At 60.0% G+C, this 57260-nt stretch carries 46 protein-coding genes and 7 pseudogenes (1 of these 53 running past the window's edge); 30 read left to right on the forward strand and 23 right to left on the reverse strand.

What is annotated here, in order from left to right; translation table 11 throughout:
* The 3 genes and pseudogenes from AC0V2S_RS00005 to AC0V2S_RS00015 all read left to right on the forward strand — a co-directional run.
* A pseudogene (locus tag AC0V2S_RS00005) lies at positions 1-681 on the forward strand (hypothetical protein); the annotation flags it as partial.
* Between the two features lie 109 nt (positions 682-790).
* Positions 791-1363: a hypothetical protein gene (locus tag AC0V2S_RS00010; protein WP_475507980.1), complete on the forward strand. Its 573-nt coding sequence runs from the start codon at positions 791-793 to the stop codon at positions 1361-1363.
* Between the two features lie 30 nt (positions 1364-1393).
* On the forward strand, positions 1394-1747 hold the full coding sequence (locus tag AC0V2S_RS00015; RefSeq protein WP_475507981.1) for a DUF6602 domain-containing protein: 354 nt from the start codon (positions 1394-1396) through the stop codon (positions 1745-1747).
* A gap of 379 nt (positions 1748-2126) precedes the next feature.
* Here the strand turns inward: AC0V2S_RS00015 and AC0V2S_RS00020 are convergent, their stop codons facing one another.
* From AC0V2S_RS00020 to AC0V2S_RS00030, 3 genes and pseudogenes are all read right to left on the reverse strand, one after another.
* Positions 2127-3956 carry a hypothetical protein gene (locus AC0V2S_RS00020; protein WP_475507982.1) on the reverse strand — a complete coding sequence of 610 codons (1830 nt, stop codon included), beginning with the start codon at positions 3954-3956 and terminating at the stop codon, positions 2127-2129.
* 81 nt (positions 3957-4037) lie between these two features.
* Positions 4038-4265, reverse strand: a pseudogene (locus tag AC0V2S_RS00025) (magnesium chelatase domain-containing protein); the annotation flags it as partial.
* A gap of 39 nt (positions 4266-4304) precedes the next feature.
* Positions 4305-4564 (reverse strand): annotated as a pseudogene (locus AC0V2S_RS00030) (accessory factor UbiK family protein).
* A gap of 405 nt (positions 4565-4969) precedes the next feature.
* On the opposite strand from AC0V2S_RS00030, the gene glnK reads away from it, so the two are divergent.
* The 5 genes from glnK to AC0V2S_RS00055 all read left to right on the forward strand — a co-directional run bounded on the left by glnK (position 4970) and on the right by AC0V2S_RS00055 (position 8520).
* Entirely contained in the window at positions 4970-5308 is a 339-nt protein-coding gene (gene glnK, locus AC0V2S_RS00035) for a P-II family nitrogen regulator (protein ID WP_003457590.1), read from the forward strand.
* Positions 5309-5344: 36 nt separating this feature from the next.
* Complete coding sequence (locus tag AC0V2S_RS00040) at positions 5345-6673, forward strand: ammonium transporter (RefSeq protein WP_475507983.1); 1329 nt, start codon at positions 5345-5347, stop codon at positions 6671-6673.
* 205 nt (positions 6674-6878) lie between these two features.
* On the forward strand, positions 6879-7331 hold the full coding sequence (locus tag AC0V2S_RS00045; protein WP_475507984.1) for a secondary thiamine-phosphate synthase enzyme YjbQ: 453 nt from the start codon (positions 6879-6881) through the stop codon (positions 7329-7331).
* Positions 7332-7408: 77 nt separating this feature from the next.
* Complete coding sequence (sutA, locus tag AC0V2S_RS00050; RefSeq protein ID WP_475507985.1) at positions 7409-7741, forward strand: transcriptional regulator SutA; 333 nt, start codon at positions 7409-7411, stop codon at positions 7739-7741.
* Between the two features lie 206 nt (positions 7742-7947).
* Complete coding sequence (locus tag AC0V2S_RS00055) at positions 7948-8520, forward strand: DUF2780 domain-containing protein (RefSeq protein ID WP_475507986.1); 573 nt, start codon at positions 7948-7950, stop codon at positions 8518-8520.
* Here the strand turns inward: AC0V2S_RS00055 and AC0V2S_RS00060 are convergent.
* Entirely contained in the window at positions 8517-9407 is an 891-nt protein-coding gene (locus AC0V2S_RS00060) for an acyltransferase (protein WP_475507987.1), read from the reverse strand. The two genes, AC0V2S_RS00055 and AC0V2S_RS00060, sit on opposite strands and share 4 nt — an antisense overlap.
* Before the next feature lie 176 nt (positions 9408-9583).
* Between AC0V2S_RS00060 and rloA2 the strand changes: the two genes are divergently transcribed.
* The 6 genes from rloA2 to AC0V2S_RS00090 all read left to right on the forward strand — a co-directional run bounded on the left by rloA2 (position 9584) and on the right by AC0V2S_RS00090 (position 14790).
* Entirely contained in the window at positions 9584-10084 is a 501-nt protein-coding gene (gene rloA2, locus AC0V2S_RS00065; protein ID WP_475507988.1) for a retropepsin-like aspartic peptidase RloA2, read from the forward strand.
* 168 nt (positions 10085-10252) lie between these two features.
* A complete protein-coding gene (gene creB, locus AC0V2S_RS00070) occupies positions 10253-10930 on the forward strand; it encodes a two-component system response regulator CreB (RefSeq protein ID WP_475507989.1) in 678 nt (225 codons plus the stop codon).
* Positions 10930-12351, forward strand: a complete 1422-nt coding sequence (creC, locus tag AC0V2S_RS00075; RefSeq protein ID WP_475507990.1) for a two-component system sensor histidine kinase CreC — start codon at positions 10930-10932, stop codon at positions 12349-12351. Before creB ends, creC begins: the two co-directional genes overlap by 1 nt.
* Before the next feature lie 144 nt (positions 12352-12495).
* Positions 12496-12927 (forward strand): CBS domain-containing protein, encoded by a 432-nt coding sequence (locus AC0V2S_RS00080; RefSeq protein WP_475507991.1) that lies wholly within the window; start codon positions 12496-12498, stop codon positions 12925-12927.
* A 175-nt stretch (positions 12928-13102) separates the two neighbouring features.
* Positions 13103-14482 (forward strand): cell envelope integrity protein CreD, encoded by a 1380-nt coding sequence (gene creD, locus AC0V2S_RS00085; protein ID WP_475507992.1) that lies wholly within the window; start codon positions 13103-13105, stop codon positions 14480-14482.
* 5 nt (positions 14483-14487) lie between these two features.
* Positions 14488-14790 carry a hypothetical protein gene (locus AC0V2S_RS00090; RefSeq protein ID WP_475507993.1) on the forward strand — a complete coding sequence of 101 codons (303 nt, stop codon included), beginning with the start codon at positions 14488-14490 and terminating at the stop codon, positions 14788-14790.
* Between the two features lie 156 nt (positions 14791-14946).
* On the opposite strand, the gene AC0V2S_RS00095 is transcribed toward AC0V2S_RS00090, so the two are convergent.
* From AC0V2S_RS00095 to AC0V2S_RS00145, 11 genes and pseudogenes are all read right to left on the reverse strand, one after another.
* Positions 14947-15576, reverse strand: coding sequence for a glutathione S-transferase (locus AC0V2S_RS00095; protein ID WP_475507994.1), 630 nt, complete (start codon positions 15574-15576; stop codon positions 14947-14949).
* Positions 15577-15779: 203 nt separating this feature from the next.
* On the reverse strand, positions 15780-18182 hold the full coding sequence (locus AC0V2S_RS00100) for a TonB-dependent siderophore receptor (RefSeq protein WP_475507995.1): 2403 nt from the start codon (positions 18180-18182) through the stop codon (positions 15780-15782).
* A gap of 102 nt (positions 18183-18284) precedes the next feature.
* Positions 18285-19256, reverse strand: a complete 972-nt coding sequence (locus AC0V2S_RS00105) for a FecR family protein (protein ID WP_475507996.1) — start codon at positions 19254-19256, stop codon at positions 18285-18287.
* Entirely contained in the window at positions 19253-19732 is a 480-nt protein-coding gene (locus AC0V2S_RS00110; RefSeq protein ID WP_475507997.1) for an RNA polymerase sigma factor, read from the reverse strand. Before AC0V2S_RS00110 ends, AC0V2S_RS00105 begins: the two co-directional genes overlap by 4 nt.
* Before the next feature lie 162 nt (positions 19733-19894).
* Positions 19895-20605 (reverse strand): 3'-5' exonuclease, encoded by a 711-nt coding sequence (locus tag AC0V2S_RS00115; protein WP_475508680.1) that lies wholly within the window; start codon positions 20603-20605, stop codon positions 19895-19897.
* A pseudogene (locus AC0V2S_RS00120) lies at positions 20602-22535 on the reverse strand (DUF294 nucleotidyltransferase-like domain-containing protein). Before AC0V2S_RS00120 ends, AC0V2S_RS00115 begins: the two are co-directional and overlap by 4 nt.
* A 193-nt stretch (positions 22536-22728) precedes the next feature.
* Positions 22729-23808, reverse strand: coding sequence for a M14 family metallopeptidase (locus AC0V2S_RS00125; RefSeq protein ID WP_475507998.1), 1080 nt, complete (start codon positions 23806-23808; stop codon positions 22729-22731).
* A 12-nt stretch (positions 23809-23820) separates the two neighbouring features.
* Complete coding sequence (locus AC0V2S_RS00130) at positions 23821-25101, reverse strand: MFS transporter (RefSeq protein ID WP_475507999.1); 1281 nt, start codon at positions 25099-25101, stop codon at positions 23821-23823.
* Positions 25102-25330: 229 nt separating this feature from the next.
* Complete coding sequence (locus AC0V2S_RS00135) at positions 25331-26236, reverse strand: LysR family transcriptional regulator (protein ID WP_475508000.1); 906 nt, start codon at positions 26234-26236, stop codon at positions 25331-25333.
* Between the two features lie 199 nt (positions 26237-26435).
* Positions 26436-27797, reverse strand: coding sequence for a DUF1329 domain-containing protein (locus AC0V2S_RS00140; protein WP_475508001.1), 1362 nt, complete (start codon positions 27795-27797; stop codon positions 26436-26438).
* Positions 27798-27820: 23 nt separating this feature from the next.
* Complete coding sequence (locus AC0V2S_RS00145; RefSeq protein WP_475508002.1) at positions 27821-29650, reverse strand: DUF1302 domain-containing protein; 1830 nt, start codon at positions 29648-29650, stop codon at positions 27821-27823.
* 661 nt (positions 29651-30311) lie between these two features.
* On the opposite strand from AC0V2S_RS00145, the gene AC0V2S_RS00150 reads away from it, so the two are divergent.
* The 3 genes from AC0V2S_RS00150 to AC0V2S_RS00160 are packed head-to-tail and all read left to right on the forward strand — an operon-like array spanning position 30312 to position 33320.
* The gene (locus AC0V2S_RS00150) at positions 30312-31307 is read left to right on the forward strand and encodes an ABC transporter substrate-binding protein (RefSeq protein WP_475508003.1); all 996 of its coding nucleotides are present in this window, start codon (positions 30312-30314) and stop codon (positions 31305-31307) included.
* Positions 31308-31365: 58 nt separating this feature from the next.
* Positions 31366-32220, forward strand: a complete 855-nt coding sequence (locus tag AC0V2S_RS00155; protein WP_475508004.1) for an ABC transporter permease — start codon at positions 31366-31368, stop codon at positions 32218-32220.
* Positions 32217-33320, forward strand: coding sequence for a quaternary amine ABC transporter ATP-binding protein (locus tag AC0V2S_RS00160; protein ID WP_475508005.1), 1104 nt, complete (start codon positions 32217-32219; stop codon positions 33318-33320). Before AC0V2S_RS00155 ends, AC0V2S_RS00160 begins: the two co-directional genes overlap by 4 nt.
* 255 nt (positions 33321-33575) lie before the next feature.
* Here the strand turns inward: AC0V2S_RS00160 and AC0V2S_RS00165 are convergent, their stop codons facing one another.
* From AC0V2S_RS00165 to AC0V2S_RS00180, 4 genes are all read right to left on the reverse strand, one after another.
* Entirely contained in the window at positions 33576-33980 is a 405-nt protein-coding gene (locus AC0V2S_RS00165; RefSeq protein WP_475508006.1) for a phosphate ABC transporter substrate-binding protein, read from the reverse strand.
* Between the two features lie 11 nt (positions 33981-33991).
* Positions 33992-35152 carry a hypothetical protein gene (locus tag AC0V2S_RS00170; RefSeq protein ID WP_475508007.1) on the reverse strand — a complete coding sequence of 387 codons (1161 nt, stop codon included), beginning with the start codon at positions 35150-35152 and terminating at the stop codon, positions 33992-33994.
* Between the two features lie 15 nt (positions 35153-35167).
* On the reverse strand, positions 35168-36787 hold the full coding sequence (locus AC0V2S_RS00175) for a methyl-accepting chemotaxis protein (RefSeq protein ID WP_475508008.1): 1620 nt from the start codon (positions 36785-36787) through the stop codon (positions 35168-35170).
* Between the two features lie 274 nt (positions 36788-37061).
* Complete coding sequence (locus tag AC0V2S_RS00180; protein WP_475508009.1) at positions 37062-39239, reverse strand: malate synthase G; 2178 nt, start codon at positions 39237-39239, stop codon at positions 37062-37064.
* Positions 39240-39566: 327 nt separating this feature from the next.
* Here AC0V2S_RS00180 and AC0V2S_RS00185 point away from each other — a divergent pair, with 327 nt between their 5' ends.
* Entirely contained in the window at positions 39567-40013 is a 447-nt protein-coding gene (locus AC0V2S_RS00185; RefSeq protein ID WP_475508010.1) for an N-acetyltransferase family protein, read from the forward strand.
* A 166-nt stretch (positions 40014-40179) separates the two neighbouring features.
* Positions 40180-40698 carry a glycine cleavage system transcriptional repressor gene (locus AC0V2S_RS00190; RefSeq protein WP_475508011.1) on the forward strand — a complete coding sequence of 173 codons (519 nt, stop codon included), beginning with the start codon at positions 40180-40182 and terminating at the stop codon, positions 40696-40698.
* Here AC0V2S_RS00190 and rarD read toward each other — a convergent pair.
* From rarD to AC0V2S_RS00205, 3 genes are all read right to left on the reverse strand, one after another.
* Positions 40675-41583 carry an EamA family transporter RarD gene (rarD, locus tag AC0V2S_RS00195; protein WP_475508012.1) on the reverse strand — a complete coding sequence of 303 codons (909 nt, stop codon included), beginning with the start codon at positions 41581-41583 and terminating at the stop codon, positions 40675-40677. The genes AC0V2S_RS00190 and rarD overlap by 24 nt on opposite strands.
* Before the next feature lie 76 nt (positions 41584-41659).
* Positions 41660-42634, reverse strand: a complete 975-nt coding sequence (locus AC0V2S_RS00200; RefSeq protein ID WP_475508013.1) for a serine/threonine protein kinase — start codon at positions 42632-42634, stop codon at positions 41660-41662.
* A gap of 60 nt (positions 42635-42694) precedes the next feature.
* The gene (locus AC0V2S_RS00205; protein ID WP_475508014.1) at positions 42695-43435 is read right to left on the reverse strand and encodes a phosphoribosyltransferase family protein; all 741 of its coding nucleotides are present in this window, start codon (positions 43433-43435) and stop codon (positions 42695-42697) included.
* Positions 43436-43525: 90 nt separating this feature from the next.
* Between AC0V2S_RS00205 and bioB the strand changes: the two genes are divergently transcribed.
* The 11 genes and pseudogenes from bioB (at position 43526) to AC0V2S_RS00260 (ending at position 56845) form a co-directional block, all read left to right on the forward strand.
* Positions 43526-44584, forward strand: coding sequence for a biotin synthase BioB (bioB, locus tag AC0V2S_RS00210; RefSeq protein WP_475508015.1), 1059 nt, complete (start codon positions 43526-43528; stop codon positions 44582-44584).
* An 89-nt stretch (positions 44585-44673) separates the two neighbouring features.
* Positions 44674-45846 (forward strand): 8-amino-7-oxononanoate synthase, encoded by a 1173-nt coding sequence (gene bioF, locus AC0V2S_RS00215; RefSeq protein ID WP_475508016.1) that lies wholly within the window; start codon positions 44674-44676, stop codon positions 45844-45846.
* Positions 45839-46570 (forward strand): alpha/beta fold hydrolase, encoded by a 732-nt coding sequence (locus AC0V2S_RS00220; RefSeq protein ID WP_475508017.1) that lies wholly within the window; start codon positions 45839-45841, stop codon positions 46568-46570. Before bioF ends, AC0V2S_RS00220 begins: the two co-directional genes overlap by 8 nt.
* The gene (gene bioC, locus AC0V2S_RS00225; protein ID WP_475508018.1) at positions 46563-47363 is read left to right on the forward strand and encodes a malonyl-ACP O-methyltransferase BioC; all 801 of its coding nucleotides are present in this window, start codon (positions 46563-46565) and stop codon (positions 47361-47363) included. The genes AC0V2S_RS00220 and bioC overlap by 8 nt, the downstream gene beginning before the upstream one ends.
* A gap of 1 nt (position 47364) precedes the next feature.
* Positions 47365-48045: a dethiobiotin synthase gene (gene bioD / locus AC0V2S_RS00230; protein ID WP_475508019.1), complete on the forward strand. Its 681-nt coding sequence runs from the start codon at positions 47365-47367 to the stop codon at positions 48043-48045.
* A gap of 95 nt (positions 48046-48140) precedes the next feature.
* Entirely contained in the window at positions 48141-48380 is a 240-nt protein-coding gene (locus tag AC0V2S_RS00235) for a hypothetical protein (protein WP_475508020.1), read from the forward strand.
* 60 nt (positions 48381-48440) lie between these two features.
* Positions 48441-49223, forward strand: a complete 783-nt coding sequence (locus AC0V2S_RS00240; protein WP_475508021.1) for a putative metalloprotease CJM1_0395 family protein — start codon at positions 48441-48443, stop codon at positions 49221-49223.
* Positions 49224-49376: 153 nt separating this feature from the next.
* A pseudogene (locus AC0V2S_RS00245) lies at positions 49377-51179 on the forward strand (phenylacyl-CoA dehydrogenase).
* A 212-nt stretch (positions 51180-51391) separates the two neighbouring features.
* Positions 51392-52740 (forward strand): annotated as a pseudogene (locus tag AC0V2S_RS00250) (GGDEF domain-containing protein).
* Positions 52741-52860: 120 nt separating this feature from the next.
* Positions 52861-54653, forward strand: a pseudogene (locus tag AC0V2S_RS00255) (acyl-CoA dehydrogenase C-terminal domain-containing protein).
* A gap of 413 nt (positions 54654-55066) precedes the next feature.
* Positions 55067-56845 carry an acyl-CoA dehydrogenase C-terminal domain-containing protein gene (locus tag AC0V2S_RS00260; protein WP_475508022.1) on the forward strand — a complete coding sequence of 593 codons (1779 nt, stop codon included), beginning with the start codon at positions 55067-55069 and terminating at the stop codon, positions 56843-56845.
* Between the two features lie 143 nt (positions 56846-56988).
* Here AC0V2S_RS00260 and AC0V2S_RS00265 read toward each other — a convergent pair whose 3' ends face one another.
* Positions 56989-57260, reverse strand: partial view of an endonuclease gene (locus AC0V2S_RS00265; protein ID WP_475508023.1) — the 3' end only. 388 nt of this gene lie beyond the right edge of the window; only the last 272 of its 660 coding nucleotides appear in the window; the start codon falls outside the window, past its right edge; the stop codon is at positions 56989-56991.

Raw genomic sequence — 57260 nt, forward strand, 5'->3', positions numbered from 1 at the left:
GAAGAAGTCGATCTCAACGAAATAAACAGAGTTGCCATTATTCGTTTGGCTAACGCATTTATGAATAAGGCCAGCCACTATCTGGAGGAAATACTCCAAGCTGGACCACGTAAAGGGCAAACCTTTCGTAGTTGCCATTGCACCTTTGAACAGCCCTGGTTTAACCTTCAGGTCTACAGGCCTATTGAAGCGCTGCTGTATGACTACTACGTCGACGAGCAAGCGTATCTACAAACCCCGGAGCTATTTCCTGACGGGCCAGAAGGCAAAAGCCTGGGTTGCGTATCCAAAGACAACGGCGCCGAGATAGAGCTCGGCTTTTTTGACTGCGAGAGATTTTCGCACGTAAGCGCTGTGGTCTTTAGCAGCGTTGCAACGTGGGGAAAGGTTGACGCGCTGTCTGAGAATCCGTTTATGGTTGTTAGTTCGCAGTGGGAAACCGAGCATGGGATAGAACGAAGAACCTTCAGTAAAGGGGAAATCGGCGAAACGATCACTGATGGGCTGCGGGTTTATCACAATCCTTACGCGAGAGAGGATGTGTTCAGAAGGTCTGGAGTTGTACAGGTGTGGACCAACCCAGAAACTCGAGAGATAGTACTTGAAGAAGTTCATAATTCTCTGCACATGCGACAGGCATTTGTCATTAACCCCGTAGAGAGTTTGGACAACGAGGAGTAATGGGCGTAAACATATCATTCGAGACGCGAAACACCTGAAGTTTCCTAAAATTTAGGAATTTGTTAAATTAAGAGCGTGTCGGGTTTTTGATTGAGTAAGGCGAGGCTTTATGAGTTGGTGGGAAAAGACTGTTGAGTATATGTATGTAGTGCGTCTTTCGAATGAAAGAAAGCTAGATTTTGCAGCGCCTCTCGCTGGCGCTCCAGAGCGTTACGGGGCTGATGGTATATTTGGCGCTGACTGCAAAATGATTTTAGTTGAGTTTAAAATTAATAAAGATAAAATTTCAACTGAAAAGGTAAAGTTTAAAACGGACCAATTCAAGATTGCTGTGGAAAAATTAGGTGATTTTCGCCATCACTTTTTGGTTTATGCGGAAGCTGTGTTAGGTGAGCCGTCGGAGTCGCTAAGGTTAATTGCTCGACATTATTTCAAAGAGGGTAGCTTCGTCAATATTGGTGATACCTTAACCCATGCGCTGCCACATGCCGAGTTTATGGCCTACCTCGACTTGCTTAGTAAATATAAGAAGCCTCCCACTGGTAAACGGTCGACGGCGCACGCCACTTCCGGAGGTTTTGTGTCTGTGATAGGCGTTTCTGCGGGTAAAGCTGTGCGTTTTTCGACGTTACAAGACTATACGTCAAAGCGCTTTGAGCTCGGTATGGAATTCTCCATATGATATTTGAAATTCAGTTTAGACGAGCTAGCTATGAAGCCATTAATTGAATATTGCGAAGGCGCGGTTAAGGCTTTGAATGCCCAATATGCGATGACTAATGTACTTAGACACTCCGCAACTTCCGGCTCTGCGCGTGAACGTCTAATCCAAGATTTCCTAGTGGCGCATCTACCTGAGATGACCAGCGTTGTCAGTGGGATGATTGTCGACTCAGGCGGGAGGCTTTCGAAGCAGCAGGACATTGTTCTCATGCTAAAGTCGATGCCGCGTTTACCATTTGCGAGTGGGCATGATCTGATCTTTCAAGAAGGTGCTGTTGCCACATTCGAGATTAAGACAAGAAAACTCCTGTTAATTTGGAGGGAATTTCCGCGAACATATTGAGTGTTAATTCGCTAGTTCCCAGTACACTGGAGGGCACCGCGTTAGGCGACTTGGCTTGGCCCATCAGTAGAATATTGAGTGTCGTCCTGACATACGAAGGGTCTTCCTTGGAAACCATAGAAGGTAAGCTTATGGAGTTGCCAGATAATGGTCGCCCAGATGTTTATTTGGACTTGGTTAATGGGGTTTTGATTAAAAATGAAGGAATTTTGTTTGGGCGTCAGGAGGTCGGGAGTTATCTAAAGTTCCACAGTCCGGCGATTGGGTTAGCGCGCTTGCTTGCCCTGCTTTCGAAAGTCACTGGCCGGTTGGTGATGCGAGGGGTTAAGTGGGAGTCGTATATATCGTGATACATTGCCTCTATCAAAATAAACGTAACTCAGTCGAGCGACGAGGCAGCAGCACCATCTCTCCCCACAGGTTTTACTGACCAGACTCTGAACAGAAAGTGCTCCGCCACCTCTCTTTTTTCTGGCTCTTCAGCAGACAAGCGCGAGTGATGAAGCCTGCCCCAAGAAAATACGGCTGTTCCAGCTGATGCTAGAGATGCCTTCCCTAGGCGCGCGCACGACACCAATAGCTCTTTGATATCTGCTTGGGTGATGCTAGTTTCAGATGTGTTCCAAAAGATAATCGTAGAACATTGTTGTTTACCTAATACTTGCTGAAGCTCCAGAACATAGCGAGTTTTTCGGTTCCATTCGATTTCGGCAACAATGGCAAATCTGCGCCTGCTCCAACCATCATCGGTGAATAGCCACCGCTTTTGTCTTCCGTCAATTGTCGATGGATAAACATTTACCGGTATAGAGCTGACCGTGGCATAGCTGTTCAATGCTTTTATATAGCCAACTGATGCTAGTGTGTATTGCTCTATCCATTTTAGTTTTCGAATGACTGATTCGTGGCCATATTCATTGTAAGTTACGTCAATGTCATCGGTATGCACGGGCTCGCGATCATCGTGCTGCTGGGGATCGCCTTGTATATTGTTATTGCTCCCTTTTATGTCTGTTTTGGAGATTGCTCCGCCGTTGGCGACAGGATCGATTACTGATCCTGCGGTGGAGGGCGTCGCAATAGGAACGGGCTGATTTTTGTCGTACTGAGATTTTGCAGAGTCGGTTGTGACTTTTTTCGACCCGGTCTCTTGAAGCAGCGGAAACCGGTCATCAATCGTTGGATCTCGGATTTCGGTTTGAGCGCCGCCATGTGCGGGAGCAACGCTCAGGAGCGTCTCTAGCGGGTCATCCGTAGCGACATCAAATTTTGGAGTTGGGGGGTAGGTAGAAAGGTTTTTCTCGCCTTTATCATCGTTTGATTTGTTTCCCCGGTTCTCTCGGTCGTACACCAGTGTTTTGAACGGCGGTGGGCAGTGGCAGCGCAAAATGCGAACAATGAGTTTGCGAGTTCTGGTCCCGGTTTGGATCTGGCGGTACAAGAACTCAGTGCGGGCCGGGAAATCAATTGGCGGAATTGCACTTACGGCGGCGTAGGGGCCGACTGCTTTCCTTACAGCCCAAAACAAATAGATATTTTTAGCCTGCTTCATCGCATAAGCGTTGAAGGCGAAGCGTGCCAGATAAAGGGCGTCCGCGTCCTTCATCCGCTTCCGAAGAACGAAGGATGCGTTTCCTTTCGCGTCGATTACCGTGTTGAAGAACAGGTGGCTGCGTGGGTCGAGGATCCTATCGTCGAACAGTACCTTCGTGAAGGTTGCTGACGTGGCGTAGAAGAACCTAACGACCTCCATGGCTGGAATGATGATGCTGTAAGGGTCGCCATCTTTACCAACGCCGACAAAGTATCCATTGAATTCATCATCAGCAGGCAGAGCTTCGTTCTTCCCAGGAGGGATGATCAGTTCACCGTCTACTACATCGAGCCGTCTGAAGATGCGTAGGTTTTGTGGAGAAAAATCGAGTTGTTCGTCTGCGGGAGGGCGGAGATTAGCGTCGTACTCGCTTCCTCGGACGATGTATTTATCGATGATTACCGCTTCATGTGAAAAGAGCGGGAGCTCGCCAATCGGAAGGTAGTCAATGACGTCAGGCGCAGATGGGGTCTGCGGGGGTGTTCTAAGCTTTACCAAGAACCTCAGGTCGGTGGAGGGGCTCTCTGAACTTGGCGTGTGGTTAATCGTGGCACCTATAGCTGCCACTCTCCAGATGCCGTCAATAGTTAACGACTGGTGCTTCACCGCGCCCATCAATACCTGACCCTGTAACACATAACGTGGGTCTAGTTTCACTCTAATGGGTCAGAGTATCAATTAGCGTAGCGTTTGATATTTGGGTAAGTCGGCCGGAGCGAGGTTAAGGGTGATGCGACGTTGGGGGAATTCAAAGGCGCAATTCAGAATTGCGCTACGCACGCGGTCCTTGCTTTCTTTGACTGCCGTTTCCGGAAGGCCGACCAGGGTGAGCGAAGGCAACCCGTTGGCCAGGTGCGCTTCGACAATCACGGTGGGGGCTTCGACGCCAACTTGGGCGCGGCTATGAACGATAGCCAGGGACATGGATCACTCCTTGATCACATGCCGCTCAGGCGAGGTTGGTTACTCGCTGGGCGGCGTTACTTTGGCTTCCAGCTCGGCGACCTTGGCTTCTAGTGCCTCAAGGCGTGCGCGGGTGCGGGCAAGCACGGCCATCTGGCTGTCGAACTCTTCGCGACTCACCAGATCGAGTTTGCTGAAACCACTTTGCAGCAGGGCTTTGAACTGGGTTTCGAATTCGCTGCGCGGCAACGGCGTTTCGCCATTGAAAGGCGCGAGGCGTGGGTACTGAGGGCATCGAGCAAGGCTTTGGGCGGCAGCATAAAAAGGTTCCCGAAAAGACGGCTGGCAGTGTACCACGCAGCATCTAGGCTATCGGTTGCAGGGTTTTGCACGGTTTTGGAGCGTTGGCCACGGAGCGGCTGCACTGTTGTTGCGCGTGACTGGCTAGCGCTGTCTGGGCATGCCGTAGCTCAGCCGCAGTAACTCGCTGAATTTCAAGCTTTTCGGCGAGCTGGCAAGGTTTCTGCTTAGTGGCCTATGACGCATGCACCGATGCAGTTCGGATGCGTAAGGCGAAGCGGGGGAGTCGTTTCGCCAGGAGCGATTGGTTGTGTCGAGAGCCCTCCCTGAGGACGTTCGATGCGTTACAAAGCCAGACACTGCGCTTAGACTTGAGCCGGGTTCGTTTTTCCTGGGGCAAGTCCACCAATACGGGAGAGAGTTTCATGAAGTTAGTAACTGCCATCATCAAACCGTTCAAGCTGGACGATGTGCGCGAGTCGCTATCGGAGATCGGCGTGCAGGGCATCACTGTCACTGAAGTCAAAGGCTTCGGGCGTCAGAAAGGCCATACCGAGTTGTATCGCGGCGCCGAATACGTGGTCGACTTCCTGCCCAAGGTGAAGATCGACGTGGCCATTGCTGATGATCAGCTGGACCGCGTTATCGAAGCCATCACCAAGGCGGCCAACACCGGCAAGATCGGTGACGGCAAGATCTTCGTGGTCAATCTGGAACAGGCCATTCGCATCCGTACCGGCGAAACCGGCACCGACGCAATCTAAGCCGCAGCCGAACCCAACGCCCCAGGAGAAAACAATATGACTCTGCGTAAGCTCGCAGGGCTAGGAGCCCTTTTGTCCCTCGTTACCCCAGGCCTTGCCCTGGCTGCCGACGAGGCCGTTCTAAACTCCGGCGATACATCGTGGATGATGACCTCCACGGCGCTGGTGCTGTTCATGACCATCCCCGGTTTGGCGCTGTTCTACGGCGGCATGGTTCGCTCCAAGAACATCCTTTCCGTGATGATGCAGTGCTTCGCCATTACCGGTCTGATCAGCATCCTGTGGATGGTGTACGGCTACAGCATGGCCTTCGATACCACCGGTATGGAAAAAGGCGTCATCAACTTCAACTCCTTCGTAGGTAGCTTGAACAAAGCCTTCCTCAGCGGCCTGACCCATGACGGTCTGACCTCTGCGGCAGCACTGTTCCCGGAAAGTGTATTCATCACTTTCCAAATGACCTTCGCCATCATCACCCCGGCTTTGATCGTCGGTGCTTTCGCTGAGCGCATGAAGTTCTCCGCGATGCTGGTGTTCATGGGCGTGTGGTTCACCCTGGTCTACGCACCAATCGCTCACATGGTCTGGAGCGGCGACGGTGGCCTGCTGTGGGACTGGGGCGTACTGGACTTCGCTGGCGGCACCGTGGTGCACATCAACGCTGGTGTGGCGGGTCTGATCGCTTGCCTGGTACTGGGCAAACGCAAAGGCTACCCAACCACTCCGATGGCTCCGCACAACCTGGGCTACACCCTGGTCGGCGCGGCCATGCTGTGGGTCGGCTGGTTCGGCTTCAACGCCGGTTCCGCTGCTGCTGCCAACGGCACTGCCGGCATGGCCATGCTGGTTACCCAGATCGCTACCGCTGCTGCGGCACTGGGCTGGATGTTCGCTGAGTGGATCACCCACGGCAAACCAAGCGCACTGGGCATCGCCTCGGGTGTGGTTGCCGGTCTGGTTGCCATCACTCCGGCCGCTGGTACCGTAGGCCCGATGGGTGCTCTGGTTATCGGCGCTGTCGGCGGCGTAGTGTGCTTCTTCTGCGCTACCGCTCTGAAACGCAAACTGGGTTACGACGATTCCCTGGACGCCTTCGGTGTACACGGTATCGGCGGCATCATCGGTGCTCTGCTGACTGGTGTATTCGCAGCCCCGGCACTGGGCGGCTTCGGCACCGTTGAAGACATCGGCGCACAAGTCTGGATCCAGTTCAAAGGTGTTGGTTTCACCGTGGTCTACACCGCCATCGTGACCTTCGTCATCCTGAAAGTACTGGACCTGGTCATGGGTCTGCGTGTCAGCGAAGAGGAAGAGACTGTTGGTCTGGACCTCGCGCAACACAACGAGCGTGGCTACAACCTGTAAGGTTTTCTTATAGGCTGTACCCGCACAAAAAATGCCCGGCTCTGCCGGGCATTTTGCATTTTGCAGTACGTGGAATTACGACCTTTGTCGAGCCCGCCTGGGCTTGAAAACCCTGATCGCTTAAATAAACTCAAACGCTCTGGCCTGCGCCCTTTGCTTTTTCTCGCAGCACGCTAGAATGCGCGCCGAAACGGCGGAGATGCATATGTGGCAGCAACGCGAATTCAGCTTGCAGGCAAGGCCTCGGGGCTTTCATCTGGTCACAGATGAGGTGCTGGCCAAATTGCCGGAACTGCGTAGCTATCGCTTGGGTCTGTTACATCTGTGGCTGTTGCACACCTCGGCGTCGCTGACGATCAACGAGAATGCCGACCCGGCTGTGCGACGCGACTTTGAGCGGTTTTTCAATCGGCTTGTGCCTCAAGCCGGCAGCAGTATTGCCGATAGAGGAACCGAGGCCGGTTACGAGCACAACGATGAAGGCCCGGATGATTTGCCGGCGCACTTCAAGGCAAGTTTGCTGGGTTGCCAAGTAACACTACCGATTACGGCAGGGCGGTTGGCACTGGGAACCTGGCAAGGGATTTACCTGGGGGAACACCGCGATCACGGTGGCCCCAGAAGAGTGCTTGCGACCCTCTCGGGCGAGGCTCTTTGAATTTTTTCTGGCAATGCGCGACAGCGCGCATTGCTGGGCTATAACTAACCTGCTTTTCGCAAGTCATGAGGTTAAACATGAGCGACGAAGATCTGGAACAAGACGACCTGGAAAATGGTGCGGAAGACGACGGCGAAGAGCTGGCGGCGGCTGACGATGGTGTAGCTGATGACAGCGAAGACAGCGACAGTGATAGCGATGCCCCGGTAAAGTCTGGCAAGAAAGCCAAGGCTGCCGTCGATATTGACGAGTTGCCGAGCATTGAAGCCAAGCAGAAGGAGCGGGATGCGCTGGAGCGTGCCATGCAGGAGTTTCTCTCCCGTGGCGGCAAGGTGCAGGAAGTCGAGCCTAATGTGGTCGCCGATCCCCCCAAGAAGCCCGACAGCAAGTACGGCAGCCGCCCTATTTAAAGTTTAGGCCAACAAAAAGCCCGCCAATTTGGCGGGCTTTTTGTTGGCCTTGGCGATCGGCTGCGCGGCGAACGCATTGGTGCGCGGCGCACACCTTGCGAAGGGCAGGCGCTCACCTTCGTAGATGTGGATAATCGCGGCGGCCGGGGAACATCACCCGTTCCCCCCAGTCCAACCGCTCACTATTCCCCGCTGAGGTTTTTCCGATGTCTGCTTCCCGTCGCCTGGTCTTGCTTGCTGCGTTGTCTGTGCTGAGTTGCCAGGCGTTTGCGTTCAATCTGAATGATGCGGCGAGCCTCTATTCGGCGAGCCAGGGCGGCGGCGGAAACGACAAGTCGGCGGCGTTGCTGAGCAATCCGCAGAACTTGCAGTTACTCGCGGCGCTCAAGCAGTTGAAGGTCACCCCACAACAGGCGGTCGGTGGCACGGGCGCGATGCTGGGGTTGGCGAAGAATCAATTGCCGAACAATGAGTACAGCCAGCTGACGCAAACCGTGCCGGGTTTGGAGAAGTTTGAAGGGGCCAATGGCCTGGCTCAGCTGGGTTCGTTGAGCGGCCTGCTGGGTAAGTCGGCGGGTAAGCCGGTGAGCCCGGAAGCGACAGCCGCAGTTTCCAATGTGAATAACCCGCAGGACTTGAGCGCCGCCTTCGGCGCGCTGGGTATGGACAGCGGCATGATCGGCCAATTCGCGCCGTTGCTGTTGCAATACCTCGGTCAGCAGGGTGTTGGCGGTTCGCTCTTGGGTAACCTGGGCAGCCTGTGGACGCCGGCTAGCTAAGCCAGCGATTCGTTTTTAAGGGTGCTCAGCAGGGCATCCTTTTGCGCCCACCGTTCGGATATCCAATTCTGCATATACACGCGAAATTGCGCGTCGTTCTGGTAGTCGCCCTGCCACAGCGCCGGGTCCATCGGCAGCGTCTGGATATCCACCACCACCCTGGGCACGCGCCCGCATAGCAAATCCCAGAAACCGGGAATTCGCTCGCCGGGGTAGAACACGGTGATGTCCAGAATGGCGTCCAGCTGTTCACCCAAACTCGCCAATACAAACGCCACGCCGCCGGCCTTGGGCTTGAGCAGGTGTTTGTACGGTGATTGTTGTTCGGCTTGCTTAGCCGCAGTACAGCGGGTGCCTTCCAGATAATTCACTACGCTGACGGGCAGGTTGCGAAATTTTTCGCAGGCCTGCTGGGTGATGAGCAAGTCTTTGCCGGCCATCTCCGGGTGTTTGGCGAGGTAGGCCTTGGAGTAGCGCTTCATAAAGGGGTAGTCCAGCGCCCACCAGGCCAGGCCCAGCAGCGGTACCCAGAGCAGTTCTTTTTTCAGAAAGAATTTGAAGAACGGCGCCTTGCGGTTGAAGGCTTGCATCAGCGCGGGAATATCCACCCAGGATTGGTGGTTGCTGATCATCAAATAGGAGCGGTCCATGCGCAGTGCGTTGTCGCCGCGGATTTCCCAGACGGTGGGCAGGCACAGGGCGAAGATGAATTTGTCGATGTCCGACCAGGTTTCGGCAACCCACACCACGCCAGCAGAACAGGCGGCCCGAAGCTTGCCAGGCAGGATCAGCTTGAGCAGGCCAAGGATCATCAACGGACCGATCAACACCAATGTGTTGAGCAAAAGCAGCAAGGCGACGGTCATACCGGTGAGCAAACGGCGCATGTAGGCTCCTTACTAAGCGCAGGCGGCCAATGATAATCAGGCCTGGCGTGCCTTCCAAGTCGCTGGCTGGAAGTTTGGCCGACACACTGTTGTTCACCATTCGCTACATTTTCTTCACCCCGTTTCCTGTATGAAGGGGCCCATTCAGCCCCCTAACGTCTGGAGAGACCTGACCCGTGAAATCTTTTCTTGCCGTGCTAGCGCTTGTCGCGCTGCCCGTTCTGGCCGCCGAGCCGACCGTTTATGGCCGCTACGAATACATCAAGCTGCCGGAGCTGGACCAAACCTTCAAAGCCAAGATGGACACCGGCGCCCTGACCGCCTCGTTGTCGGCCAAGGACATCGAGCTGTTCAAAAAAGATGGCGATGACTGGGTGCGTTTCCGCCTGGCCACCAAAGACGCCAGCGACAAGCTCTACGAGCACAAGGTGGCGCGCGTCAGCAAAATCAAAAGCCGCTCCGACGAGGAAGAAGGCGAAGAAGGCACCGCCGTTGCCAAGCGCCCGGTGGTGGCCCTGCGCATGTGCATGGACGGCGTGAGCCGCATCATCGAGGTGAACCTGACCGACCGCAGCAGCTTCAATTACCCGCTGCTGATTGGTGCCAAGGCGTTGCGTGAGTTTGATGCGGCGGTGAACCCGGCGCGGCGCTTCACGGCTGGGCAGCCGAAGTGCTGAGGTAATCGGGGAATATCCGAAAATCTGGATCCCAGCCTGCGCTGGGATGACGGTGTTGTATGAACTTACTCCGTCATCCCAGCGGATGCTGGGATCCAGAATATCCGTCGTTACGCTAATCCCGTGGTGGTAAATTGAGCGCCTTGCCCCTCATGCTGCAGGACGCACATGCCGACCATTCTGCTGGTCGAGGATGAAGCCTCGATCGCCGACACCCTGATCTACGCCCTGCAAAGTGAGGGCTACAGCACGCACTGGCTGACCCTGGCCGGCGAAGCGCTGACCTATCAGCAAAACACCCCGGCCGACCTGTTGATTCTCGACGTCGGCCTGCCGGACATGACCGGCTTCGAAGCCTGCAAACAACTGCGCCGTTTTTCCGAAGTGCCGGTGATTTTCCTCACCGCGCGCAACGCCGAAATCGACCGCGTGGTGGGCCTGGAAATCGGTGCCGATGACTACGTGACCAAACCCTTCAGCCCTCGCGAAGTCGCGGCGCGGGTCAAGGCCATTCTCAAACGGATGCAGCCGCGTGGGGTTGCCGCGCCGGCCGCCGCCAGCGTGTTTGCCGTGGATGCCGAGCGTTTTCAGATTCATTACCACGGCCGTCTGCTCAGCCTGACTCGCCACGAATTCCGCCTGCTACACACCCTGCTGGCCCAGCCGCAGCGGGTGTTCAGCCGCGAACAGTTGCTCGATGGCGCCGGGGTGCCGGCCGAGGCTGGTTATGAGCGCAATATCGACAGCCATATCAAAAGCCTGCGCGCCAAGTTGCGCCAGGTGACCGCCGATGCCGAACCGATCCAGACCCATCGCGGCCTGGGCTACAGCATCAAGGTGGACTGATGCCGCTCGGGATCCGGATTTTCCTCGTCTACTTTGTGTTCGTCGGCCTGTCCGGCTGGTTTGTGCTGAGCACGGTGATGGACGAAGTCCGCCCCGGCGTGCGGCAAACCACCGAAGAAACCCTGGTCGACACCGCCAACCTGCTGGCCGAGTTGCTGCGCGATGACCTGCGCAGCGGTCGGCTGGATCAGGCGCATTGGCAGGAGCGCTTTCAGGCCTATGGCCAGCGCCAGCCGGCGGCGCAAATCTGGGGTATGACCAAAAGTGAAGTCAGCCACCGCATCTACGTCACCGACGCTCAGGGCAAGGTGGTGGTGGATTCCAGCGGCGAAGCGGTCGGCCAGGATTATTCGCGCTGGAACGATGTGTACCTGACCCTGCACGGCCAATACGGCGCGCGCTCCACCCGCGAAGTGCCAGACGACCCGGAAACCTCGGTGATGTACGTAGCCGCACCGATCAAGGAAGACGGCAAGATCATCGGCGTGATTTCGGTGAGCAAGCCGAGCCGCACCTTGCAGCCCTATATCGAACGCTCGCAGATGCGCCTGGCCTGGTTTGGCGCCGGGTTGATCTTTCTCGGTTTGCTGGCCGGCGGCTTGCTGTCGTGGTGGCTGAGCGCGTCGTTGCGCCGCCTCACCGACTACGCCCAGGCGGTGTCGGCGGGCGAGCGCAGTCCGTTGCCCGAGTTGCAGGGCGGCGAGCTGAAACAGTTGGCCGAGGCGCTGGAACATATGCGCAGCGAGCTGGAAGGCAAGGCCTACGTTGAGCGCTACGTGCACACGCTGACCCACGAACTGAAAAGCCCGCTGGCGGCAATTCGTGGTGCGGCGGAGTTGCTGGAAGGAGATATGCCGACTGAACAGCGGCAGCGCTTTGTCGGCAATATCCAGACTGAAAGCGCCCGCTTGCAGCAGCTGATCGAACGCCTGCTGAACCTGGCTCTGGTGGAGCAACGCCAAGGCCTCGACGAGCGCGTGCCGTTGCCATTGCGTGCCTTGGTGGACGAACAACTGCACGCACAGGCCGCGCGCACCTTGAGCCTGCAGGTAGATAACCAGGTGCCGGCCGATGTGCAGGTGATTGGCGAGCGTTTTTTGCTGCAACAGGCGCTGGCCAACCTGCTCGACAACGCCCTGGACTTCACCCCGGCGGGTGGCGCGCTGCGCTTTACGGTCGAACCGCAGGAAAGCGCGCTGACCTTGGTGGTGTTCAACCAATGCGCGCCCATTCCTGACTACGCCCTCTCCCGTCTCACCGAGCGTTTCTATTCCCTGCCGCGCCCTGTCAGTGGTCGCAAAAGCACCGGCCTTGGCCTCAACTTTGTGCAAGAAGTGGCCAGCCTGCATGGCGGTGCTATAACAATTGGCAACGTTGCTGGTGGTGTAGAGGTGCGTTTGAGTCTGCCGCTGGTGCACTAGCAGAAGCCGTTTTCAGTGCTGTAACCGCTCTGCAAAGCCTGTTCAATTGTGTCTCAGCGACTGCCCGGACATCGAAGTCCGTGCTGTTGGCACTAAACGTGATTGCCACTGCACCAATAAGAAAAACGCCGAAGGAGTCAGGGTATGAAAACCGTTGCGGAAATCCTCAAAGCGAAAACCCGGAACAGCATTTTCACCGTCAGCCCGGAAACCTCGGTGCTGGAGGCTGTGAAGCTGATGGGCGAGCTGGGCATCGGCGCGTTGCTGGTGACCGAGAACGGCGAATTGGTGGGCATCGTCAGTGAGCGCGACTACGTGCGCAAGATCGCCATGCTGGAGCGCGCCACATCGGCCAAGGTCAGCGAAATCATGACGCCCAAGGTCATCACCGTGAGCCCGAAAGAGGGCAACCGCCACTGCATGCAACTGATGACCGACGGCCATCTGCGGCATTTGCCGGTAATGGAAGAGGGCAAGCTGATTGGCCTGCTGTCGATTGGCGACCTGGTGAAAGACATCATCTCCGAGCAGGAGAGTTTGATTAATCACCTTGAGCAGTACATTCGCGGCGAATAGCGCATTGATGGGTTTCGCTGCGCTCTACCCATCCTACAGGCGGGCGCAATCCGTAGGATGGGTAGAGCGCAGCGAAACCCATGCTGATCTCCATACAAACTCCACATTCACTGCATAACCGCTCCATCCTCCCTCCCCACACTCTCTCCATCCCAACCACATGGAGAGCATCGCGATGAATCGCAGTCTGGGCATCAAACTCGGGGCCATCGGCCTTCTGATTATCCTGTTGTTAATTCCCCTGTTCATGATCGACGGCCTGATCAACGAGCGGCAGTCGGCGCGTGATGGCGTGCTGGAAAACATTGCCCGCAGCTCCAGTTTCAGCCAGCAGATCACCGGGCCGATTCTGGTGGTGCCGTACCGGCAGAAAATCCGTGAGTGGAAAACTGCCGAGAAAACCGGTGTGCGTTATCAGGAAGAGCACACGGTCTCCAGCCGCCTCTACGTGCTGCCCGAAAGCTTCAGCCTCAACGGCGAGGTAAACACCGAACTGCGGGCCCGTGGCATCTACGAAGCGCGCTTGTTCAAAAGCGATAACCAGATTAGCGGCCACTTCGAAGTGCCGGCCAACTACGGCATTACCGAAGACCTGGCCGACTACCAGTTCGACGAGCCCTTCCTGGCCGTTGGCATCAGCGATATTCGCGGCATCAACAATGCCCTCAAGCTCGACCTCAATGGCCGCACGCTGGACTTCGAACCGGGCTTTGGCGATGACATGCTGGCCAACGGTGTGCATGCACCGCTGGGCGCTATCAACACCACGGTCACCATGAAGCTGAACTACGCGTTCAACCTCAAACTGCAAGGCACCTCCAGTTTCAGCGTGGTGCCGGTGGGTCGTGACAGCCAGGTGCATCTCCAATCCGACTGGCCCCACCCGAGCTTTATGGGCGAGTTTCTGCCCGCCGAACGTGAGATCACCGAGCAAGGTTTCAACGCCACCTGGCAAACCAGTTTCTTCGCCACCGATATGGAGCGCGTGCTGCGCGAGTGCGTGAATATCACCGGTTGCAGCACCTTTGATGCCCGCACGTTTGGCGTGAGCTTCGTCGACCCGGTGGACCAGTACCTGAAGACCGACCGCGCGATCAAATATGCGCTGCTGTTTATCGCCCTGACCTTCGGCGGCTTCTTCCTCACCGAAGTGCTTAAACGCCTGTCCGTGCACCCGGTGCAATACGGCCTGGTAGGTTTGGCGCTGGCGATGTTCTACCTGCTGTTGCTATCGATGTCCGAGCATCTGGATTTCGCCCTGGCCTATGGCGTGTCGGCCGGCGCGTGTGTGGCGTTGGTGGGCTTCTATGTCTGCCATGTGTTGCACAGCTGGCTGCGCGGTGCGGGTTTCACCGTTGGCTTGGCGAGCTTGTACGGCGTGCTGTACGTGCTGCTAAGCGCCGAGGACTACGCGCTGCTGATGGGTTCGTTGCTGGTATTCGGTGTGCTGGCCTGCGTGATGCTGCTGACCCGCAAACTGGACTGGTATGGCGTGGGCAAAGCACCTACCCCGGAGCCGCACCTGACCCTTGAACCTGGTCTGCTGGGGGATTGATGGCCATGCGTATTGTTCTGCAACTGGGCCTGTGCCTGGCCCTCGGAATGTTTGTCGCCTTGTTGATTCTGGTGGGATTGATGTTTGCCCAGCAGTTCGACGTGATCAAACTGTTGGCGGTGACCGGCAAGCCGGTCGCTCACCTCGCCCTGGTGGCGCTGCCCGAAAGCTTCTGGATCAGCCTCACCGGCGCGCCGGATGCGGTGGATAACCCGTCGGTGCACTCGTTTCTGCAACTGTGCACCGCGCTTGGCCAGGTGGCGCTGCTGGTCGGCGCCGGGCTGTTTCGTGTGAGTGTGGAGAAATGAGCGGGCATGTCGGGTTGCGGGAAGATACGCGGGTTGGCCATCAGTTGGCCCAACAGATTGGGATGCTGTTTGTAGGTTGGGTTGAGCCGCAGGCGAAGCCCAACGGTTCGCTCACTGTTGGGCTTCGTTGCACTCAACCCAACCTACGAAGCGCATTCAAGCCGGCGGCTGAGTCGCCAACATCGAAGGCCGCTGACTGATCTCGGCATACCAGGCCGCCAGCTTCGGCGCCGACTTTCGCCAGGCCAGTTCGGGCTGGCGAAAATCCAGATAGCCCAAGGCGCAGGCAATACCAATCGACGCCACATCAAAACGGCTGGGCAATTCCGCGCCAGCCGCTTCTTCGAATTCCACCAACGCCCGAACGATTTTCGCCTGCTGGGCGGCCAGCCATTCGGCCCAGTGTTTTTCTTCCGGGCGGGTTGCGAGTTCATAGCGAATCAGCACGGCCGCATCCATCACCGCATCGGCCAGCGAGGCCAGGGTCAGACGCCGCCAGCGACTGGCGCCCTCAAGGGGAATCAGCGGTTCGCCGACGTGCTGGTGGTCGAGGTAATCGACGATCACTCGGCTGTCGTGCAACAGCGAACCATCGTCCAGGCACAACGCCGGAATCTTGCCGGCCGGGTTGTGGGCATTCACTGCCGCGTTGGGGTTGGTCGGGGTGAGCAAAACGGTTTCCAGCTCCACCCGCTCGCGCTGACCGGTTTCATGGAGAAACACCAACACCTTGCGCACGAAGGGTGAGGCGGGGTTGTGGAAAAGCTTCATGGTGGCGGTGGACATAGGCGGCTCCTGGGTGGAGTGGGCGATGGGTGTAACCGTACAGGGCTGCGCAGTTGTTGTCCTTTCCGGCAGATCAAAAGCATCGAGGCTGAAGCCTCTCCCACAGGAACACGCGAACCCTTCTAGGAGAGGCTTCAGCCTCGATGCCTTTAAGCAACAAAGCCGCCTTTAGGGCGGCTTTGTTTGAGGCTAACCCACGTGGCTTAGAACTCCAGTTGTGCGGAGAACGTCAGGGTGCGCGGGTCGCCGAGGTAGTAGCTGTTCAGCCAGTATTCCTTGTTGGCCAGGTTGCTGACGTTGGCGCGGACAGTAAGCGTATTTTCCGCGCTCACCTTGGTGCGGTAGCGAGCACCGGCGTCGAAAGTGGTGAACGATGGCAGGCTGTAGTTATTGGCTTCGTCTGTGTATTGCTTGCCGGTGTAGTAAGCGCCACCGGTGAGGGCAAATCCTGGAAGGGCTGATACGTCCTGTTCGACATACAGTTTGGCCAGTTGCGAGGCCACGTTCGTGGGTTTGTTGCCGTCGTTTTCTGGAAGGTTGGTCTTCTTCACTTCAGGATCTAGCAGGGTGACGCCGCCAACTACGGTTAGCCCCGGGATCACCTTGCCAGTTACACCTAGCTCAAGCCCTTTGTTCACCTGGCGACCATTCGGGGTGTAAACAAAGTTGCTGATGTAGTTTGGCTTGTCGATCTTGAACAGCGCTGCAGTAAACAGCGTTTCGCCCCACGTGGCTTTTGCACCGATTTCATATTGTTCGCTGACTTCCGGCGGCAATGCAGTTACCGGGAAACCAGGCCGCGTCGAGGCAGAGCCGCCTGGCTCCAGACCTTCGATGTAAGTGGCGTAGGTAGTCAGCCATGGCATTGGTTTGTAAATGATCGAGTAGTTCGGCGAAGTCTTGCTTTCGTCGTACTCGGTCACTGTTTCCCCGTAACCGAATGCTTTGGCGTAGACGAAGTCGTTGGACGACGACTTGATCTTGCTGTGGGTAACGCCAACGATGCTCGACCATTGATCGTTGAACGTAATGACGTCGCCGATCAGGACGTTCTGCGATTCGCTGGTACCCGACAGACGCTGGTCACCATGCCCGATCGAGTAGTCGGGTTTGTCGACCTGTGGCGTCTGGCTGAGGGGCAAGTTGCCCACCGGCGAGGTGTACTGCGGGCCTGGGTACGGAATCGCGTCTTCATATTCGCGTGTGCGCAGCACATTGCCTTGATAGCCGAGCGTTACCTTGTGGCCAATGCTGGCGGTGTTGAACGCCGAGTCCAGGAACAGGTGGCCGGAGGTTTCTTCTTTGTCGGTTGGGGCAAAGGCATACAGCGGCTGCGAGTAAGAAGTTGACGAGTACATGGTCGGACCGGTGTACACATATTCTTCGGTGTACTCGGTGTAACCGAGGGCGCCGCGCAAGGTGAAGATGTCATTCAAGCGCCAGTTGAAGCGCGAACCAACGCGATCATGCTCGGAGTCGGAGAACGACCACTTCTGGCTGTACAGCTTGTCGTTGCTCAGGTCTTTGGCGTCCGGTCGGTCAGCGCCGTTGTCGACGTACCAGTAGCTGCTCAAACCGCGAGTTTCAGTCTTCTTGTGCGATGCATCGAACTGAACCAGCAAATCGTCGCTGACGTTCCAGTCCAAGGCGAGGCTGATCATTTCGCGGCGACGTTTCTGCATGTCGATAGCCGTTTCACCGTCTTGAGTCAGCACGTTCAAGCGGTAGCCGAACACACCGGCATCATCGATAGGGCCACCAAAGTCGCCATGCAGGTAGTAGTTCTCACCACCCGCATTACCGAGCGTCACGCTGTTGTATCGCTCAGCAGTAGGGCGCTTGAGTACGTAGTTGACCAAGCCGCCGGGATTGCCTGGGCCGTAGAGGAAACCACTGAGGCCGGTGAGGATCTCGATCTGTTCCATTTCTTCGACGTAGTTGCCTGCGTCATAACCTGTGCTGTAGCGCAAACCATCGTTGGCGATGCTCAGGTTACCGGCGGCACTGAAACCACGGATGGCCACGGCACTGGCATAACCAGCGTTTTTCGGCGAATACAGTTGAGTGAACGGGTTGCGCTTGAACACATCGTCGGTCGAGGTGGTCTGGGTGTTCTGCAGCATTTCCTTGGACACAACACTGATTGAGTAAGGTGTGTCTTGCAGACTCATACCACCTAGCGCACCAACGTTTTTGACCGACTCGGTACGGTAGCCCGCATCAGCGCTGCCATCTTGCACCGTGTTACCGCTGATCTCTGCACTTGGCAGGGTAAACGCTTCATCCGCACCCGGAGCCACGCTATAGGTGCCGGCGCTGTTAGCAACCAGGGTCAGGCCGCTACCACGCAGTGCCTGACGCAACGCTGTCTGTGCATCGAAGTTGCCCTGCACCGGCTGCGCGGTCTTACCCGCCGTCAGGTTTGGATCAATGCTCAGCACCACACCAGCCTGGCTGGCGATCTGGTTGAGGGTGCTGGCCAATGGCGCGGCCGGCAGCTGGTAGCTGCGCACGGCGGCGGTGTCGGCAGCCAGGGCAGGCACGCTGGCGAAGGCCATGGCGGCAGCCAGCAGCGTAGGGCGGAACAGGTTGATGGTCTTCGGCATTGCGAGCGGCTCCCAGAAAGGAATTAATCTCAATGCCCCTATGCCGAAGCAAAATCAAAAAGTGATAGGGCTGCGTGAAAATATTTTTCAGCAGCCGTTTTTTCAGGGTTTTTCCACGACCGGAGCGGGGACTACGCGCGTCCACCAGGCTGCACGGTGCTGGATTTGCACAGGCAGGCTGGGCGGCAAGGCGGCCAGGGCCAGGTCGGTGTTTTGCAGTGGGAAGCTGCCGCTGATGCGCAGGTCGGCCACCGCCGGGTCGGCATTCAGGAAGCCTTGGCGGTAGTCGCCTAGTTGTTCCAGCAAATCGGCCAGGCGCATGTTTTCCACCACCAGCATGCCGTGGCTCCAGGCATCGGCCGTGGCCGGCGCGGTACGCACGTCGCTCAAGGCGTTCGCGGCCATAAACACTTGCTGGCCTTCCTTGATGATCAATTCTTCATCGGCTTGCGCCGGGTGCGCGGCGACGGCCGACTGCAGCACGATCAGGCGTGTGCCTTCGGCTTCGTGACGCACCAGAAAGCGCGTACCCAGGGCGCGCAGCTCGCCGTCGTCGGTGGCGACGATAAAAGGCCGGGCGTCGCCGTGGGCGGTTTCCACGAGGATTTCGCCGCTACGCAAAAAAATGCGCCGCTGCTTGGCGTTGAAGTCGATATCCAGGGCGCTGCGGCTGTTGAGCCGCACTTTGGTGTGGTCGGGCAGTTCCAGGTCGCGCTGTTCGCCGGGCGCGGTGCGCTCATCGGCCAGCCAGTCGCCCAGCGGGCGGTGCTGGTGCGCCAGGCTCAGGCCCAGTACGCCGGCCAGTAACAGGCCAAGAATGCCGCCGCTGCGCAGCCGGCCTTTGCCGCTGTCGGCGGCGCGCACCAAGGCGCGGCGTGCGGGCTGGCTGCTAACGTTGGCGAAATGCTGGTCCAGCCCGCTGAGCTGACCCCAGGCGCGCGCATGCTCGGCGCTTGCGGCATGCCAGAGATGAAATTCGGCTTTTTCCAGGTCGCTGGCTTCCCCCGAGCCCAGGCACAGCTGCCAGGTGATGGCTTCGTCGAGCACCTTGGCGGAAACACTGCTGCGGTTCATGTCGGCTCGCCATACAGCGCGATGTAGCACTGGCGCAGGCCCTGGGCCAAATACTGGCGCACGCGCGGCACGGAAACGCCGAGGCGTTCGGCGATTTCCGCGTGGCCCATGTTGTCGATGCGGTTGTAGAGAAAGGCGGCGCGGGCGTTGCTGGACAACGTGCCGAGCATGCGGTCGATGGCGCGCAGCGATTCCAGCACCAGGGCCTGTTCTTCGATATCGGGGTGGACGTTTTCCGGCAGCGCGGATAACTCGTCGAGGTAGGTACGTTCCAGCGCACTGCGGCGGAAGTAGTCGATCAGCAAACCTTTGGCGATGGTGGTCAGCAGGGCGCGCGGCTCGCGCATTTGCACGGCGTCGGTTTTACCCAGAATGCGCACGAAGGTGTCCTGGCTGAGGTCTTCAGCCCGGTGCGGGCAGCTCAGGCTTTTACGCAGCCAGCCGAGCAGCCAATCGCGGTGATCGCGATACAGCATGCCCGCCAATTCGTGGTTTGTGGTTTCCCCAACCGACACAGCAATCTCCGCCAAAGAAGAACCAACGCGAAATCGAGAATTATTCGCATATGATTACAGAGAGTGGCCTTTCGCCGCAATTGCACGTTGTCGGTTTATTTTGTGGGCAGGTTGGCAGGTTGATTACAGAGACGGCCGCTGCTGGCGCCGTTGCCAGCGGGAGAGGGCGTCAGCCAATGCCGCCGGGCTTTCCAGGCCTTGTTTGCGGGCCCGGCTGAACAAAATCAGCGCCAATTCGGCGGTCACCAGGGCATCGGCGCTGGCGTGGTGGCGTTGGTGCACGTGCAGGCCGAAGTGCGCGGTCCAGTCGTCCAGCCCCGCTTGGCGCAGGGTGATTTCCGGGCATAACAGCGGCGCCAGGTCGGCCACATCGAGAAAGCGGTGCTCCAGGCTGTAGCCCAGATCGGCCTTCAATGCCTTGGCCAACATGTGCTGGTCGAACGGGGCGTGAAAGGCCAGTAGCGGGCTGTCGCCCACAAACTGCATAAAGGCCAATAACGCTTCACTTGGCGCTACACCGGCCGCCAATGCGCTGGGGGCGATACCGTGAATCAGCACGCTGGCGCTTACCTTCTGCGCGGTGCGTTGCAGGGTGCATTCGAATTGCTGGCCAAGGTCGATGGCGCCGTCTTCGATCACCACGGCGCCGATGGACAGCAATTGGTCGCGCTGCATATTCAGGCCGCTGGTTTCCAGATCCAGCACCACAAAGCGTTGCTCGCGCAGGGGCGCCTCGCTCCAGGCTCCGGGCTTGGGCAATTGCGCGCAGGCATCCGTCAGTTGCTGATCAACGAGCGGCGCGGTACGGCCTCTTAACCAATCGAGCAGCATCAGAGTTGGTACCGCAGAGTCAGGCTGCTTTGCAGACGCTGCGCCTGGCGGAATGACTCACGCAAAATACGCCGGTCCAGGTGGTTAAGGCTGTCCGGGTCCAGCCGGTTGGAGTAGCGCTGTTGCTGCCGCGCCTGCTGCTGGTGCTGTTGCATACGAGTCTGCTGAATAAAGTGATAGGCCTCTTCGTAGGCCGCACCATCCAGCGGGTCGATCACTTCTTTGACGATCAACTCGCGCAAGCGCTGCAAGGTATTGCCGGCGCTGATGCCATGGGCCAGCGCCAACAAACGCGCGCCGTCGACAAAGGGCGTCAGGCCCTGGACCTTCAAATCCAGCGTGTGCTTTTCGCTGCCGGTACGGGCCACCACAAAGTCGCGAAAGCGCCCCACCGGCGGCCGGTTACGCAAGGCATTGGCAGCCATCAGCCGTTGGAAAATCTGGTTATCCGCCACCTCGACCAGAATTTGCTGACGCAGCACCTCACAGCCATCCACCGGGCCCCACACCGCGCGCAGGTCGAAGTAGATGCTGGAGGCGAGCAGGTTCTCCGGGTTGCCGTCGCGAATAAAACTGCTGAAGCGCCGCGACCACTCCAGGTGCGACAAACAAAGCTGCGGGTTGCTGGCCATGATCCCGCCCTTGCACAGGCTGAAGCCGCATTTATCCAGGCTGTGGTTGATGCGCTCGGCCAGTGGCAGCAGCTTGCCGCGCTTGATGGCCGCATCGGCGGCGTCGCTGGCCTCGAACAGAATGCCGTTGTCCTGATCGGTGTGCAGGGTTTGCTCGCGCCGCCCTTCGCTGCCAAAACACAGCCACGTAAAGGGCACGCCGGGGTCGCCCAGCTGCTCGATGCTCAGCTCGATCACCCGGCTTACGGTGTGGTCGTTCAGCAGGGTGATGATCTGAGTGATCTGCGTGGATGAAGCGCCATGGGCGAGCATGCGCTCCACCAACTGATGAATATCGCTGCGCAGCGCCACCAGGGTTTCCAGCTTGTTCGCGTGGCTGATGGTGCGCGCCAGATGCACCAGGTCGACCCGTTGCAGGGAAAACAGATCGCGTTCGGACACCACGCCGCGCAACTGGCCGTTTTCGACCAAGCACACATGGGCGATATGCCGCTCGGTCATGGCAATCGCCGCGTCAAACGCGCTGGCCTTGGTCGGCAGGTGAAACGGGTTGGCGATCATCACACTCGCAATCGGCCCAGCGAGGTTTTCCGCACCTTCGGCCACCACCGAGCGCAAATCGCGCAGGGTGAAAATACCGGTGGGGCGTAGGTCCTCGTCGACAATCACGATGCTGCCCACCTGCTGCTCATGCATCAGGCGCACGGCGGCGCTAATCGGGGTGTCGGCGCTGCAGGTCACCGGTTGGCGCATGGCCAATTCACGCAACGGCGTATCCAACGAATATTGCGCGCCGAGGGTGGCGACGGCCTGGCGCTGCACCTGCTGGTTCACTTGATCAAGCAGGCTGCTCACGCCGCGCAAAGCAAAGTCACGGAACGGTGCCGAGAGGGCGAACACCTTGATAAAGGCGTCTTTGGCTAGCAGCAGGCAGAAGGTATCTTCGCCTGCCAGGTGCTCGGTGCGGGTGGCGCGTTCGCCGAGCAGGGCGGCCAGCGGAAAGCATTCGCCGGTAGTGATTTCAAACGTGGTTTCGGTGCCGCGTCGCGCCGTGTGCGGCCGCTCGCCCACCACCAGCCCCTGCTTGACGATATAGAAGTGCTGCACCGGCCCGCCGCTGGGCTTGAGAATGCTTTCGCCGGCGCCATAAAAGCGCAGCTGGCAGTTCTCCAGCAGGTAGCCCAGGTGGGCGTTTCCATTTGATTGAAGGGCGGGAATTTCTGCAGAAACTCCATCAGCCCCTGGATGTTCTGCTGCACCGCCACTTTGCCCGCCTGGGCGAATTCGTTGGCCTTGCTCATAACGCGCGTCCGGACCTTGGGTCGAAAGCCCATAGTCCGGAGAATCGGCGGTAGGGCCCATACGACCTAAGTGTAGGTTGGGTTGAGCGAAGCGAAGCCCAACGTACGAGATCAAGGGGCATCGAGGCTAAAGCCTCTCCCACAGAGAAATGTGAAACCTGTGGGAGAGGCTTTAGCCTCGATAATTTTTGAATCAGGAATAAAGTCCAGCCAACCCTTGCTCCATCACTTCCTTAGCCTGCTCCAGCACCTGAATTTTCCAATCATCCGCATCCACATAAAACGCATCACGCATCTGCTGCTTGATCAGTTGGTGCTGCGCCGGCGGCGCCTCCGGGTGGTTCTGCAGCCACTGCTCACCGCGCAGTGCCGCGAGCACCTGCTTGCCCGGCAAGGTGCCGTATTCCAGGGTGACGCCGGTGTATTGCGCGTGCGGGCATTCGTCCATTACCGCCAGGTCGATGGTGCCGTTGAGGTCAGCCGAAGCCGAGTTGCCTTCGGCGGCGTTGGTCACCTGTTCGCCCCACCAGAGGCGGCAGCGGGCGATGTCTTCGGCTGTCTGTTTGCCTTTGTAAATGCGCTCGCCATGGCCGCGCGGGCCCAGGCCGGTATGCAGGTCTACCCAGGCCAGGCGCTCGCAACGCTGGGCGTAGGTGCGCAGGATGTCGCGCAGGCGCAGGTGGCTCCAGGTCGGCGCGGTGCCGGCGAAGAACAGACCGTTGGGGTCGCTGTGCTGGCCGCGCGAGATGCCCGCCTGCAAACCTTTGCGGCCGTAGCGCAGGGTAAAGCTCAGCAGCTTGAGCAAATTGAAGGTGCCCGCTGGCCATTTTTTCGGCAGCAACACGGGAGCCAACACGCGGTACTCGGGGTTGTCGCGCAGGGGCTGGGTGAAGTCGACGAAGTTGCGGTTGAGGTCGACGTTTTCGTGGGTCACGCGGCGCAGGTGCGAGAAGCCGTACGGGTTCAGCGCGTGGATATACAGCACGGCCAAATCGTCGCGCTGGGTAGCGGCAAACCAGGCGTCGTCGTTGAGCCGGTCTACCTGTACGCCGGAGCCGCAAAAACCTTCCACGCCATGGCAACCGCTGCTGATCACCAGCAGGTTGGGCGCGTCCGGTTTGCCATAAAACGCCACGTCGATGGCCAGTTGTTCACCGTCGCGGCCGGGCAGCGGGTGGATATGCGATTCAACCGCCAGCCCACGACGGGCGCAGCTGGCTAGGAAGGCCTGACGGGCCTGGGCATAACTCTGCGAAAAGCAGGAAAGGTTCATCGAGCGTTCCAATCAGTGGGCAACTTGAGTGCGTCGGGCAAGCAGACGCTGGCGGGTGGTTTCCGGAGTAAGCAGCAGCAAGCCAAGCACCGCGCACACCAGCGTGGCCAAGCCGAAGCCGTTTACCGACAGCTCGAAGCCATGGGCGATATTGCCGTCCAGCCAGGTGATCATCTTGCCTACCGCCCACGGCGCGAACATGCCGGCGGCGGTCATGCTGCCGACGTGAATGGCGAGCATCGCCCCGCGTTGTTCGCTGGGGGAAATATGCGCGGTGATGGTCATGCCGAAAGCGAACACGGCGTTAAGCAATACGCAGCCGATGCCATACACCACCAGCTTGGTCGCCAGGCTTTCGGCCACGGTGCCCATGGCGCAGAACCCCAGGGCGCCGACGATGCAGCAGAGCATCGGCGGCCAGACCATGCTGCGCTGCAGGTCGGCGCCGTTTTTCAATGCGCGCTGCGACAGACCGGACACCAGCAGGTTAAGAATGATGATGCTGAGGGTGGCGGCGAACATCACGTAGCCGGTTTGCATGGCGCTCAAGCCCAGGCCCTTTTGCATGTACACGGCCGACCAACTGAACGACAGCGCGTTGGGCAAATAGGCGAGAAAGCACATCAGCGAGATCCACAGGAAAGTGCGATTGAGCAGCAGGTAGCGGTATTTGATGGGCTGCCCGTCGTTGCTCGGCGCGCTGCTGTCGGTAGTGGCTTGCTGCCCCTCGGCGCCGAACGCCAGCCAGCACAGCAGCCAGATAAAACTCAGTGCGGCCAGGCCCAGGTAAGCCATGCGCCAACCGAAATGGCTGATGCAAAACGGCAAGGCAATGGCCCCGAGCAACCCGCCGGTCATGATCGACACCTGAATCAGTGAGGCCGGCAATACGCGCTCGGTGGGGCCGAACCATTTAAAGCAGGCATGTTGCGTAACTGCCGTGCCGGGCCCGGTGCCGGCGCCCAGCAGCAGGCGGCTGGCGATCAAGGCGTTAAGGCTGCTGCTGACAGTTACCAGCAGTTGCGAGAGGGTCCAGACCAGCGACATGCCCACCAGAATCCAGCGGCTGGGAAAGCGGTTGGCCAGAAAGCCCACGAGGATGCCCGACAGCGAATACAAAAAGAAAAACGCGCTGCCGACGAAGCCGTATTGCTCGGGGGTGAGGTTGAGCTCTTCGATGATATGCACGCCGGCGAAGGCGAAGATGGTTTTGTCCAACACGCTGATCACCATCACCGCCATCAGCAGGGCGACCACGATCAGGCGTTGCGGTTTGTTGTTATCGGTGGGCATGGGGCGTCTCTGCGGTTCCGTTGCGCGCAGAATGCCGCAGGGGAGCGCGGCTGAATAATCACCGATGGGTATGACTATGGTGGTTGGTTATCAAGGGTTAAAAAACATCGAAGCGTAGGTTGGGTTGAGCGCAGCGAAGCCCAACATGCCGGCCGAGCCGGCGCGTATCGGTCCCACGCAGAACGCCTGGCAACCCGTTGGGCTTCGCGATGCTCAGCCCAACCTACATTTACTCATGTTTGGCGTGCGGACTCTTGTAGACGTAGATCAGCTCATCCGCCAACGCCTTGGCCTCGCGCGTCATCAGCTCCGAATCCCGGCACACCAACGAAATATTCATCGGCGGCACCGCCTCGGCAATGTCCAACACGCACAGGCTTTGCATGATGAACTGCGTGCGCTCCAGCACCCGCAGCGACCAGTAGCTGATGGCATCGCTGCTGCCGGCAAGCTCGGAATAAAGCACCACCGATGCACATTCAATAACGTTCTCCGGCAACGCTAGGCCGTGCTCGGCAAACAGGCTACCCACGCTGGATTGCTCCATGGAATCTTGCAGCAACCATTCCTGCCCACTCAGTTCACTGAGCGATTTCGCCCCGGCCAGCGGGTGGTCTTTACGCACCGCCAGCACGGTGGGCTGCTGGTACAACTCGGTCCAGTGAAAGCCATCGGCGTTGCGCGCTTGCGGCAAGGAGGTCAGCACCATATCCAGCAACCCTTCGCGCAAACCTTCCATCAGTTTCGACGGACGCAGTTCGTGAATCTGCACCTGCACCTTCGGGTAGCGCTTGCGGTAGCGGTTCAGGCTGCTGACGAATTGCTGGCTTGGGGTAACCGGTGACACACCGATGGACAGCTTGCCGTCCATCACGCCTTTGAGGGTGTCGATTTCTTCGCGGGCGCGGCGCACTTCTTCGAGGATTAAACGGGCGCGTTTCACCAGACGCTCGCCGTATTCGGTCACCGTGATGCCGCGATTGGAGCGCACCAGCAAGGGTACGCCCAGCTCGGCTTCCAGCTCCTTGATCCCCTTGGACAAGGCCGGTTGGGAGATATGCAGCAGGCGCGAGGCTTCCTGAATACTGCCGCTTTCGCAGATGGCCACAATGGCACGCAGCTGGTGCAACTTCATAAGAACGTCACTGGCTATCGAGAAGTAAGTGTCGGAATTTAAAGCAAAATGCGGGCCTTGTGAGTGGGTAGTTACAAAAGCAAAAGCATCGAGGCTAAAGCCTCTCCCACAAGGAACCTCGATTCACCGTGGGAGAGGCTTCAGCCTCGATGCTCTGTAAAAGGCGGCCATTCAAGACCGCCAAGTATGGCGCTCTCTTTTACCGAATCCCGGTCGCCCTTAACGCCGACGGCGTAAATTCCTTACGGCTAAACGGCACGTTGAATTCGTAGGCGTTCTTCTCTTCGTTGCGCAACGAGTTCACCGAGTAACGCCCGGACAGCACGTCGTAGTGGGTTTCGGCAGCAAAGGTCGGCACCTTGTAGTCGTAGAAGAACGTCGCGTGGCCCTCGGACACCCGCCACAGTTGGCCACGGCCGTCGTAGGCGTCGGCTTCGGCGGCTTGCCAGCTGTCTTCGTCGATGTAGATATCGCGCTTGGAATAGATATGCCGCTGGCCCGGTTTCAGGGTCGCTTCCAGGTGCCAGACGCGGTGTAGCTCATAGCGCGCATAGTCCTGGTTGATATGGCCGGCCTTGATGATGTCGGTGTATTTCAGCTTCGGCGATTCCAGCGAGTAGCTGTTGTAGGGGATATACAGCTCCTGCTTGCCCACCAGCTTCCAGTCGAACCGATCCGGCGCGCCGTTGAACAGGTCGAAGTCATCAAGCGTACGCATGCCTTCGGCTGCCGGGCTGTCGTAGGCAATCTGCGGGGCGCGGCGTACGCGGCGCTGGCCGGCGTTGTACTGCCAAGCCATGCGCGGTTCTTTCACTTGGTTGATGGTTTCGTGCACCAGCAACACCCCGCCGGCCAGGCGCGCCGGCTCCAGGAATTCCTCGCGGTAGTAGTTGAGGATATTGGCCATTTCGTCCGGCTGGTAATCGCTCAAGCCCTGGGGCGACGCCAGCTGCTGCTTGACCACGCTTGGGGTAAAGCTGCCGTTGGTTTGCGGCGAGGCTTGCACCACGATCCGTTTGAACGTCTCGCCACGGTAGCGACCGATATGGTTCCAGATCACTTCCAACCCGCTTTGCGGAATAGGAAATGGCACGGCGCCGGGCTGGTAGTTTTCCAGGCCGTTGCCGCCTTCCACCAACGCGGTGTGGGTGGCGTTGGCTTTGGTGGCCGCCAGGCTTTTGTCCGGCAGGGTGACGGAGCGGTGGGTGGTATACACCGGAATCTTGTAGGTGTCGGGGTAGCGTTTGAACAGCGCCAGTTGCCCCGGCGTGAGCTTGCTCTGGTACTGCGCGACGTTCTGCGCGGTGATCACGAACAGCGGCTTTTCATCGGCATATGGGTTGGGCAAAAAGCCGTCGCCGTCGACCTTGCCGGTGCTGCTCGGCAGGCCGCCGGTGTAGGCCGGAATGCTGCCATCGGCATTGCCGGCGGTTTCGGCGCCGCCGGCAGTCAGCGTGCCGCCCAGTTGCGCGGCCTGTTCGGCGCTGACGGCGGCCGTTACCTGATTGGCCAGCAGGCTCAGGCAGAAGCTGCCGGCCAGAAGAAGGTGTTTATGTGTCATGGGATACCTCATGGGCTGCGCCCTTAAAAGCTGACGCCGACGCTGACGGCGAGAAAGTCACGATCGGTGTTGGTGTTGAAGTCGCCGCCGAAGTAGTCGGTGTAACTGACGCTGGCGGTGTACTGGGACATGAAGTCGGCATCCAGGCCGACACTTACCGACTTGTTGCCTTCGGTGAAGGTGGGGCCGTAACCCTCGACGTCATGGGAAAACGCGACGTTGGGGCGCAGGTTGATGCCGGCGAAGGCGTCGTTGTAGTCGACGCTGGCGCGCAAGCGGTAACCCCAGGAGTTGGCGGTGTAGAAGCCTTTGTCGGTGCACTGGTCGGGGTTGGCGGTGTTGAGCACCTTGGTGCACAGCTCGTTGCCGCTGACCAGGCCGATGCCGGGAATGGCCACGGTGCCGGCGCTGCTCAATTCGCCCATGCCGTACACGCTGCTGCGGCCAAAGCGCAGGTCGGAGCCGTCGCTGGAGCCGAGGTTGCCGATGTGGCTGTAGCCCACCTCGCCAACCAGGGTCAGGCGGTCGCCGCCCAACACGTTGTCGAAGGTGTGTACGCCGCTGACCTGCGCCTGGCTGAACGGCATGCGTTTGTAGCCCTGCACCAGGCTGCCGCGCGAGGTCTCGGCCCAGTCGGTATCGAACAACGGCAAGCCCTTGATGTTCAGCAAGGTGGCCAGCGCGCCGACACTGGCGGTGGTGGAGACATCGGTGCCGTTGAGGCTCATCGGCATATTTGGCCGGTGGCTGATTTCACCCGACAGCGCCGTGCCGTCCGGCGTGGTGGTGGCAAAACTGATGCCGTACAGGCGCACGTCTTCGGGGTAGGTCAGGTAGTAACGCGAGGTGGCCTGGCCCGGTGCGCCGCTGAGTGCGGAGAGGCTGGCTTGGCCGACGGTCCACATGCTTTCCGGGGTGCGGCTGTGAATATTCATGGTGTAGAAGCCGAACTCGGTGTCGTTCAGCTCCGGCACCATCCAGCGCATGGCCGCGCCGAACTGGCCGCCGTCGCGGGCGTCTTCATCGTCCAGCCGCGGCACGTAACCGTAGGCGCCGGCCACGTCGCGGTTGAAGTCGCTGCCGTAGGTGGTCATGCCGGTGTTGCAGCCTTGCGCGGCGGTATCGGCGCCGAAGTAAGTGCCGCAGTTGTCGAGGACGGTCTTCTCCCATTCCAGTTGGTAGAAGGCCTCGACGGACAGGTTGTCGGTCACGCCCTGGGTGACATACAGCATGTTCACCGGAATCAAGCCTTCCTTGATTTCCGCGCCTGGGCGGCGGAAAGCGGCGACGTCGGTGGGGTTGATGCTGTTGATCGAGTTACCGATAAAGGTGCTCTCGCCCCAGCTCACCACCTGTTTGCCGACACGCACGCTGCCCGGCAGATCGGCGATGTCGTAGTTGTGATAGAGGAAGGCGTCGAGCAACTGCGCGCCGGACGACTTGGCGGCAGCATCGCGGCCGCTGTCGTCGATGTCATACAGCAACCGGTGTTCGTCCTTGAGCTCGAAGTCGTACCAATACTTGCCGCGCAAAAACACGCCGGTATCGCCGTACTTGAGTTCGAGGTCGTGAATGCCCTTGAAGATCTTCGAGAAGGTTTCGCCCTTCTTGAAATTCAGCCGGCCGTCGTCCGAGGTGCGCGTGGAGGCGGTGCCGCCGTTGGCCACGCCGATAAACTTCTTGTCTGCGTCGTCCATGCCCCAGCTCGCGCCGATGGACAAGGTGGAATCGAAACGCCCTTCAATCTCCCCGATCTTGAACGTTTCTGCCTGTGCCGGCAGCGCGGTCGCGAATGCCACCGCCAATGCCAGGGCGTGGGGATACATAGTCCCCTTGGTTGTTGTGTTCTTCATCCTGCTCTCCGCCAGAACCAGTCAAAGAAGCTGGCGGTTGGCCCGGCCAGCGCAGCCTGAAGGTCAGGTGCCGGGGCATGGTAGGGAGCGGGGAAGGTTCTGCATTCTGAGAAAAACCGATGCCTATAACCAAACGCGAAGTGGGGGTTGGGGAGGCTCGGGAAGGGGGCGTTTGCTGCACCAGAAAGAAGCAAAGAACGGGTGGCCGTTCGGTCGGCGAGCGAGGTTTATCTCGCGATTCTGGGTCCCCGCCTGCGCGAGAACGACGGAGATTTTTGCATATATCTCCGTCATTCCCGCGCAGGCGGGAATCCAGAATCTCAGTGGCGACGGCAAATTCCGCCGCAGCCCCCATCCCCGGGGCGTATCAGCGTTTCTCCAAAGCCAAAATCAACTTCGCCAATCAAGCGGATTTACAGGCTAATTTTCAGCAATAAAATGCCAATTTTCGGTGATCGTGTTTGGCTGGTTTTTGCCTTTGCCGGTCATTTCCGGTAGGGTACCCCTCTGCCTGACCCTCGTTTGACCCCTGATTCTGCTTTTGGGGCGCGCCCTCTTTTGCGCCCTTTTTCTTGGCGTGGCCCTGCCCGCGCTGCTGCGAGTCGCCCTGCGCGACTCATCTTTTGGAGCCTGCTTGGCTCCTGATGTTTGGAGACTGACGATGAAGTCCATCACCACCCTGGCAGGTGTCGTGAGCCTCGGCTTATGCACCGTGTCATTACCGGCACTGGCTAGCGCGAAATGCGAGCTGGAAAGACCGGTAAAATTCGGCGGGATGAATTGGGAAACCAACCTGATCATCACCGAGATCGAACGTTTCATCATCGCCAAAGGCTATGGCTGCAAAACTGAAGTCGAGTCTGGCGAAACCCTGACGATGCTGGCTGCCATGCAGCGCGGCGATGTGGATGTAAACGCCGAAATCTGGGCCACCACCATCGGTGTGCCGTGGGAGAAAGCCGTTGCCGGTGGCAAGGTGAAATCCCTGGGTACCGTGTTTGAAGGCACCGAAGGCTGGTATATCCCGCGCTATGTCGCCGAGCGTTTTCCCGAGCTGAAAAGCGCCGCCGATCTGCCCAAATACAAAGACGAATTTACCGACCCGGAAGAACCGGAAAAGGGCCGTTTCTACAATTGCCCGGCCGGCTGGAGCTGTGGCGTCAGCACCGCCAATCTGTTCAAGGCGTTGAAGCTGGACGAAAGCTACACGCTGTTCGGCCCCGGCACCGGCGCCGCGCAAAAAGCCGCGATCACCTCGGCGTACAAGCGCAAACGCAATATCGTTTTCTACTACTGGCAACCGACCACCGTGGTCGGCCAACTGGACCTGGTCAAACTCGACCTGCCGCCAGTGGACGCCGAAGCCGCCGCGTGCAACACGCTGCCCACCTGCGCCAACCCCAAGCCCACCGGCTACCCACCGACCAAAGTGCTCACCGGTGTGAACACCCAGTTCAGCGAGCAAGCGCCGCAGTTGGCGAGCTTTTTGAGCAAGGTCGCCATCAGTCCGGACCAGCTCAACAGCTTGCTGTCCTGGTACGAGGAAGAAGGCGCCGAGCCGGAAGAGGCCGCCCAGCGCTTCCTCAATGAGCACCCGGATGTGTGGACCCAGTGGGTACCGCCGGCCGTTGCCGAGCAGGTCAAGCAAGCGTTGTAGTCGTTGAGCCCGCCCGGCCGCATTGCTGTGGCCGGGCTGCGTAGAGAGTGTGTTGTTTATGTTCCCCGAGTTATTCCCCGCGCGCGATTTGCGCCAAGCCATCGATGCCTTTGTTGAGCAGTTGGTGGTGCGTTATGCCGATGTGTTGGAGTCGATGTCGAAACCGGTTTTGCAGGCCCTGGTCTGGCTGGAACACCTGCTGCGCGTCGCGCCCTGGTGGTCGATTGTGTTGGCGGTGTTTCTGTTGAGCCTGGCGGTGAGCCGGCGCCTGTTGCTGAGCGTCGGCATGGCCGCGCTGCTGTGTGTCATCGGCCTGGTCGGCCTGTGGGACCGCGGTATGCAAACCCTCGCGTTGATGATCATGGCCACCGGCCTGTCGGTGCTGATCGGTATTCCGATGGGCATCTTTATGGGCCGGGTGAATTGGGCGCGGCGGGTGTTTACCCCGGTGCTCGATGTGATGCAAACCATGCCCAGCTTTGTGTACCTCATTCCGGTGGTGATGCTGTTTGGCCTGGGGAAGATTCCGGCCATTATCGCCACGGTGATCTACGCCGTGCCGCCGGTGATTCGCCTGACCGAACTGGGCATCCGCCTGGTGGATGAAGACGTGCTGGAAGCCTCCCGCGCCTTTGGCGCCAACCCGCGTCAGCAACTGTTCGGCGTGCAGCTGCCGCTGGCGCTGCCGAACATCATGGCCGGGATCAACCAGACCACCATGATGGCGCTGTCGATGGTGGTGGTTGCCTCCATGATCGGTGCCCGGGGTTTGGGCCAGGAAGTGCTGCTGGGTATCAACCGTCTGGAGGTGGGCCGTGGTCTGTTGGCGGGTCTGGCCATCGTCGCCCTGGCGATCATGTTCGACCGCATCACCCAGGCTTACGGCAAGCGCCAGCAAGGAGTTTCGCAATGAACAAGATTGAAATCCGTGGCATCTACAAAATCTTCGGCCGCCATGAAAAGGCTTGCCTGGAGGCGGTGCGGGGCGGCATGAGCAAAGCCGAATTGCTGGGCAAGAACGGCCACACGGTCGGGCTGCGCGACATCAGCCTGAGCATCGAGGCCGGCAGCATTTACGTGATCATGGGGTTGTCCGGTTCGGGCAAGTCCACGCTGATTCGCCACTTCAATCGGCTGATCGAACCCACCGCCGGGCAGATCCTGGTGGATGGCCAAGACGTCATGGCCCTCGGCCCGCGCGAGCTTGAGCAGTTTCGCCAGCGCACCATGAGCATGGTGTTTCAGCGCTTCGGGTTGTTCCCGCACCGCAATGTGCTGGACAACGCCGCCTACGGTTTGCAGGTACAAGGCATGCCCAAGGCCGAGCGCGAAGCCAAGGCGCGGCACTGGCTGGAGCAGGTGGGTTTGAAGGGCTTTGAAAAGCAGTTTCCCCGCCAGTTGTCCGGCGGCATGCAACAGCGTGTGGGCCTGGCCCGCGCCCTGGCGACCGACGCCGACATTCTGTTGATGGACGAAGCCTTCTCGGCGCTCGACCCGCTGATCCGCCGCGAAATGCAGGACCAGTTGCTGGCGCTGCAAGCCAAGCTGAACAAGACCATCGTGTTTATCACCCACGACCTGGACGAAGCCCTTCGCCTGGGCAACCGCATCGCCATTCTCAAAGACGGCGAGCTGGTGCAGGAAGGCGCGCCGGAAGACATTCTGCTTAACCCGGCCAACGACTACGTGCAGGCGTTCTTGCAGGACGTGAACCGCGGCAAGGTGCTAACCGCTTCCCATGCGTTGAGCGAACGCAAGGCACTCACCCTGACCACGCGCACTGCGCCGGCACGGGCGCTGGAGCGGTTGCAGGAGCGAGCGTTCGACTACGCGCCGGTGCTGGATGGCCGCAACCTGCGTGGCGTGCTGACTCAAGGCGCGGCGCAGCGAGCGCTGGAAGCGGGCGCGCGGGATATTGCCGGGTACCTGGATGACGTGGCGTCGGTGCCGGCGAGCACCGGCTGGATGAGGTGCTGGGCCAGTTGCTGCGTGAGCCGCAGCCGTTGGCGGTGACCGGTGATGACGGCGAGTTTGTGGGCTGGCTGTCGCGCAAGAAGGTGGTGCAGTTGGTGAGTCCGGCGCTGGATTCGGCGGCGTAACGGCAAACCGTGGGAACGGCGTAGGTTGGGTTGAGCGCAGCGAAGCCCAACAGGTCCGCGATTGTTGGGCTTCGCCTGCGGCTCAACCCAACCTACGATCTACAGGGGATATGTATGCCCATAAAAAAACCGCCCCGAAGGGCGGTTTTTTTGTCGCGCAAAACGGCGCTTACGGCAGGGTGAAAAGCACTTTCACCTTGTCGGTCACGGCCGCTTTGTCGACGTAGCCAATGGCATCGGCTTCGGCGCCAACTTTGGCAACCACGGCGGCGTCATCGGCCACGCTTGGCAGCGGTTGACCCTTGCCGGTGAACACCAGACCCGACCAGTACGACTTCAGCTGCGACTCGTTTTTGCTCGCCACGGTGCTGTAGAACTTGTCTTTGGTGGGGTTCCAGTCTTTCTGGTCGACGCCCTTGAGGGACTTGTCCTTACCCAGAAAAATGTTGGCCACGTCCGATTGGCTTGGCGCGGCGCTGGCGCCGGCATTGACGATCACGGCGACTTCGGCCTGCGCGGCGGTGGCAGCGGCCACCAGGGTGCAGGCGCTGAGAGCACGGATTACAAACTTCATGGGGGCTCTCCTTAGAATACGAAGTCAACGCCGACGCTGATGATGTCACCGTCGTAGTTGCGCGAAGGCGTGCCCGCCAGGCCGTTGGTGGCCGAGTACACCGCGTGGTTGTAGCTTTCCTGGGCTTTTTCAACGAACACGCCGTTGTAGCCGTTGCCACTGGTGTCTACGCGTTTGTATTCGCTTTTAACGATTACGGTCGGCGTGACGTTGTAGTTCAGGCCGTAGGTCCAGGAGGTCTGGCGACCGTCGTCTTCGTCCAGTTGGGCGTAGGTGACGTGGGCCAGGAAGTCGCCGAAGCGGCGGCCACCCATCAGGTAGAACGCGTCGGTGCTGCCTTGGTCATCGGCTTCGATAACGCGGCTGGTCCATTCGTTGGCGGTCAGCCAGGTACCGTTGTCGTACTGGTAGCCGATCGAGGTGAACTTGCCTTTCTGGTTATCCAGCTGGTTGAGCGGGATGGTGGTGCGGGTGCCGAACGGGGTGGTGACGCGAGCGGTGATATCGGTGTTGATATCCGCCTCGGTGTAGCCCACACGCACGGTGCCGAAGTCATTGGTGGAGAGGCTTACGTTAGCCGCGAAGATCTTCTTGTAGTCGATGTCGTAGAGCTCATCGGCCGCGAAGATGTTGCGGTTCACGGCCTGGCCGCCAGCGACCTGGAACGCCACCGAGCCGAACGACAGCGGCAGGGTGTAGATGGCGTCTGCGCCTTCGTAGTTGCTCACCTGAACCTGGCTGTAAACCTCGTCCGGCAGACGCAGCCACGGGTAGGTGAAGCCTACATCGAGGGTTTCCGAGTACATGTACACCGGGCTGCGCAGGCGGCCGGTGCGCAGCAGGAGACCGTCGGTGGCTTGCCACGACAGATAGGCCCACTCCAGGTTGCCTTTCCAGTTGTCTTGTTCAGGCTTGGCAGTGGCTTGCACGGTGACGCCGACGGTGTCGGTCAGGCCGTACTGGAACTGGCCGCCGAGTTTGGACAGCTGGTCGCCGCGCCAGGAATCGTTGGTCTGGCCGTTCACGCCGTAGCTGCGACCATCGTCTTCGCCGCCCAGGTGGGTAATACCGGCAGTGCCGAAACCGTTGAAGCGGTATTCGCCCTGGTCGAGGGCAAAAGCCTGGGTACTCGCAAGGCAAGCTGCGAGGGTGAGTACTCGAAGTTGGATCATTCTGGTGCTCTCGTGTTAAACGCGGAATTGGGCCGTGGCGGCGCGCAAATGGTCCCCGGTGCTGACCAACTGCTCGCCAAGGCGTGCGGTCGCATCGGCCCCGTGTGTGGTTGCTTGCGTATCCCTCTGCAACACTTCTGTGTCTTTCTGAATCGAGTTGGACAGGCCGATCTGCTCCTGGGTGAACTGGGCGATCCCGGCATTCAACTCGTCAATCTGGCGAACGGCCTGGGCGATGGCGTCCAGGGTCTCGGTGGCGGCCACCGAACGTTCGATGCTGGCCTGGGCTTTCTGGCCATTCTGGGTCATCACATTCAGCACGCCGTTGGCGCTGCTTTGCAGACGCTGAATGATGTTCTGGATTTCGGCGGTGGAGGCGGCGGTTTTCTGCGCCAGGTTGCGCACTTCATCGGCTACCACGGCAAAACCACGGCCCTGTTCACCGGCGCGCGCTGCTTCGATGGCGGCGTTGAGGGCCAGCAGGTTGGTCTGTTCGGCGATGCTGCGGATGACGGTGAGCACCGAGCCGACTTGCTGGGTTTCTTCTTCCAGTTGTTCCATGGCCTGCACGGCGCCCATCACGCTGCTGCCCAGGTCGCTGATGCTGGTCGACAGGCTGCCGATGTTCTGCCGCGCGCTTTCCGCCTGCTTGGACGCCGCGCCGGCTTCCTGCGACGCCTGCTGGGAGCGCTGGGCGACTTCCTGAATGCTGCCGGTCATGGTGGAAATGTCGCGACCGATGGAGTCGGTGTGGCCTTGTTGCGAGCGCGCGTTTTCTTCGGCGCCTTGGGTCAGGCGATACAGCTCCTTCGACATGCCACCCAATGGGCTGGCCGCATCGACGATCTGGCGAATGGTGCCCTGCAGCTTGTCGAGGAAACCGTTGAACAGTTTGATCATCACGCCGATTTCGTCGTTGGTTTCGACGTTCACCCGGCGGGTCAGATCGCCGTCGCCGCTGGCGATGGCTTTGAGCGAGTCGATCACGCCGTGGATATTGCTCATCACGCTGCGAATCACGATGACCGAGCCGATGCTCACCAGCAGAATCAGGGCGAGGCTCAGGCCGTAACCCACGCGGGTGGTGGTGGCGTTGTCGGTGCGGGTTTGCGCCAGGCTGGTCTGGAAGTCGTCGTAGGCATGGGTGCGGAACTGCTCGCCGGCTTTTTGCGCCAGTTGCAGGTCGGTGGCCATGCGGTCGAGGTTGGGACGCAGGTCGTCAAAGGCGGTGCCTTTGAGCAGTTGTTCGGTGGCCGAGAAGGCGTTGTCGGCATAACCCTTCACCGCCGCCGTCCAGGCGCGCAGTTCATCGCTGCGTTGCGGCTGGTCTTTGACCAGGGTTTGCAGCGCTTGCTGCTTGGTGTTGATTTCTTCGATGACCTTGCGGGCATCGTTGAGGGTTTCCATTTCGCCGGCGGCAACAGCGCTGTTGAGCAGGCCGGGAATACGCGAGAACTGGAAGATCACCGCATCGGCGTTTTCCAGTGTGGGGTAGCTCTGTTTCTCCAACGCCACCAGGCGGGTGTCGTTGTTGCTCAGTTGCACAGCGGTGTAAACCACGAACAGTAAGAGGCCGATGAGTGCCACGGCGGGCGGGAGCGAAAGCTTCAGGGTCAGCGACATATTTTTGAACATGGACAGATATTCCCGACTGCGCAAATGGCAAAAGTTTGCAAGTAATACTTTTTATCTTCTATTGGTCACGACTTGACCATTATATAGGTCGGTGCCAATTTTTTATCGGCATTTAACCGGCGACCTGTAGTTTTCAACATAGCCACTGGTCCGGTTGTCTGTAGGGGATTTCTGCGTTTTTTATCTGCGTGATGGCAATTGGCTGGCATCGCCGGCGATCGCCCATAAAAAAACGCCCCGAAGGGCGTTTTTTCAGTGCCGCTTGCCGGGTGAATTACAGGCCGTTTTTGGCTTTGAATTCACGACGACGACGGTGCAGAACCGGCTCGGTGTAACCGTTCGGTTGCTTGGCGCCTTCGATCACCAGCTCCAGAGCAGCCTGGAACGCGATGTTGCTATCGAAGTCTGGTGCCAGCGGACGGTACAGCGGGTCGTTGGCGTTCTGACGGTCAACCACTGGTGCCATACGCTTCAGGCTAGCGACAATCTGCTCTTCGCTGGCAATGCCATGACGCAGCCAGTTGGCCAGCAGTTGGCTGGAGATACGCAGGGTAGCGCGGTCTTCCATCAGGCCGACGTCGTTGATGTCCGGCACTTTCGAGCAGCCGACGCCCTGGTCGATCCAGCGCACTACGTAACCCAGAATGCCCTGCGAGTTGTTGTCCAGTTCGTTCTGGATTTCGTCTGCAGACCAGTTGGTGTTGGCAGCCAGCGGGATGCTGAGGATGTCGTCGATCGAGGCACGAGCGCGCTTAGCCAGTTCGGCTTGACGGGCGAACACGTCAACCTTGTGGTAGTGCAGGGCGTGCAGTGCAGCGGCGGTTGGCGATGGAACCCAGGCGGTGTTGGCGCCAGCCAGCGGGTGAGCAATTTTCTGCTCGAGCATGCCGGCCATCAGGTCGGGCATGGCCCACATGCCTTTACCGATCTGGGCGCGACCTTGCAGGCCGGTGGCCAGGCCGATGTCCACGTTCCAGTTCTCGTAGGCAGCGATCCACTTCTCGGATTTCATGGCGGCTTTGCGCACAACGGCGCCAGCTTCCATGGAGGTGTGGATTTCATCGCCGGTACGGTCGAGGAAACCGGTGTTGATAAACACCACGCGCTCGCTGGCGGCTTTGATGCACGCCTTGAGGTTGACGGTGGTGCGGCGCTCTTCGTCCATGATGCCGACTTTCAGGGTGTTGCGCGGCAGGCCGAGAACGTCTTCAACGCGGCTAAAGATTTCGCTGGTGAAAGCGACTTCTTCCGGGCCGTGCATTTTTGGCTTAACGATGTACACCGAGCCGGTACGGGTGTTCTTGCGGCTGGTGTTGCCGTTGAGGTTGTGCACCGCGATCAGGCTGGTGAACAGCGCGTCCTGGATGCCTTCTGGAATTTCGTTGCCTTGGGCATCGAGAATCGCCGGGTTGGTCATCAGGTGGCCCACGTTACGCACGAACAGCAGGCTGCGACCGTGCAGGGTCAGCTCGCTGCCGTCGGGTTTGGTGTAGACGCGATCGGGGTTCATGGTGCGGGTAAAGGTGGTGCCGCCTTTGGCGACTTCTTCAGCCAGGTCGCCCTTCATCAGGCCGAGCCAGTTGCGGTAGATGACGGTTTTGTCGTCGGCATCGACGGCAGCAACCGAGTCTTCGCAGTCCATGATGGTGGTCAGTGCCGCTTCCATCAGAACGTCTTTCACGCCGGCGGCATCGGTCTGGCCGATTGGGCTCTTGGCATCAATCTGGATTTCGAAGTGCAGGCCGTTGTGCTTGAGCAGCACAGCAACCGGGGCGTTAGCCGGGCCTTGGAAGCCGATCAGCTGAGCGTCGTCGCGCAGACCGGTGTTGCTGCCGCCTTTAAGGCCGACTACCAGTTTGCCGTCGATGAGTTTGTACGCGGTGGAATCGACATGCGAGCCAGCAGCCAATGGCGCGGCTTCGTCGAGGAAGGCGCGGGCGAAGGCGATAACCTTGTCACCACGAACCTTGTTGTAACCCTTGCCTTTCTCGGCGCCGCCTTCTTCGCTGATCGCGTCGGTGCCATACAGGGCATCGTAGAGCGAACCCCAGCGGGCGTTGGAAGCGTTGAGGGCGAAACGGGCGTTCATCACCGGCACTACCAGCTGTGGGCCGGCCATGTGGGCGATTTCTTCGTCGACGTTTTGGGTAGTGGCTTGGAAATCTGCAACTTCTGGCAGCAGGTAACCAATTTCTTCCAGGAAGGCTTTGTAAGCCACGGCGTCATGCGCCTGGCCAGCACGTGCCTGGTGCCAGGCGTCGATCTTGGCCTGGAAATCATCACGTTTGGCGAGTAGTGCTTGGTTCTTCGGTGCCAGGTCCTTGATGACGCTTTGCGCGCCTTCCCAGAACTGCTCGGCAGAAATCCCGGTACCGGGGATGGCTTCGTTGTTTACGAAGTCGAACAGGACTTTGGCGACCTGCAGGCCACCGACTTGAACGCGCTCAGTCATTACTTGCCTCTCTGCTCAGCTCTTAGCTGTACTCAATAGCTCACTGCGGATAGCCCTGTACGGACCCGGCGTTGGCCGTCTTGTAGTCCGTGGCGCGGCATACTACATCATGATCGGGTGAAAATCAGCGGGCGCGCGTCGAACCGCGACTGGCCAGGGGCCTGGCGGTCACAACGGGGCGCGGATGTTCTCAAAAAACAGGGGTTTTGTTCCACAAAAATCTGCATTTCGTACACGATTTTGTAGTGTTACTACCTTTTTACCCCGTCTCGACAGCCGTTATCGGCTTTTGCCTATACTCGCGCAACCCCTTATGGAGTGCTGTGCATGGCCGTAAAAGCAGTTGTAGTAGGTGACCTCGACGAGCTCGCCCCGTTGTTCGCCGGTTACCTGGAGTTTTACCAGGTGCCGCGCCCGCTCGAGGAACTTCGCGCATTTCTTGCCGCTCGTCTGCAAAAGGACGATTCCACCCTGCTTTTGGCCCGCGACGCGTCTGGCACGGCCCAGGGCTTCGTTCATCTGTACCCGTATTTTTCGTCGCTGGCGTTGGCGCCGGCGTTTTTGCTGAGCGATTTGTATGTGAGCCCGAGTGCTCGGCGCCAAGGCGTAGGCGAGTTGCTGATTAACGCCGCGCGTGCCCACGCCGAAGCCAATGGCGCCTGTGGTTTGCAGCTGGAAACGGCGAAAACCAATGTGGCCGGCCAGGCGCTTTATGAAAGCTTGGGGTATGTGAAGGATGAGGTTTATCTGACGTATTGGTTGAGCTTGAAATAAGAATGACCGTTTTGCTTTGGCTAGCCTCACCTGGACCCCCGCCTTCGCGGGGATGACGGAGATAGCATCAAAAACTCCGTCGCCCTCGTGAAGACGGGGGCCCAGGTACGGAAAGATTGAGGCAAACATCTCTCCGCTCTTTGTCAGCGATTTAAGGAGTCACCCCGTGATCCATTTGGTCCTTACCGTGATTGCCGAAGACCAGCCTGGCCTGGTGGAAAAGATCGCCAGCTGCATCTCCACCCACGGCGGCAACTGGCTGGAAAGCCGCATGTCGCGCATGGCCGGGCAATTTGCCGGAATCTTGAAAGTGAGCGTGCCGGCCGAGGCCCACGCCGAGCTGGTGGCCTCGTTGCAAGCGTTGAACGATCAGGGCATTCGCGTGCTGCTGGCCGAAAGCGGCAATGAGCCGGAGCGCAGCTTCAAGCCGATCTTGCTCGACCTGGTGGGTAACGACCGTCCGGGCATCGTGCGCGATATCACCCGGGTGCTCAGCGAGCTGTCGGTAAACGTGGAAAGCCTGGACACCGACGTGATGCCGGCGCCCATGAGCAACGAGCCGTTGTTTCATGCAGAGGCTAAGTTGGCGGTGCCGCTGAGCCTCTCGCTGGACGTATTGCAGGCTCGATTGGAAACCCTGGCCGACGACCTGATGGTCGAGCTAGTCCTGCGAGGCGATGAGTAGCTTGTTGCGCTGCAAACTGCGCCACGCATCCACGCTATAGATCACCAGCGCCGCCCAGATAAAGCCGAAGGCGATCAAGGTGCTGGTGCTCAGGTGTTCGCCGAACAGCAGCACCGCCTGCAGCAACACCAAGGTCGGCGCCACGTACTGCAGAAAGCCCAGCGCCGCATACGGCAAATGCCGCGCCGCTGCGTTAAAGCACAGCAGCGGCACCAGCGTGACCGGCCCGGCAGCGGCCAGCCAGAGCACTTGGGTGCTGGTCCAGAAACTGGCCTGCATGCTCACCGCGTCAGGGTTGAACGCCAACCAGCCTATGGCAAACGGCACCAGTAACCAGGTTTCCACCACCAGCCCCGGCAAGGCCGCGACCGGCGCCTGCTTGCGGATCAACCCGTAAAAGGCAAACGAAAACGCCAACGCCAGCGACACCCATGGCACATGCCCGGCCAACCACAGTTGCTGCGCCACGCCGATGCTGGCCAGCCCCACGGCCAGCCATTGCAGGCGACGCAACCGCTCGCCCAACAACAACATGCCGAGCAGCACGTTAATCAGCGGATTGATGTAATAGCCCAGGCTCGCCTCAAGCATGCGGCCGTTGTTCACCGCCCAGACATACACCAGCCAATTCACCGCAATCAGCGAACCGCTGCCCACCAGCACGGCAATGCGCCGCGGGTTTTCGCGCAGGTCGCTGAGCCAGCGCGGGTGTTTCCACACCAACAGCAGCAAGGCGCCGAACAGCGCGGACCAGAGAATACGGTGGACGATGATTTCCAGCGCCGGCACCTGGGCGACGGCTTTGAAATACAGCGGGAACAAGCCCCAGATGGTGTACGCGGTAAGACCGAGCAGATACCCGCGGCGCGGGTTGGCGGCTTGCATGGAGAGACCTCGACTGGCTGGCCGGTCATTCTAGGGCCAGCCGCTTATCGGCTCCAGGCGTGTGTCGCGGATCTGGTCAAAACAGTCGCAGCGGCTCTTCCTGAAGGGCCGACAACTGCTCGCGCAGAATCAGAATCTGCTCGCCCCAATACCGCTCGGTGCCAAACCACGGGAAGCTCATGGGGAACGCCGGGTCGTCCCAACGCCGCGCCAGCCAGGCGCTGTAGTGCATCAGGCGCAGGGTGCGCAGGGCTTCGATCAAGGGCAGTTGGCGCGGGTTGAAGTCGTGGAATTCCTGATAGCCGTCCACCAGTTCGGCGAGCTGGCCCAGGCGTTCCTGGCGGTCGCCGGCCAGCATCATCCACAAATCCTGGACGGCCGGGCCCATGCGGCAGTCGTCGAGGTCGACGATATGGAACACCTCGTCGCGGCACATCATGTTGCCGGGGTGGCAATCGCCGTGCATACGGATGGCTTGGTACGGCGTGGCGGCATACAGGTCTTCGACCCGTTTCAGCGCATCGCGGGCAACCGATTCGTACGCCGGCAGCAGGCTTTTGGGAATGAAGTTGCCGTCCAGCAGCGTGTTCAGCGAATCGCGGCCAAAGGTCTGTACGTCCAGTTCGCCACGGTGTTCGAACGGCTTGCTGGCGCCGACGCCGTGCAGGCGACCGAGCAGTTGGCCGAGGCGATACAGCTGATCGAGGTTGCCCGGTTCCGGCGCGCGGCCGCCGCGGCGCGGAAACAGGGTGAAGCGAAAGCCCTGGTGTTCGAACAGGGTTTTGCCGTTGTGCAGCAGGGGCGCCACCACCGGCACTTCGCAGTCAGCCAGTTCGGCGGTGAAGCTGTGTTCTTCGAGAATGGCCGCATCAGTCCAGCGCGCCGGGCGGTAGAACTTGGCAATCAGCGGCTGACCTTCATCAATGCCGACCTGGTACACGCGGTTTTCGTAGCTGTTCAGCGCCATGACGCGGGCGTCGCTGAGAAACCCGATGCTTTCAACGGCATCGAGAACCAGGTCGGGCGTGAGTTCAGCAAAAGGGTGGCTCATGGGGCGTTCCAGGCGGCGTGGGGCGTCAGTGTACGCCTTCGCGCCTGGCGTGCGTCGGCCTCAGGCTGTTTCGCCGGGTTTCGGCGTGCGCGCCAGGCAGTAGACGTCCACCCGCGCGGCGCCAGCCTTTTTTAGCAGGCGCGCCAGGCTGTTGGCGGTGGCGCCGGTGGTGAGTACGTCGTCGACCAAGGCCAGGTGTTTGCCCGTTACGGCGCTTGGGTTGGTCAATACGAACGCATTGCGCAGATTGCGTTGGCGGGCTGCGGCGTCCAGCTCCTGCTGGGCACCGGTTTCGCGTTCACGGCGCAGCAGATCAGCATTAACCGGCACGGTTAGCTGAGGGTGCAGCCAGTCAGCGAGCATGCCGGCCTGGTTGAAACCGCGCTGGCGCAGGCGTTGTTTGCCAAGTGGCACCGGCAGCAGCAAATCCGGGCGCGGCAGTCCGTCGGCAAAAGCGTTTTGCAGGTGGTGTGACAAAAGCACCCCGAGCAGACGTCCCAAAGGCCACTTGCCGCGGTGCTTGAAGCGCGTAATCAACGCATCGACGGGAAAGCCGTAAACCCAAGGGGTTTGCACGCTGTCGAAAAAGGGCGGGTGTTTCTGACATTCACCACAGATCAAATCGGCAGCCAACAACGGCAGGGCGCATCGCGTGCACTGTGCTTGCAGCCACGGCAAATCCGCAAAGCAGGGATCGCAGATCGGTTTTGAGTACGTGCCACGTTGATCACATAACAAACAGATCTGTTCATTATTTAACCACTTGTAAACCTGTTTCCATCCATCTGGTTGACAGCGCATTTCGCTTCCTTAACTATGCCGAACATCCATACCGCGCTTGTGGGCTTTACTTTTTTACGCCCCGCGCACGACTACAAGAAGGATTGCCCGATGAGCGCCACGACTACTCCTAACCTGCGTCACGATTGGTCCCTTGCTGAGGTTAAGGCGCTTTTTCAACAGCCCTTCAACGACCTGCTCTTCCAGGCCCAGACCGTGCACCGCGCGCATTTCGATGCCAACCGCGTGCAAGTCTCTACCCTGCTGTCGATCAAAACCGGCGCCTGCCCGGAAGACTGCAAGTACTGTCCGCAATCCGGCCACTACAACACTGGCCTGGATAAGCAAAAACTGATGGAAGTGCAGAAGGTTCTGGAGGCTGCGGCGGAAGCCAAGGCCATCGGTTCCACTCGTTTCTGCATGGGCGCGGCGTGGAAACACCCGTCGGCCAAAGACATGCCCTACGTGCTGCAGATGGTTAAAGGCGTGAAGGCCCTGGGCCTGGAAACCTGCATGACCCTCGGCAAACTCGACAAAGAACAAACCAAGGATCTGGCAGACGCCGGCCTGGACTACTACAACCACAACCTCGACACCTCGCCGGAGTTCTACGGCAGCATCATCACCACCCGCACCTACGGCGAGCGCCTGGAAACCCTGGCCTATGTGCGTGATGCCGGCATGAAGATCTGCTCCGGCGGCATTCTGGGCATGGGTGAATCGCTGGACGACCGCGCCGGCCTGCTGATTCAACTGGCCAATCTGCCAGAGCACCCGGAATCGGTGCCCATCAACATGCTGGTGAAAGTGCAAGGCACGCCGTTGGCCAACGCCGAAGACGTCGACCCGTTCGACTTCATCCGCATGCTGGCCGTGGCCCGCATTCTGATGCCGCAATCGCATGTGCGCCTGTCCGCTGGCCGCGAAGCCATGAACGAGCAGATGCAGGCCCTGGCCTTCTTCGCCGGTGCCAACTCGATTTTCTACGGCGAAAAACTGCTGACCACCGCCAACCCGCAGGCCGACAAAGACATGCTGCTGTTCAGCCGTCTGGGCATCAAACCGGAAGAGCGCGAAGAGCACGCCGATGAAGTGCACCAGGCTGCCATTGAGCAAGCGCTGATCGAGCAGAAGAGCAGCGAGCTGTTTTACGACGCCGCTTCGGCCTGATCGTCGATCTCCCGCCATTCCCGTAGGAGCGAGCTTGCTCGCGAAGCTTTCGCGAGCAAGCTCGCTCCTACGGGTCAGAAGACTGCCCTATGAGCTTCGATCTCTCCGCCCGCCTGGCCGCCCGCCGCGCCGACAACCTCTATCGCCAACGCCCGCTGCTGGAAACCCCGCAGGGGCCAAACGTGATCGTCGACGGCACGCCGCTATTGGCCTTCTGCAATAACGACTACCTGGGCCTGGCCAACCATCCCGAGGTGATTGCCGCCTGGCAAGCCGGCGCCGAGCGCTGGGGCGTGGGCGGCGGCGCTTCGCACCTGGTGATCGGTCACAGCACGCCGCACCACGAGCTGGAAGAAGCCTTGGCGGACCTGACCGGTCGGCCGCGCGCGCTGCTGTTTTCCACCGGGTATATGGCCAACCTCGGCGCCGTAACGGCGCTGGTGGGGCAGGGCGATACGGTGTTGGAAGACCGTCTGAACCACGCTTCTTTATTGGATGCCGGGCTGCTGAGCGGGGCGCGATTCTCCCGTTATCTGCACAACGATGCGGACAGCTTGTGTCTGCGAATCGCCAAGTCAGAAGGTAAGACTCTGGTGGTAACCGACGGCGTATTCAGCATGGACGGCGACCTGGCCGACCTGCCCGCCTTGGCCGCCACCTGCAAAACGGCGGGCGCCTGGCTGATGGTCGACGACGCCCACGGTTTTGGCCCACTGGGCGCCAACGGCGGCGGCATCGTCGAGCACTACGGCCTGAGCATGGAAGACGTACCCGTGCTGGTCGGCACCCTGGGCAAGGCTTTTGGCACCGCAGGCGCCTTTGTTGCCGGCAGCGAAGAGCTGATCGAAACCCTGGTGCAGTTCGCCCGTCCGTATATCTACACCACCAGCCAGCCGCCGGCGCTGGCCTGCGCCACGCTGCAAGCCTTGAAGCTGCTGCGTACGGAACACTGGCGGCGTGAGCATCTGAATGCCTTGATCCAGCAATTCCGTCGTGGCGCTGAAGACATCGGCCTGGAGTTGATGGACAGCTTTACCCCGATTCAACCGATTCTGATCGGCGATGCCGGCCGTGCCGTGCGCCTGTCGCAGATGCTGCGCGAGCGCGGGCTGATGGTGACCGCCATTCGCCCGCCCACCGTGCCCGCGGGCAGTGCGCGTTTGCGGGTGACGTTGTCGGCCGCCCACAGCGAGGCGCAAGTGCAGCAGTTGCTCAACGCCTTAGCCGAGTGCTGGCCGTTGCTGGAGCCGGCCGATGCGTAACCGTCTTGTGCTGCTGCCGGGTTGGGGCTTGGGCAGCGCGCCGCTGGAGCCGTTGGCTGGCGCATTGCGCGGGCTGGACGAGCGCTTGCAGGTGCAGATCGAGCCGCTGCCGACGCTGGATTCCAGCGATCCTGCTGATTGGCTGGATGAGCTGGACGCGGCGCTGCCGGCCGATTGCTGGCTGGGCGGCTGGTCGCTCGGCGGCATGTTGGCGGCCGAACTGGCAGCGCGACGCGGCGACCGTTGCTGCGGCCTGATCACCCTGGCCAGCAACAGCAACTTTGTCGCCAGCAGCCTGTGGCCAGCGGCGATGCCGGCGGACGATTTCAGCGCCTTTCTACACGGCTGCGAACAGAGCCCGGAGGCGACGCTAAAGCGTTTCAGCCTGCTTTGCGCCCAAGGCGGCGAAGAGCCGCGCAGCCTGGCCCGTCAGCTTGCCGCCAGTGCACCACGCAGCAGCGTCGGCAATCTGCTGCAAGGCTTGCAAGTGCTGGCCGCGCTGGATACGCGGGGTGCTTTGCAGGCGTTTAGCGGTCCGCAGCTTCATCTATTTGCCGGTGCAGATGCGTTGGTGCCCGCTGAGGCTGCCGGTGCGTTATTGGAACTGCTCGGTGATGTGGAAGTAGGCTTGATCGAGCAGGCTTGCCACGCCTTTGTACTGGAGCGTCCGCACGAAGTGGCGGCGGCGATTCAGGGTTTTTTGCATGAGTTGGGCGATGACTGATTTCAGCCAAGGCACGTTGCCGGATAAACGCCAAGTCGCAGCATCCTTTTCCCGCGCCGCCGCGAGTTACGACAGCGTGGCCGAGTTGCAGCGCGACGTTGGCCATTTTCTACTTGAGCAGTTACCAGCGGGTGTGGCACCGGCCGACTGGCTGGATATCGGCTGCGGCACCGGCTATTTCACCCGCGCTCTGGGCGAGCGTTACGGCGCTGCGCCGGGCATGGCCCTGGATATCGCCGAAGGCATGCTGCAACACGCCCGGCCGCTGGGCGGCGCCACGCACTTTATTGCCGGCGACGCCGAGCGCTTGCCGCTACGCGATGCCAGCCGCGACCTGCTGTTTTCCAGCCTGGCGGTGCAGTGGTGCGGCGATTTTGCTGCGGTGCTCAGCGAAGCCCAGCGCGTGTTACGCCCTGGCGGCGTACTGGCATTCAGCAGCCTGTGCGTTGGCACGCTGCAGGAACTGCGCGATAGCTGGCAGGCAGTGGACGGCCATGTGCACGTCAACCGCTTTCGCCAGTTCACGGACTATCAACAGCTGTGCGCCGCTAGCGGTTTGCGGGTGTTGAGTTTGCAGGTACGGCCGCACGTGCTGCATTACCCCGACGTGCGCAGCCTGACCCACGAACTCAAGGCGCTCGGCGCGCATAACCTTAATCCGGGTCGCCCTGGCGGCTTGACCGGGAGAGCGCGAATTCTGGCGTTGATCGAAGCCTATGAACAGTTCCGTCAACCCCCGGGCTTGCCGGCAACGTATCAAGTGCTCTACGCCGTGCTGGAAAAAGAAGGCTGATATGACTGCTGCATTTTTTATTGCCGGTACCGACACTGAAGTCGGCAAAACCACTATTGCGGCTGGCTTGCTGTGTGCTGCGCGGCGACAGGGCCTGAGCACGGCCGCCTGCAAGCCGGTGGCCTCAGGTTCTGAAGCCACGCCCGAAGGACTGCGCAACAGTGATGCCCTGGCATTGCTGGGGCAGTGCTCGTTGCCGCTGACGTATGAAGAGGTCAATCCGTTGGCGTTTGCCCCGGCCATTGCGCCGCATCTGGCGGCGCGTGAGGCAGGTGTCGAGTTGACGGCGGCCGCTTTGCTGGCGCCGGTGCGACATGTGCTGGAGCAGGGCGCCGATTTCACCGTGGTGGAAGGCGCCGGTGGTTGGCGCGTGCCGTTGGGCGACGGCGGATATCTATCGGATTTGCCGGTGGCGTTGGGGTTGCCGGTGATTCTGGTGGTTGGCGTGCGCCTGGGTTGTATCAACCATGCCGTGCTGAGTGCCGAGGCCATTGCCCGTGACGGTCTGCAACTGGTCGGTTGGGTCGCCAATATCGTCGATCCGGCTACGTCACGGCTGGAAGAGAATCTGGCCACGCTGACCGAGCTGTTAGCCGCCCCGTGCCTGGGGCGAGTGCCGCGCCTGGCCCATGCCGCGCCGGAAAACGTCGCCGAGCATCTGCAGCTTTCGCACCTGCCGTAATAAACAGTGGCAAACCGATAGCCTTTTGTTTGTACGTTTTTTGATCGCGATCTGCTTAAATTGGCGTCAGAAATTTCTCTTTAGTGAGGTTGGCGATGGAAATCTCGGGAAGTGCATTCAGCTCCGGGTTAAGCACCGTGCAATCTGGCCAGCGCCGGATTGATCAGGCGGCGTCCGATATCGCAAGCAATTCGGTTACCCGTAACTCCGATGCGGCAGGCACGGCGGACAACCTGGTGCAGCTGAGCGTCGGCAAAACCGAAGCCCAGGCCGGCGCCAAAGTGATCGAAACCAGTGACGAGGTGCTTGGCACCTTGATCGATATTCGCGCCTGACCCCATCACGCGTTGGCCCGGCGGACCGGGCACGTTCACACCGGGCGCGCAGAGGTGCCCATGCAAATCGGCAGTGCTGCGAGTTACCCCCTGTCTACTCCGGCGTCGGTGCCGGCTGGCCTGAGCGCGCCTGCTACTAGTGCTGCAATTCCCCCCGTTACCGCTGTTGCAGAATCCTCTTCTTCGCCTGACACCACCGTTAGCCTCTCCGCAGACGGCACGCGCCTGGCCGCCGCCGAGCAGGGCGCATCCGGCACCACTCAGCAAAATGCGAGCGATTCGGCGGACGCCAACCCCAAAACCGCCGCCAGCGACAGCGACGACAAAAGCCCTCAGCAAGAACAGCAGGAACGCCAGACAATCTCTGAACTAGCCAGCCGCGATGCCGACGTGCGTGCGCACGAAGCGGCGCATGCGGCAGTCGGTGGCACTTACGCCGGCTCGCCGAGCTACACGCTGCAGCAAGGGCCGGATGGCAAGGCGTATGCGATAGGGGGCGAGGTCGGTATTGATCTGAGTTCCGTGTCCGGCGACCCCGCCGCCACCATCAGCAAGATGGAAGTGGTGATGCGCGCGGCCCTGGCGCCCATTGATCCTTCCGCCCAGGACTTGCGTGTGGCCGCCGAGGCGCAAGGCCTGGCCACCGCCGCGCGCGCAGAACTCGCCGAGCAAACACGCAGCGAGGCGGCCGAGCAGGCTGAAACCAAGCGCGAACAGCAGAAGACAGACCCGACCGCGACCGGCAGCAGCCAGCAAACCGCCGATACATCCGTTTCACTTCAGCTGTACCAGAGCATCGCTTCACCCCTCGATAGCACGCCATTGATAGTGGCCGTTGCTTAAACCCTTGTAGGGCGATGCTTGACAAGGTTTCGGCGTAAACGTATGTTTCAAACGCCTGTTTGATTGCTGGGCTGAATCCTGGCCGCCGGGCAATCAGAGAAAGATCTCGCACAAGACCGCCAAGCCGGTCTCCACATCGTAGAGGTTACCGCTATGCCTGATTACAAGGCCCCCTTGCGTGATATTCGTTTCGTACGTGACGAGTTGCTCGGCTACGAAGCGCACTATCAGAGCCTGCCGGCTTGCGCAGATGCTACCCCGGACATGGTTGATGCCATTCTCGAAGAAGGCGCCAAGTTTTGTGAGCAAGTGCTGTCGCCGCTGAACCGCGTTGGCGACCTGGAAGGCTGCACCTGGAGCGAGTCCGGCGTTAAACCCCGACTGGTTTCAAAGAAGCCTACAAACAATACGTAGAAGGCGGTTGGCCAAGCCTGTCGCACGACGTTGACCACGGCGGCCAAGGCCTGCCGGAATCCCTGGGCCTGGTGCTCAGCGAAATGGTCGGCAGCTCGAACTGGTCGTGGGGCATGTACCCAGGCCTGTCGCACGGTGCGATGAACACCATCTCCGAGCACGGCACCCCGGAACAACAGCACACCTACCTGACCAAACTGGTATCGGGCGAGTGGACTGGCACCATGTGCCTGACCGAGCCGCACTGCGGCACCGACCTGGGCATGCTGCGTACCAAAGCTGAACCGCAAGCGGACGGCTCGTACAAAGTTTCCGGCACCAAGATCTTCATCTCCGCTGGCGAACACGACATGGCCGATAACATCGTCCACATCGTTCTGGCTCGCCTGCCGGACGCCCCTCAGGGCACCAAAGGTATTTCCCTGTTCATCGTGCCGAAGTTCAACGTGAACGAAGACGGCAGCGTTGGCACCCGTAACGCCGTGTCCTGTGGCTCGCTCGAGCACAAGATGGGTATCCACGGTAACGCCACCTGCGTGATGAACTTCGACGGCGCCACCGGCTTCCTGATCGGCCCAGCGAACAAAGGTCTGAACTGCATGTTCACCTTTATGAACACCGCTCGCCTGGGTACTGCGCTGCAAGGTCTGGCACACGCTGAAATCGGCTTTCAGGGCGGCCTGAAGTACGCTCGTGAACGTCTGCAGATGCGCTCGCTGACTGGCCCGAAAGCGCCGGACAAGCCGCTGACCCGATCATCGTGCACCCTGACGTACGTCGCATGCTGCTGACCATGAAAGCGTTCGCCGAAGGCAACCGCGCAATGGTCTACTTCACCGCTCAGCAAGTGGACATCGTCAAGTACAGCCAAGACGAAGAAGCCAAGAAGAAAGCCGACGCACTGCTGGCCTTCCTGACGCCGATCGCCAAAGCGTTCATGACCGAAGTCGGCTTCGAAGCCGCCAACCACGCGTGCAAATCTACGGCGGCCACGGCTTTATCGCCGAGTGGGGCATGGAGCAGAACGTTCGCGACAGCCGCATTTCGATGCTGTACGAAGGCACCACCGGTATTCAGGCCCTCGACCTGCTGGGTCGTAAAGTCCTGCAAACCCAAGGCGAAGCTCTGAAAAGCTTCACCAAGATCGTGCACAAGTTCCTGCAAGCCAACGAAGGTAACGAAGCCATCGCCGAGTTCACCGCGCCGCTGGCCAAGCTGAACAAAGAGTGGGGCGAGCTGACCATGAAGGTCGGTATGGCTGCCATGAAAGACCGCGAAGAAGTGGGTGCTGCTTCCGTCGACTACCTGATGTACTCCGGCTACACGTGCCTGGCGTACTTCTGGGCTGACATCGCTCGTCTGGCCGCTGAGAAATTGGCTGCCGGCACCAACGAAGAAGCCTTCTACAAAGCCAAGCTGGCAACCGCGCGCTTCTACTTCCAGCGTATTCTGCCGCGTACCCGTACGCACGTAGAAACCATGCTGTCGGGCGCTAACAACCTGATGGCTCTGGCAGAAGAAGACTTCTCCCTGGGCTACTAAGTTGTAGCGGCTGCACCGGTTGAGAAAAACCGCTCGCCCTAACAGGCGGGCGGTTTTTTTATGCCCGCAAAAACATCGAGGCTGAAGCCTCTCCCCCAAGAACCTCGTACCCAGTGGGAGAGCCTTCAGCCTCGATGCTCTTGATCTTTCTCCCACTCAATAAGGAGAAATTTCGACATGAAACGGTGCCGAACGCCCAAGAAATAGGCAAAATGCCAGCCGTTCGCCGCCCTCTTCTGGCGGCTCGTGGAACACGCCCTGTGCATCGCCTCAAAGCCATCCGATTTAGCCATTTTCTTCCCTCGCTGCTCTTGCTGGTGGTCGGGATGGCGGCTGCCAGTTTGCAGCTACTGAACGAGTTCTTTACCTCGCTGTTCAACGTATTGCCGACCTTGCTTCTGAGCCTGGGCGGCGCCTTCTGCCTGATTTATTCCCGCCAGCGCGAGCTGTTTCTGTTGGTGGTGGTGTATTGCGCCTACTTTGTGCTCGATACCCAGGCCGACTTCTTCCGCGCTACCGGCAAGGCGCGCCCCGATGCCGCGCTGGTGTTCCACTTGTGCAGCCTGCTGCTGCCGCTGATGTACGGCATTTTTGCCGCCTGGCAGGAACGCACTCACCTGGTCCGCGATATGGTCGCCCGCTCGGCCGTTGTGCTGGCGGTAGGCGCCGTGGCGCTGGGCCTGGCGCAGCGCTACCCGAGGGCTTGCTGGAGTGGCTGGCGCAGATCCGCTGGCCTTCGCTGCACGGCGAATGGATGAGCATGGTGCAGTTGGCGTATCCGGTATTCCTGCTGGCCTTTATCGGGCTGATTGCTCAATACATCTACAAACCTCGGCCGCTGCACGCCGCCCAACTGGTTGGTTTGATCGGCCTGTGCTGGATGCTGCCCAAAACCTTTCTGCTGCCCCACGGCCTGAACGTGATGAGCAGCCAGGTGATGCTGATCCTCGCGGTGGCGGTGGCCCATGAGGCCTATCAGATGGCCTTTCGCGATGAACTCACCGGCTTGCCTGGGCGCCGTGCATTGAATGAACGGCTGCCGCGCCTGGGCCGCAACTATGTGATCGCGATGGCCGACGTCGACCACTTCAAGAAATTCAACGACACCCACGGTCACGACGTCGGCGACCAGGTACTGCGCGTAGTCGCCAACCAACTGCGCAAGATCGGTGGCGGCGGCAAGGCTTACCGTTACGGCGGCGAGGAGTTCACCCTGGTGTTCTCCGGCAAGACGCTGGAAGAGTGCAAGCCGCACCTGGAGACCGTGCGCCAGGCCGTGGAAAGTTACGTAATCCAGCTGCGCGACAAAGGCAGCCGCCCGCACAACGACACCAAGGGCAGGCAGCGCCGTGGCGCCGCAGCGGCCACCAGCGTGACGGTGACCGTCAGCATCGGCGTGGCGGAAAAGGAAAGCGACCAACGCACCCCGGAAGAGGTGATCAAGGCCGCCGACCGCGCGCTCTACGCGGCCAAAGGCGCCGGGCGCAACTGCGTGGTCCAGCACGGCCAGAACCGCCGCGGTGCGGTGCGGGTGGCCGCGGCGAAAACGCCAGCGGCCTAGCGCCCGGTACGCTTATAGGCGCGCATTCAGCGGGCGCAACGTGATTGTTCGAGGCTTGGGGCGGCAGTAGTTTGTTCGCCTCGAAGACGCTTACCGCGTCCCTGCCAAGGAGAATCTCCCATGCCCGAATACAAGGCTCCCCTGCGCGACATGCGCTTTCTGGTCGACGAAGTTTTCGACTTCCACGCTGGCTATGCGGCCATGGGCGCGGTCGATGCCTCGCCGGACATGATCAATGCCATCCTCGAAGAAGGCTCGAAGTTCTGCGAGCAAGTGATTGCGCCGCTGAACCGTTCCGGCGACGAAGAGGAATGCACATTCGATAACGGCGTGGTCACCACCCCGAAAGGCTTCAAAGAAGCCTTCCAGCAATTTGCCGAAGGCGGCTGGATGAGCCTGTCGGTAGACCCGACCTACGGCGGCCAGGGCCTGCCGCACTCGCTGGGCCTGCTGTTCAGCGAAATGATCGGCTCCAGCAACTACGCCTGGGGCATGTACCCGGGCCTTACCCAAGGCGCCATGGCGGCCATCTACGCCCACGGCACAGAAGAACAAAACAGGCCTATCTGACGCGCATGACCGCCGCCAGCTGGACCGGCACCATGTGCCTGACCGAAGCCCACTGCGGCACCGACCTGGGCCTGATCAAAACCCGCGCCGTGCCCCAGGCCGACGGCAGCTACGCGCTTACCGGGAGCAAGATTTTCATCTCCTCCGGCGAGCACGACATGAGCGACAACATCGTGCACCTGGTGCTGGCCAAGCTGCCGGACGCACCAGCTGGCACCAAAGGTATCTCGCTGTTTATCGTGCCCAAGTTCCTGCCGGCCGCCGACGGTGAAGCCGGGGAGCGCAACGCCGTGTCGTGCGGCTCCATCGAACACAAGATGGGCATCAAAGGCTCCGCTACCTGCGTGATCAACTTTGATAACGCCAAAGGCTTCCTGATCGGTGAGCTGAACAAAGGCCTGAACTGCATGTTCACCATGATGAACCATGCGCGTCTGGGTACCGGCATGCAGGGTCTTTGCCTGGGCGAAACCAGCTACCAGGGCGCACTGAAATACGCCACCGAGCGTCTGCAAATGCGCTCGCTGACCGGCGCCAAAGCCCCGGAAAAATCGGCCGACCCGATCATCGTCCACCCGGACGTGCGGCGCATGCTGCTGACCATGAAAGCTTTCAACGAAGGCAACCGCGCGCTCTCGTACTTCTGCGCCCAGTTGCTCGACCAACTGCACGCCGACACCGCCGAGCAGCGCCAGGAAGCCGAAGACCTGCTGGCCTTCCTGACGCCAATCTGCAAAGCCTTTATGACCGAGACCGGTCTTGAGGTGACCAACCACGGTATGCAGGTGTTTGGCGGCCACGGTTTTATTCGCGAGTGGGGCATGGAGCAGCTGGTACGCGACTGCCGCATTGCCCTGTTGTACGAAGGCACCAACGGCATTCAGGCCCTCGACCTGCTGGGCCGTAAAGTGCTCGGCAGCCAAGGCAAACTGCTGCGCGGCTTTACCAAGCTGGTGCACAAATTCTGTGAAGCCAACGCCGCGCATCCGCAGCTGCAAGGGCCGTTCGCGCAACTGGCCGGCCTGAATAAAGAGTGGGGCGAGTTGACCACCAAGGTCGGCATGGCCGCGATGAAGAACCCGGACGAAGTGGGCGCTGCTGCTACTGACTACCTGATGTTCTCCGGCTACGTGGTGCTGGCCTACTTCTGGCTGCGCATGGCTGTGGTTGCCCAGGAAAAGCTTGAGGCGGGCAGCGGTGATGCCGCGTTCTACCAAGCCAAACTGGCCACCGCCGACTTCTACTTCAAACGCCTGCTGCCGCGCACCCTGGTGCACCGCGCCGGCGTGGAAGCCGGTAGCGAAAGCCTGATGCAACTGAGCGCCGAGCAGTTCGCTGGTTAAGCGCCTAGGCTGAACAGAGCCCGCCTTTATGGCGGGCTTTTGTTTTTTGGAGATCAACAGCATCGAGGCTGAAGCCTCTCCCACAGGAAACCGAGGTCCAGGTAGGAGAGGCTTCAGCCTCGAGCTTTTGATTTTTAGATATCAGCGTCGCTGCATATCGAGATCGAGCGAGCTAGAGCAGGGCAAGGCAAAAACGGCTTTTCAAGCGGAGTTGGCTGTAGCCAATGAGCATTGGAAAGTCGTTTTTAACGCAGCCCTGCCGACGCGCAGCCGATCGTTGTCGAGCATGACTGTGGTGCGACCTGCCGGTCGCACCATGACCCTATGTGTCTGAAAAGTTGTTCGGGTAAACTCCGACCCCTGCCCCATACCGGCCGCTGGGCCGTATCGTTGGATCGTTCGAGGATCGTCACATGGCCGACTACAAAGCTCCCCTGCGCGATATGCGCTTTGTCCTCAATGAAGTATTTGAGGTCTCCAAACTCTGGCAGCAGCTGCCTGCACTGGCGGAAACCGTCGACGCAGACACCGCCGAGGCGATCCTCGAAGAAGCCGGCAAAGTCACCGCTAAAACCATCGCCCCGCTGAACCGCAGCGGCGACGAAGAAGGCTGCCGCTGGAACAACACCGTGGTGAACACCCCGGCCGGTTTCCCCGAAGCCTACAAAATTTACGGCGAAGGCGGCTGGGTAGGCGTGGGCGGCGACCCCACCTACGGTGGCATGGGCATGCCTAAAGTGCTCGGCGCGCAAGTTGAAGAAATGCTCAACGCGGCGAACCTGTCGTTCGGCCTGTACCCGATGCTGACCGCCGGCGCCTGCCTGTCGATCAACGCCCACGCCAGCGCCGAGCTGAAAGAAACCTACCTGCCGAACATGTATGCCGGCGTCTGGGCAGGCTCCATGTGCCTGACCGAACCGCACTCCGGTACGGACCTGGGCATCATCCGCACCAAGGCCGAGCCGCAGGCTGACGGCTCGTTCAAAGTGACCGGCACCAAGATCTTTATCACCGGCGGCGAGCACGACCTGACCGAAAACATCATCCACCTAGTGCTGGCAAAACTGCCGGACGCACCGGCTGGTTCCAAAGGCATCTCGCTGTTCCTGGTGCCCAAGTTCATGGTCAATGCCGACGGCAGCCTGGGCGAGCGCAACACCGTTACCTGCGGCTCCATCGAACACAAGATGGGCATCCAGGGTTCGGCTACCTGCGTGATGAACTTTGACGGCGCTACCGGCTACATCATCGACGGCCCGAACAAAGGCCTGGCGGCGATGTTCACCATGATGAACTACGAGCGTCTGGGCGTAGGCATTCAAGGCCTGGCCGCTGGCGAGCGTTCGTACCAGAGCGCTGTTGAATACGCCCGTGACCGTCTGCAAAGCCGCGCGCCGACCGGCCCGGTGGCCAAAGACAAAGTCGCCGACCCGATCATCGTGCACCCGGATGTACGCCGCATGCTGCTGACCATGAAGGCCAGCAACGAAGGTGGCCGCGCGTTCTCCAGCTACGTGGCCATGCAACTCGACACCGCCAAGTTCAGCGAAGACCCCACCACCCGCAAGCGTGCGGAAGAGCTGGTGGCGTTGCTGACTCCGATCGCCAAAGCGTTCCTTACCGACCTCGGTCTGGAAACCACCGTGCACGGCCAGCAGATCTTCGGCGGCCACGGCTTTATCCGTGAGTGGGGCCAGGAGCAGCTGGTGCGCGACGTACGCATCACCCAGATCTACGAAGGCACCAACGGCATTCAGGCGCTCGACCTGGTTGGCCGCAAAATCGTCGGCAGCGGTGGCGCGTTCTACAAGCACTTCGCCGATGAAATCAAAGCCTTCACCGGCAGCGCTGATGCCTCGCTGGCCGAGTTCATCGAGCCGCTGAAAGCCGCCGTCGCCAACCTCGACGACCTGACCGCCTGGGTGCTGGAAAGCGCCAAGGGCAACCCGAATGAAATCGGCGCGGCCTCGGTGGAATACCTGCACGTGTTCGGCTACACCGCCTATGCCTATATGTGGGCACTGATGGCCCGTGCCGCACTGGGCAAGGAAGGTCAGGACGAGTTCTACACCAGCAAACTGGGCACCGCGCGTTTCTACTTCGCACGTCTGCTGCCGCGTATCCACTCGCTGACCGCTTCGGTCAAAGCGGGTAGCGAGTCGCTGTTCCTGTTGGACGCTTCGCAGTTCTGATGACTGTTCGGCGTTAACAAAAAGCCCCGCAGATGCGGGGCTTTTTGTTGGGCTTCGCGGGCTCAACCCAACCTACCGCGCGGCGAGAACTCCGGACCGTAGGTTGGGTTGAGCGCAGCGAAGCCCAACGAACCCTGGCGGCATTATTCCTGGGTTAATTGATCCGCCGCCGCCGGCGCATCGATATACCGATTGCGCGTGCCTTGCAGCGCTTCGATCTGGTCGTTGCGGGCTTTTTCCTCGGCATCCGGCGGGTCAATCTGGTTCCACTTCTTGTACATCTGCAGCTGCCCGACGACGGGCAAGCCGTACTCGCTGCGCATATAGAAAATCGCCCGGGCGACGTTGCCCTTGGCTGAGTCCGGCGGTTCGATCAATTGAAAGCTGGCTTTGAGATCGCAGCCGATATCGCTGA

It is taken from the genome of Pseudomonas sp. CC11G, from assembly GCF_056174845.1.

Coding starts and splice junctions, on each gene's coding strand:
- AC0V2S_RS00055 (WP_475507986.1), top strand. CDS start 7,948: ATGTCTGCTTCCCGTCGCCTGGTCTTGCTTGCTGCGTTGTCTGTGCTG.
- bioD (WP_475508019.1), top strand. CDS start 47,365: ATGACTGCTGCATTTTTTATTGCCGGTACCGACACTGAAGTCGGCAAA.
- AC0V2S_RS00180 (WP_475508009.1), bottom strand. CDS start 39,239: ATGACTGAGCGCGTTCAAGTCGGTGGCCTGCAGGTCGCCAAAGTCCTG.
- glnK (WP_003457590.1), top strand. CDS start 4,970: ATGAAGTTAGTAACTGCCATCATCAAACCGTTCAAGCTGGACGATGTG.
- sutA (WP_475507985.1), top strand. CDS start 7,409: ATGAGCGACGAAGATCTGGAACAAGACGACCTGGAAAATGGTGCGGAA.
- AC0V2S_RS00110 (WP_475507997.1), bottom strand. CDS start 19,732: ATGCTGTATCGCGATCACCGCGATTGGCTGCTCGGCTGGCTGCGTAAA.
- AC0V2S_RS00095 (WP_475507994.1), bottom strand. CDS start 15,576: ATGTCCACCGCCACCATGAAGCTTTTCCACAACCCCGCCTCACCCTTC.
- AC0V2S_RS00205 (WP_475508014.1), bottom strand. CDS start 43,435: ATGCGCTGTCAACCAGATGGATGGAAACAGGTTTACAAGTGGTTAAAT.
- AC0V2S_RS00100 (WP_475507995.1), bottom strand. CDS start 18,182: ATGCCGAAGACCATCAACCTGTTCCGCCCTACGCTGCTGGCTGCCGCC.
- AC0V2S_RS00200 (WP_475508013.1), bottom strand. CDS start 42,634: ATGAGCCACCCTTTTGCTGAACTCACGCCCGACCTGGTTCTCGATGCC.
- AC0V2S_RS00080 (WP_475507991.1), top strand. CDS start 12,496: ATGAAAACCGTTGCGGAAATCCTCAAAGCGAAAACCCGGAACAGCATT.
- creB (WP_475507989.1), top strand. CDS start 10,253: ATGCCGACCATTCTGCTGGTCGAGGATGAAGCCTCGATCGCCGACACC.
- AC0V2S_RS00060 (WP_475507987.1), bottom strand. CDS start 9,407: ATGCGCCGTTTGCTCACCGGTATGACCGTCGCCTTGCTGCTTTTGCTC.
- AC0V2S_RS00045 (WP_475507984.1), top strand. CDS start 6,879: ATGTGGCAGCAACGCGAATTCAGCTTGCAGGCAAGGCCTCGGGGCTTT.
- AC0V2S_RS00015 (WP_475507981.1), top strand. CDS start 1,394: ATGAAGCCATTAATTGAATATTGCGAAGGCGCGGTTAAGGCTTTGAAT.
- AC0V2S_RS00090 (WP_475507993.1), top strand. CDS start 14,488: ATGCGTATTGTTCTGCAACTGGGCCTGTGCCTGGCCCTCGGAATGTTT.
- AC0V2S_RS00135 (WP_475508000.1), bottom strand. CDS start 26,236: ATGAAGTTGCACCAGCTGCGTGCCATTGTGGCCATCTGCGAAAGCGGC.
- AC0V2S_RS00165 (WP_475508006.1), bottom strand. CDS start 33,980: ATGAAGTTTGTAATCCGTGCTCTCAGCGCCTGCACCCTGGTGGCCGCT.
- bioF (WP_475508016.1), top strand. CDS start 44,674: ATGAGCTTCGATCTCTCCGCCCGCCTGGCCGCCCGCCGCGCCGACAAC.
- rarD (WP_475508012.1), bottom strand. CDS start 41,583: ATGCAAGCCGCCAACCCGCGCCGCGGGTATCTGCTCGGTCTTACCGCG.
- AC0V2S_RS00010 (WP_475507980.1), top strand. CDS start 791: ATGAGTTGGTGGGAAAAGACTGTTGAGTATATGTATGTAGTGCGTCTT.
- AC0V2S_RS00185 (WP_475508010.1), top strand. CDS start 39,567: ATGGCCGTAAAAGCAGTTGTAGTAGGTGACCTCGACGAGCTCGCCCCG.
- AC0V2S_RS00220 (WP_475508017.1), top strand. CDS start 45,839: ATGCGTAACCGTCTTGTGCTGCTGCCGGGTTGGGGCTTGGGCAGCGCG.
- creC (WP_475507990.1), top strand. CDS start 10,930: ATGCCGCTCGGGATCCGGATTTTCCTCGTCTACTTTGTGTTCGTCGGC.
- AC0V2S_RS00260 (WP_475508022.1), top strand. CDS start 55,067: ATGGCCGACTACAAAGCTCCCCTGCGCGATATGCGCTTTGTCCTCAAT.
- AC0V2S_RS00160 (WP_475508005.1), top strand. CDS start 32,217: ATGAACAAGATTGAAATCCGTGGCATCTACAAAATCTTCGGCCGCCAT.
- AC0V2S_RS00125 (WP_475507998.1), bottom strand. CDS start 23,808: ATGAACCTTTCCTGCTTTTCGCAGAGTTATGCCCAGGCCCGTCAGGCC.
- AC0V2S_RS00150 (WP_475508003.1), top strand. CDS start 30,312: ATGAAGTCCATCACCACCCTGGCAGGTGTCGTGAGCCTCGGCTTATGC.
- AC0V2S_RS00175 (WP_475508008.1), bottom strand. CDS start 36,787: ATGTTCAAAAATATGTCGCTGACCCTGAAGCTTTCGCTCCCGCCCGCC.
- AC0V2S_RS00145 (WP_475508002.1), bottom strand. CDS start 29,650: ATGAAGAACACAACAACCAAGGGGACTATGTATCCCCACGCCCTGGCA.
- AC0V2S_RS00140 (WP_475508001.1), bottom strand. CDS start 27,797: ATGACACATAAACACCTTCTTCTGGCCGGCAGCTTCTGCCTGAGCCTG.
- AC0V2S_RS00130 (WP_475507999.1), bottom strand. CDS start 25,101: ATGCCCACCGATAACAACAAACCGCAACGCCTGATCGTGGTCGCCCTG.
- AC0V2S_RS00155 (WP_475508004.1), top strand. CDS start 31,366: ATGTTCCCCGAGTTATTCCCCGCGCGCGATTTGCGCCAAGCCATCGAT.
- AC0V2S_RS00020 (WP_475507982.1), bottom strand. CDS start 3,956: ATGGGCGCGGTGAAGCACCAGTCGTTAACTATTGACGGCATCTGGAGA.
- AC0V2S_RS00170 (WP_475508007.1), bottom strand. CDS start 35,152: ATGATCCAACTTCGAGTACTCACCCTCGCAGCTTGCCTTGCGAGTACC.
- AC0V2S_RS00105 (WP_475507996.1), bottom strand. CDS start 19,256: ATGAACCGCAGCAGTGTTTCCGCCAAGGTGCTCGACGAAGCCATCACC.
- creD (WP_475507992.1), top strand. CDS start 13,103: ATGAATCGCAGTCTGGGCATCAAACTCGGGGCCATCGGCCTTCTGATT.
- AC0V2S_RS00235 (WP_475508020.1), top strand. CDS start 48,141: ATGGAAATCTCGGGAAGTGCATTCAGCTCCGGGTTAAGCACCGTGCAA.
- AC0V2S_RS00240 (WP_475508021.1), top strand. CDS start 48,441: ATGCAAATCGGCAGTGCTGCGAGTTACCCCCTGTCTACTCCGGCGTCG.
- bioC (WP_475508018.1), top strand. CDS start 46,563: ATGACTGATTTCAGCCAAGGCACGTTGCCGGATAAACGCCAAGTCGCA.
- bioB (WP_475508015.1), top strand. CDS start 43,526: ATGAGCGCCACGACTACTCCTAACCTGCGTCACGATTGGTCCCTTGCT.
- AC0V2S_RS00040 (WP_475507983.1), top strand. CDS start 5,345: ATGACTCTGCGTAAGCTCGCAGGGCTAGGAGCCCTTTTGTCCCTCGTT.